The sequence below is a fragment of the Actinoplanes sp. NPDC048796 genome (genome assembly GCF_040650035.1).
Lineage (GTDB): Bacteria > Actinomycetota > Actinomycetes > Mycobacteriales > Micromonosporaceae > Actinoplanes.
In genome coordinates this window covers 56,841-107,799 of sequence record NZ_JBEZGO010000023.1, presented here as the reverse complement: position 1 = coordinate 107,799, position 50,959 = coordinate 56,841, and the positions used below count along the sequence as shown (strand labels likewise).

The window sequence follows — 50,959 nt, the reverse complement described above, 5'->3', positions numbered from 1 at the left end:
TGGATCTACTCAAGGCCCTTCACCAACGGCCAGGACCGCGCCGACGCCCTACCCGGCTGGCTCCACACCTACAACTACCATCGAGCCCACACCGCGCTCGGAGGCAAGCCACCCATCACCCGAGTCAACAACGGTCCTGGTCGCTACACCTAGGCGGCGTTGGGCCGCCCGGTGGCAAGCGTGGGCTGGTTAGCGTTGGGCCGCCCAATAGTGTTCAGGCGTGGGCTGGTCGCGCGGGGCCGCCCAGTGGTGTTCAGGCGTGGGCTGGTCGCGCGGGGCCGCCCAGTGGTGTTCAGGCGTGGGCTGGTCGCGCTGGGCCGCCCAGTTGGTGTTCAGGCGTGGGCCGGTCGGCGCGCGGCCGCCCAGTGGTAAGCGTGGGATGCTCGGCGCGCGAGTGGCTGGTGGTGTTCAGGCGTGGCTGGTCAGTGCAGGACTGCCTGGCGGCGTTCGGTGGCGGCTGGGTGGCGGCCCGGCATGGGGTCGGTGCCGACGGCGTAGGTGAGGTAGGCGAAGCGGCCGATCTGGGCGGTGCCGGTCAAGGCCAGGTGCCGCGCGGTCAGGTGCCGGGGCAGCAGCGGGACGCCTTTGCCGAGGACGACCGGTGCGATGCCCAGGATGATCTCGTCGAGGAGGCCCTGGTCGACGAACTGGCCGACCAGGTCGCCGCCGCCTACCAGCCAGACGTTCTTGCCCTTGGCGGCTACCAGCATGGCCTCGTGTACGCGCTGGACGTCGCCGCTGACCATGAAGATGTTGGCGTCCGGCACCAGCGGCAGTTCGCGGTTGGCGAAGACCCAGCAGGGTGCGTCGCCGTACAGGTCGTGCCAGTTCTGCGGCTCGGCCAGCACGTTGTCGTTCTCCAGCACCCACTCGTAGGTGTTCGCGCCCATGGCGAACGCCCCGACACCCGCGAAGAAGCCGCCGAACGGGTTCTCGGTGCCCCCGTCCACGTCGGCGAGCCAGTCGAGCGAATTGCCTTCGTCGGCGATGTAACCGTCGATGCTCGTGGCCGTGTAGTACTGAGTTTTCGCCATGACAATCACCATGCCACGAGCAACCGGGCGAATGGGGCGAATCAGCCGAGGTGGGGGTCTGGCTCAGGCGTCGTTGCGGAGGACCAGGATGGCGATGTCGTCGCGGGGCTCTTCGACCGAGAAGTTGATGGTGGTGGAGCGCAGGCGGGCGGCCATCACCTCGGCCGGGTAGCCGGCCAGCGGTCCCGCCGCGTCGCGCAGGCGACCCGTGCCGAACAGCTCGCGGCCCCGGCGGCGCTCGGTCACGCCGTCGGTGTAGAAGATCAGGGAGTCGCCGGGCTGCAGGCGTATCTCGGCGTCGGGGGACGAGATCGTCTCCAGCAGGCCGAGCGCCGTGCCTCCCTCGCCCACGAACGACGTCTTGCCGTCCGCGTGGACCAGCACCGCCCGGTCGTGGCCGGCCAGGTGCAGGCAGACCGAGAGCACGCCGTCCTTCTCCCGAGCCACCGACGCCATCGCCAGCGTGCAGTAGCGGCCGCCGCCGCGCTGCACCAGCGTCTTGTTGACCCGGCACAGGATCTCGTTCATCGGCTTGCCGTCGTCGACCAGGATCCGGATCACGTCGCGGACCAGGCCGGTCACCGTCGCCGCCTGCACGCCCTTGCCGGAGACGTCGCCCACCACCACGATCCAGCTGTCCGCGCCCGAGGGCACCACGTCGTAGAAGTCGCCGCCCACCTCGGAGCCGGTCGGCACGTACTCCGCCGCGAAGCCGACACCGTCGACGCGGGGCAGGGTCGGCGGCAGCAGGGAGGCCTGGAGCGTACGGGCGACCTTGTGCCTTTCGTCGTGAATGCGGGCGTTGTCGATGGCCAGGGCGGCCCGGCGGGCCACATCCTCGAGGATCGCCACCTCGTCGGTGTCGTGCCGGATGCGGTGGTGGCGGCCGACCGCCAGCGTGCCGAGCCGGGTGCCCCGGGCCACCAGCGGCACCGCGAAACCCTCGGCCGGTGGCGGCAGCATCACCTGGGTGCCGAGGCGGGACGCCTCCTCGAGCCGGGCCAGGACCGTGTCGGGGCCGGTCTGGGCCAGCGTCTCGTGCAGCTCGGGCAGCACGCTCTCGTCGGTGTGGGTCGCCGCCGCCAGCTGGAGGTGGCCCCAGGCGTCGGTCGTGTGCACCGCGCACCACTGGCCCAGCCGGGGCACCACCAGCTGCGGGATCAGCGCCATGGTCAGGTTGACGTCGAGCGACTGGGCCAGCAGCTCGCTGGCCTCGGCCAGGAAGGTGAGCCACGTCTGCCGGCGCAGGTCGGTGCGGCGCAGGCGGTCGTTCTCCAGGTGGAGCGAGAACCGCTCGGCCACCATCGTGGCCAGCGGCTGGGCGTAGCCCACGGGGGAGGCGTCGAGCTCGAGCTCACCCGCGTACGGCCGGTTCACCGACAGCGGCACCCTGATCGTCTCGGCGTCGTCGCGCGGGGCGCGGCCGTACCGGGCCAGCAGCTGCCGTCCGCCGCCGTCGCCGCGGTCGAGCCGGATGACGCCGCCGGCCGCGCCGGTCAGCCGGGCCAGCTGGGCGAGCAGGCCGGCCGCGAACTCGGCCAGGCCGTCCTCGCTCGGCCGCTCGGGGCTGACGTGGAGCAGCGATGTGAGCGCGCCCGCGCTCGGCGTGCCACCCTCGATCTCCTGGGAGACCGCCGGCACCACGGCCGCGGTGGTCTGGCCGGTCGTGGTGCCCTCGAGGCGGAACCAGACGCCCTTGCCGGTGCCCTCGTGCACGGTGCCCCAGCGGCTGGCGAAGTGGTCGACCAGCAGCAGGCCGCGCCCGCGCTCGGCGACCTCGCCGATGTCGGGGCTCTCGTTGCGCGGGCCGACGGCCAGCTGTTCGACCGGGCCGGGCGCGAAGTCGGTGACGGTGACGGTGAGACCTGTCGCGTCGGCCCGTACCTCGATGTCGAGCTCGGTGTTGGCGTGCACGACCGCGTTCGTGGAGAGCTCCGTGGTCAGCAGCAGGGCCTCGTTGAGCAGGGAATCGAGTCCGGCTTCCTCGAGGACCGAGCGCACCAGGGCGCGCGCCGCCGCCGGCGTACGCCGGTCGTTGGGCAGGCGAACGCGCCGGACCAGCCCGCCCGCCGGACTGTCCGAGATCTCCCCGGCCTCCGCTGACACGCATGCATCCTCTCCTGAGGATGGGCCTGTGCACAAAGTCGTGTCTCGCATTGACCCGGTCGGGCGAGAGAGGATAGGGCGGCCCACGCAGTTGGACAGCGAGTGAGGACAGCATGACCGCCGCCAAGGAAGTCAGCGTCGGTGCACCCGACGACACCGCCGTGCTCGGTGAGCTCGCCGACGCGCTCCGGCGGGTTCGCCGCGGCGATCTCAAGGTTCGGCTGCCCCGCCGGAGCGGGATGGCCGGTGAGGTCGCGGACGCGTTCAACGAGGTCGTGTCGCTCCAGGAGCGGCAAAATCTCGATCTGCGGCGGATCAGTCGCATCGTCGGACGGGACGGCCGGCTCACCGAGCGTCTTGACGACGAGGGCCTCGACGGGGCCTGGGCCGACAGCGTCCGATCGGTGAACGCCCTGATCGACGACCTCGGCCGGCCGACCACCGAGATCTCCCGGGTCATTGTCGCCGTCGCTGAGGGTGACCTCTCGCAGCACATGGCACTCGAGATGGACGGGCGACCCCTTCGGGGTGAATTCCTGCGCATCGGCCGCACGGTGAACACGATGGTCGACCAGCTGTCGTCGTTCGCCGACGAGGTGACGCGGGTGGCCCGCGAGGTCGGCACCGAGGGCGAGCTCGGCGGTCAGGCCGACGTCCGTGGTGTCGCCGGCACGTGGAAGGACCTGACCGACTCCGTCAACACGATGGCGTCGAACCTGACTCACCAGGTGCGATCGATCTCACAGGTCGCCACGGCCATGGCCCGCGGCGATCTGTCGCAGAAGATCACGGTTTCCGCCCGGGGCGAGGTGGCCGAGCTGGCCGACACCATGAACGGGGTGACCGACACGCTGCGCCTGTTCGCCGAGCAGGTCACCCGGGTGGCGCGCGAGGTGGGCACCGAGGGCAAGCTGGGCGGTCAGGCCGAGGTGCCGAACGTCGCCGGTACGTGGAAGGACCTGACCGATTCGGTCAACTCGATGGCGTCCAACCTGACGAGCCAGGTCCGTAACATCGCCCAGGTCTCCACGGCGGTGGCCAAGGGTGACCTGTCGCAGAAGATCACGGTGGCCGCGCAGGGCGAGATCCTCGAGCTCAAGGACACCGTGAACACGATGGTGGACCAGCTGTCGTCGTTCGCCGACGAGGTGACCCGGGTGGCCCGCGAGGTCGGCACCGAGGGCAAGCTGGGCGGTCAGGCCCAGGTCAGAGGCGTTTCCGGTACGTGGCGTGAGCTCACCGAGAACGTCAACCAGCTGGCCGCCAACCTCACCGACCAGGTACGCAACATCGCCCAGGTCTCCACGGCGGTGGCCAAGGGCGACCTGTCCCAGAAGATCACGGTGGACGCCCGGGGCGAGATCCTGGCCCTGAAGAACACGATGAACACGATGGTCGACCAGCTCTCGTCGTTCGCCGACGAGGTGACGCGGGTGGCCCGCGAGGTGGGCTCGGAGGGCAAGCTGGGTGGCCAGGCCCAGGTGAAGGGCGTCTCCGGCACCTGGCGCGACCTGACCGACAACGTCAACTACATGGCGTCCAACCTGACCAGCCAGGTCCGCAACATCGCCTCGGTGACCACGGCCGTGGCCAAGGGTGACCTGTCGCAGAAGATCACGGTCGATGCCCGGGGCGAGATCCTCGAGCTGAAGTCGACGGTGAACACGATGGTCGACCAGCTGTCCTCGTTCGCCGACGAGGTGACGCGGGTGGCCCGCGAGGTCGGCACCGAGGGCAAGCTCGGCGGTCAGGCCCAGGTTCGCGGGGTCGCCGGCACGTGGCGCGACCTCACCGACAACGTCAACTCGATGGCCTCCAACCTGACGGCCCAGGTCCGTAACATCGCCCAGGTCTCGACGGCGGTGGCCAAGGGCGACCTGTCGCAGAAGATCACGGTCGACGCCCAGGGCGAGATCCTCGAGCTCAAGAACACCGTGAACACCATGGTCGACCAGCTCTCGTCGTTCGCCGACGAGGTCACCCGAGTGGCCCGCGAGGTGGGCTCGGAGGGCAAGCTCGGCGGTCAGGCCCAGGTGCGCGGCGTGGCCGGCACGTGGCGCGATCTCACCGACAACGTGAACTACATGGCGTCCAACCTGACGGCCCAGGTCCGCAACATCGCCTCGGTGACCACGGCCGTGGCCAAGGGTGACCTGTCGCAGAAGATCACGGTCGACGCCCGCGGCGAGATCCTGGAGCTCAAGGACACCGTCAACACGATGGTCGACCAGCTCTCGTCGTTCGCCACCGAGGTGACCCGGGTCGGCCGCGAGGTCGGCGTCGAGGGCAAGCTCGGCGGTCAGGCCCAGGTCAAGGGCGTTTCCGGTACGTGGCAGGACCTGACCGACAACGTCAACCAGCTCGCCTCCACGCTGACCATCCAGCTGCGCGCGATCGCCGAGGTGTCCACCGCCGTGACCCGCGGTGACCTGACCCAGAGCATCGCGGTCGAGGCGCAGGGCGAGGTCGCCGAGCTCAAGGACAACATCAACCAGATGATCGTCACCCTCCGGGAGACGACGAAGGCCAACGCCGAGCAGGGCTGGCTCGACTCGAACCTGGCCCGCATCGGCGGCCTGCTCCAGGGGCAGCGCGACCTCGGCGAGGTCTGCCGCATGATCATGACCGAGGTGACGCCGCTGGTCGACGCCCAGCTCGGCGCGTTCTTCCTGGTCGACAACGAGCAGGCGGTGATGCGGCTGAGGCTGGCCGCCTCGTACGGCTATGTCGCCCGTAATCACGAGGTCACCTTCGGGCCCGGCGAAGGCCTGGTCGGCCAGGCCGCGGTCTCCCGCCGGACGATCCGGGTCCGCGCCACCCACGACGGCATCCTCACCATGCGCTCCGGACTCATGTCGATGCCGCCGAACGACCTGGTGGTGCTTCCGGTTCTGTTCGAGGGGGAGATGCTGGGCGTGATCGAGTTCGCCTCGGTCGCCGCCTTCTCGGGGCTGCACCTCACGTTCCTGGAGCGCCTCGTCTCGACGATCGGGATCGCTCTCAACACCATTCAGGCCAACCGGCGTACGGAGGAACTGCTCTCCCAATCGCAGCGGCTGGCCCGCGAGATGCAGGACCAGTCGGCCGAGCTGCAGCGCACCAACGCCGAGCTCGAGGACAAGGCCCAGCTGCTGAGCGACCAGAAGGCCAACATCGAGACCAAGAACCGGGAGATCGAGCAGGCCCGGCGCGGTCTGGAGGAGAAGGCGCAGCAGCTCTCGCGCGCGAGCGCGTACAAGTCGGAGTTCCTGGCCAACATGAGCCACGAGCTGCGCACCCCGCTCAACTCGCTGCTGCTGCTGGCCCGCCTGCTGGCCGACAACGCCGACACCAACCTGACCGAGAAGCAGATCGAGTTCGCCCGCACGATCCACAGTGCCGGCTCCGACCTGCTGTCGCTGATCGACGACATCCTCGACCTCGCCAAGATCGAGGCCGGCCGGATGGACGTCGAGCCCGACCAGGTCGACTTCGACGGCGTACGCAGCTATGTCGAGCAGGCGTTCGCGCCGCAGGCCGAGGAGAAGGGCCTGCAGTTCCGGGTCCAGGTCGAGAACGGGCTGCCGTCCTCGATCGTCACCGACCCGCAGCGCCTCCAGCAGATCCTGCGCAACCTGCTGTCGAACGCGGTCAAGTTCACCGACAAGGGATCGGTGACGCTGAACATCTTCGCGGCGCCGGCCACCACCGATTTCGACGTGCCGGCGCTGGCCTCGGCCCAGCAGGTGATCGCGTTCTCGGTCAGCGACACCGGCATCGGCATCAACGACGAGAAGCTGGCCATCATCTTCGAGCCGTTCCAGCAGGCCGACGGCACGACCACCCGCAAGTACGGCGGCACCGGCCTGGGCCTGTCGATCAGCCGCGACCTGGCCGCCCTGCTCGGCGGCACGATCGTGGTGTCCTCGCGGCCGGGTGAGGGCTCGACCTTCACCTTGTACATGCCGGACGCGCTGAGCGCCGAGGGCATCCCGGCCATCGCCCTGCCGACCCTGCCCACGGCGACCGTCGTGGTGCAGCCGGCGGCGGCCTCGCTCGACATGCCGCTGATGGAGATGCCGGTGCTCAGCCAGCGGGCCGACATCGAGAGCCACGTGGTGACCCCGGCCAGCCGCCAGCTCGACGGGGCCACGGTGCTGATCGTCGACGACGACGTCCGTAACGTGTTCGCCCTGACCAGCGCCCTCGAGATGCACGGCCTGAACGTCCTGTACTCGGACAACGGCGTCGACGGGGTCCGCGTGCTGGCCGAACACCCCGAGATCGACATCGTCCTGATGGACGCGATGATGCCCGACCAGGACGGGTACGAGACGACCCGCGGAATCCGCCGAAACCAGCGCTTCCAGGACCTCCCGGTAGTGTTCCTGACGGCGAAGGCGATGCCCGGGGACCGGGAGTCGGCCCTCGCGGCGGGCGCCAGTGACTACATCACCAAGCCCGTCGATCTCGACGAGCTGATCGAGCTGATGGCCCGTTGGGTGAACGCGGACCCCGAGGAAAGGATCACGCGTGGCTGAGCGTGCCAAGGCCCTGCTCGTCGACGACCGGAAGGACAATCTGCTCGCGCTGGAAGCGATCCTCCAGGGCCTGCCGGTGACCCCGGTGGCCGTGCAGAGTGGCGAGGCGGCGCTGAAACAGCTGCTCACCGACGATTTCGCGGTCATCCTGCTGGACGCCCAGATGCCCAACATGGACGGTTTCGAGACGGCCAGCCACATCAAGCGGCGGGAACGGACCCGGCACGTGCCGATCCTGTTCCTCACCGCCGCCGACCGGGACGCTCAGCTGGCGCTCCGGGGCTACGCGGTGGGCGCCGTCGATTACCTGACCAAGCCGTTCGACCCGTGGGTGCTGCGGGCCAAGGTGTCCATCTTCGTCGAGCTCTGGACGAAATCGCAGCAACTGAAGGCTCAGGCCGACGCGACCCGCGAGCGGGAGTCACAGTGGCAGCGGCTGACCGAGACGGTCGACGAGGCGGCGCGCGTGCTGCGCTCCGGCGGTGAGGACGCCGCCGCCGAAGCGCTCGCGCTGTTGGAGAAGGCCCGCTGGGGCAATTAACTACACATTGGCGTACGGGGTGAGAGCGTTCGCCAGGAGCAGTCGCAGGACTGACTTCGGGCGGGCGCCGACCGTCGCGCTGACCAGCGTGCCGTTGTCGTAGACGAGCAGGGTCGGCAGCGACATGATCCGGTGGGCCCGGGCGGTCTCGGGGTTCTCGTCGGCGTTCAGGGTGTAGATCCGCAACTTGCCGTCGAACTCGGGGGCGAGTTCGGCCAGGGTGCGGGCCATCGGGCCGCAGGGCGGGCACCACTCGGCCCAGACGTCGACGACGACCGGGGTGGTGGCGTCGCGGATCGTCTCGGCGAAGGTGGCATCGGTCAGGGCTGGCAGATGGTTGTGGGGCTCAGCATGGTCTGGCACAGGGGCTCCTCGACGGCCTCGTTCAGCTGGGCGCGCAGACGCTGCCGGAGGTCGGTGAGCTGCCCGATGTAGCCGTCCACTTCGGCCAGCTTGCGGCGCAGCACCTCGACCGAGTCGGGACAGACATGTCCTGATTCGTTGCCGGCGCGAAGGCACGCGACGAAGGGCTTGATGTCCTCGAGACCGAAGCCGGCCGCCAGCAGCGAGCGGATCTCGTACACGACGCGCAGCTCGGCGTCCTCGTACTGGCGATATCCGTTCGCGTCGCGGCCGGCGTGGACCAGACCGTGCTGCTCGTAGTAGCGCAGCGTCCTCGTGCTGGTGCCGGCCTTCTCGGCCAGCTCTCCGATCAACATCGGCGCCCCCCATCCGTCAACTGACGTTAGGCATTGACACCGGCGTCAAGGCAACGGTTTGTTTCGCCGCTCCAAGATCAACAAGGGTCAGGCGGTGCTGCTGATCATCAGGGCGCTTCTGAGACCGGTGATATCCAGCACTCGCATGAGGAAGTCGCCGACGTTGGCCAGGGCCAGCACCGCGCGGGCGTGCTGGGCCTTGCGACTGAGCACGACCAGCGTGCCCAGGCCCTGCGAATCGCAGAAGGTGACACCCGCCATGTCCAGGACGATGCGGGCGGGCGGCTCGGCGAGCACTTCGTTGACCAGCGTCGACAGATTATTGACCGTGAGCACGTCGATCTCCCCGGCGAGGTGGAAGACGACCTCGTCGGGGGCTCGCTGAACCGTGATCGACAGTTCGGGTCGCTCCACCGGGTCAGCCTATCGCCTATGCACCGGTTCGGCCCGTCGGGCGCGTGCGTAACCGGGCGTTCCGGACATCCCCATGTGCGGCTTTGCGGCATCCTCGGGTGATGTGAGGAACCCTCTTGAGATTCTTGCCCGAGCGCGCTGACACAATGGGAGCCGCTGTGACCACCTCATACCGCGCCGAGGGCCTCCCCTACCCGGAGGACGCCCCGGCTTCCCAGGCCCTGTTCGACCGCGCCCAGGCCATCGTGCCGGGCGGGGTCAATTCACCCGTGCGTGCGTTCCGAGCGGTCGGTGGCACGCCCCGATTCATGGCGCACGGCTCGGGGCCGTGGCTCACCGACGCCGACGGACGGCGCTACGTCGACCTGGTCTGCTCGTGGGGCCCGCTGATCCACGGCCACGCCCACCCCGAGGTCATCGCCGCCATCCAGGCCGCCGCCGCCCGCGGCACGAGCTTCGGCACGCCCACCGCGGGCGAGGTCGACCTGGCCGAGGAGATCGTCCGGCGTACCGCGGTCGACGAGGTCCGCCTGGTCAACTCGGGTACCGAGGCCACCATGTCTGCCATCCGGCTGGCCCGCGGCTTCACCGGCCGTTCCAAGATCGTGAAGTTCGCCGGTTGCTACCACGGGCACGTCGACGCGCTGCTCGCCGCGGCCGGCTCCGGCGTGGCCACGCTGGGGCTGCCCGACTCGCCCGGCGTCACCGGCGCCGCCGCGAGCGAGACGCTCGTACTGCCGTACAACGACATCTCCGCGGTCGAGGCCGTCTTCCGGGAGAACGGCGGCGAGATCGCCGCCGTCATCACCGAGGCCGCCGCCGGCAACATGGGGGTCGTCGCCCCGCGCGAGGGCTTCAACCAGCGGCTGGCCGAGATCGCCCACGCGCACGGCGCCCTGCTCATCGTCGACGAGGTGATGACCGGCTTCCGGGTCTCGGCCGGTGGCTGGGCCGGGCTCGACCCGGTCGACGCCGACCTGTTCACCTTCGGCAAGGTGATGGGCGGCGGCCTGCCCGCGGCCGCGTTCGGCGGGCGGCGCGACGTGATGTCGCGGCTCGCCCCGGCCGGCCCGGTCTATCAGGCCGGCACCCTGTCCGGAAACCCGCTGGCCTGCGCGGCCGGGCTCGCCTCGCTGCGGCTGGCCGACGACGCGGTCTACAAGCGGCTCGACGAGCTGTCGGCCACGATCGGCGCGCTCGCCTCCGACGAGCTGACCAAGGCCGGCGTCCCGCACCGGCTGTCCTTCGCCGGCAACATGTTCTCGATCTTCTTCACCGAGGTCGACGTGGTCGACTACGACTCGGCGAAGACCCAGGACGCCGGTGCGTTCAAGGCGTTCTTCCACGAGATGCTGTCGCGCGGGGTCTACCTGCCGCCGAGCGCGTTCGAGTCGTGGTTCGTCTCGACCGCGATCGACGACGCGGCGCTGGAGCAGATCGCGACGGCGCTCCCGTACGCAGCGAGGGCGGCCGCGCGATGAGCGAGTCCACAAAGACGACGGTGCACGTGCTGCGCCACGGCGAGGTCCACAACCCGGGCAAGATCCTGTACGGCCGTCTGCCCGACTTCCACCTCTCCGAGCTGGGTAAGCAGATGGCCAAGGCGGCGGCCGAGGCGCTGAAGGACCGCGACGTGACGTACGTGGTCTCCAGCCCGCTCGAGCGAGCGCAGGAGACGGCCGAGCCGATCGCGGCCGAGTTCGACCTCGAGATCGCCACCGACGTGCGGCTGATCGAGAGCTCGAACTACTTCGAGGGCAAGAGGGTGTCCGTCGGCGACGGCGCGTTCAGCAACCCGCGGCACTGGTGGGTGCTGCGCGACCCGATCACCCCGTCCTGGGGCGAGGCGTACCTCGTGATCGCGCAGCGCATGTTCGCGGCGGTCCAGGCGGCCCGGGTCGCGGCCGAGGGCCATGAGGCCGTCTGCATCTCGCACCAACTGCCCATCTGGACGCTTCGGCGCTACGTGGAGAAGAAGCGGCTCTGGCACGATCCGCGTAAGCGGCAGTGCGGGCTGGCCAGCCTCACCTCGTTCCACTTCGAAGACTCCAAGGTCGTCGGAATCGACTACTCGGAGCCGGCCGCCCATCTGGTGGCGCTGTCCGCGACTGCCAAGACCGCCAAGGGAGCTTGACCGTGCGCCGCCTCGCCATCGTCCTGGCCACCGCCGTCCTCTCGGCCGGTGCGTTAGCCGGGTGCGGCGGGGACAACTGGGCCGACAAGTGCTCCACGGCCTCCGGCGTCGTCGATTGCGCCCCCGGCCAGCGCACCCCGGTCAAGGAGGTCAAGGGCGAACTGCTGGACGGCAAGCAGTACGACTTGAAGTCCGACCTGGGCAAGGTGGTGGTGGTCAACTTCTGGGGTTCGTGGTGCGCGCCGTGCCGGGCCGAGGCCGACGACCTGGAGAAGACGTACCAGACCACCAAGGCGCAGAACGTGGCCTTCCTGGGCGTCAACACCCGTGACGACCGGGACGCGGCCATCCAGTTCGAGCGCAACCGGGTGACGTACCCGAGCATCTACGACGTCGACGGCAAGGTCGCGCTCCAGTTCGACGTGACGCAGACCAGCACGCCGGCCACCCTGATCATCGACCGCCAGGGCCGCATCGCGGTGGCGATCCGCCAGGCCACCACGGTGACCCAGTTGCAGCCCCTGGTGGAAAAGGTGGCCGCGGAGGGGAACGGCTGATGGGCGAGCAGTTCGCCTCGATCGCCAGCGGCGGGCCACTGATCCTGGCGCTGGCCGTGGCCGCGGTCGCCGGCCTGGTCAGCATCCTGTCGCCGTGTGTGCTGCCCCTGCTGCCGGGCTACCTCTCCTACGTCACCGGGCTGGCCGGCTCCGACCTCGACTCGCGGCTGGAGGGCTCGCGGCCGGACGGCGCGGCGGGCGGCGGCGTCGCCACCCTCGCCAAGATCCGCTCCAAGGGGCGCGTCCTGGCCGGGACGAGCCTGTTCGTGCTCGGCTTCGCGGTCGTGTTCATCCTGCTCAACGTGGTCGTGGTGAACGCCGGCTTCCTGATCCGCCACCAGGACGCGCTGAACGTCGCCCTCGGGGTCCTGATCATCGTGCTCGGCCTCGGTTACCTCGGCTGGATCCCCTGGCTGCAGCGCGAGGCCCGCATCACCAAGCTTCCGGCCGCCGGCCTGCTCGGCGCGCCGATCTTCGGGGCGATCTTCGCGATCTCCTGGGCGCCCTGCGTGGGCCCGACGCTGGGCGCGGTCATGGCGCTGGGTGTGACGTCCGGTGAGACCGACCGGGCCGTGCTGCTCGCCGTCGCGTACAGCCTGGGCCTGGGTCTTCCGTTCGTGCTCTTCGGGCTTTTCTTCAGCAAGTTGATCGGGGTTTTCCGGACGATCCGGCGCAACAGCCGGTGGGTCACGCGGGTCGGCGGGGTGCTGCTGATCCTGGTCGGCCTCGCGCTCGTCACCGGCGGCTGGAACGACTTCCTGATCTGGCTGAAGACGACCTTCGACCTCGGAGCGGAGGGCATCCTGTGACGATCGTCGAGGAGCTCCAGGCGCCGCCGGCCGCGCCGCCGCCCAACCGGGGGAGCCGGATCTGGGCGTTGGTGCGCAATTCGTGGCGCCAGCTGACCAGCATGCGTACGGCGCTGGTCCTGCTCTTCCTGCTCGCCGTCGCCGCGATTCCGGGCTCGGTCTTCCCGCAGCGCGCGGTGAACGCGGAAAAGGTCTCGCAGTACTACACGGCCCACCCAAAACTCGCGCCCTGGCTGGAGAAATTCGGCGGGTTCGAGGTGTACGCCTCGCCGTGGTTCGCCTCGATCTACCTGCTCCTGTTCGTGTCCCTGATCGGCTGTGTCGTACCGCGGCTGATCGACCATGTGCGGGCGCTGCGGATCGCCGTACCGGACGCGCCGAAGCGCTTCGGGCGCCTGCCGCAGCACAGCGACGAGTGGACCAGCGCGCAGGAGCCGGCCGCGGCGGCCGCGGTGATTGCTCAACAACTGCGTAAGCGCCGATTCCGCACCAAAGTCCGCGAACAGGGCGACGGTAGCTTCACGGTCTCGGCCGAGAAGGGCTACCTCAAAGAGACCGGCAACCTCCTGTTCCACATCAGCATGCTGGCCGTGCTGATCGGCGTCGGCTTCGGTCACTGGTACGGCTGGCACGGCAACCGCATCCTGGTCGGCGGCCCCGACCAGGGGTTCTGCAACGTGCTGCCGCAGTACGACGACTCGTCGCTCGGCCCGCGCGTCACCGCGGCCGACCTGCCGGACTTCTGCCTGAAGCTCACCGACTTCGACGCCACCTTCCAGAGCACCGGCCAGCCCAAGACGTTCTCGGCGACCGTCTCGGTCACCCAGAACGGCGAGCCGGCCGAGACCCGGAAGTTCACCGTCAACGACCCGCTGCGGCTCGACGGCGCCAGCGTGCACCTGCTCGGCCACGGCTACGCGCCGATCCTGCGCTTCACCGACCGCTACGGCGTCGCCCAGACCAGGGTCGTGCCGTTCCTGCCGGTCGACGCGATGCAGACCAGCGAGGGCGTCGCCCAGTTCCCGGACGTGAACATCGACCCCAAGACCGGCCGGCGCGACACCAAGCTCCAGATGGCCTTCGAAGGCCGCTACCTGCCGACGGTGGCCAAGGACGGCAGCGCCACCTCGGCCTTCCCGGCCGAGAACGACCCCGCGCTCTACCTGACCGCCTACCAGGGCGACCTCGGGCTCGACGTGGGGACGCCGCGGTCGGTCTACTCGCTCGACCAGGGCCAGATCGCCACCGGCGAGCTGAAGAACATCACCGGCGCCCGGCCGCACCCGCTGCGCGCCGGCGAGACCTGGACCCTGGACGACGGCAGCAAGCTGCAGTTCCTCGGCACGCAGCCGTTCGCCACGCTCTCCATCCGGTACGACCCGACCCAGTCGCTGGCCCTGGTCGGCGCGGTTCTGGGCCTGGCCGGCCTGATGCTCTCGCTGTGGGGACAGCGGCGCCGGGTCTGGTTCCGCGCCCTGCCAGGTACGCCGGCATCGTCCGGCGGTACGTTGTTGGTGGCCGGTGGGCTACCGCGCACCGACTATCCCGGTTTTCCCGATGAGTTCGCATCTTTGGTCAAAACCGCCGAGGAAGGGACGTCCTGATGGCGGAGTTGTCGAATCAGTTAGTGGCGGCCGCCGTCCTGGCTTACCTGTTCGCGATGATCTGCTACGCGGGGGAGTACGCGTTCGGACGGCGCAGCCACATCGGCAAGGCGGCCGCCCGCCCGGCCCGCCAGCTCGTGGGCGCGGGCGCCCCGGCCCCTTCCTCGGTTGCCGATGACGTGGTGCCTTCTTCCGTTGCCGACGACGTGGCGCCTTCTTCGGCTGCTGGCGACGTCGTGCCGCCTCCGGCCCGGCGCGACCGGGCCGAGCTGATCGGCCGGATCGCGGTCGGCCTCAACGTCCTCGCGCTGCTGTTCCACCTCGGCGCCCTGGTCACCCGCGGAGTCGCGGCCGACCGGATGCCGTGGGGCAACATGTACGAGTACATCCTGTCGACGACCTTCGTCGCCTCGGCGGTGTGGGCGGGGGTTGTCCTGACCCGCCCGAAGGTGCGCCATCTGGGCCTGTTCGCGACGCTGGCGCTGGTCGTCATGCTCGGCGCGGCCAGCCTCATCGCGTACACGCCGGTGGGCCCGCTGGTGCCGGCGCTGAACTCGTACTGGTTCATCATCCACGTGTCGACGGTCATCATCGGCTCCGGCATCTTCCTGATCGGCGCCGTGCCGGCCGCGATGTTCCTCATCCGGCAGGGATACGACGACGGCAAGCGCTCGTTCCCGTACACGCTGGGCAAGCGGGTGCCCGAGGCGGCGCTGCTCGAGCGGCTGACGTTCCGGCTGCACGCCTTCGCCTTCCCGCTGTTCACCTTCGGCGCCCTGATCGCCGGCCCGATCTGGGCCGAGGCGTCGTGGGGGCGCTACTGGGGCTGGGACCCCAAGGAGGTGTGGGCGTTCATCTCCTGGATCGTCTACGCCGGCTACCTGCACGCCCGGGCCACCCCCAGCGTGAAGCGGACGGTGGCGACGTGGATCGCCCTGATCGGCTTCGTGACGATGCTGATGAACCTGTTCGGCGTGAACCTGTTCTTCGAGGGCCTGCACTCGTACGCGAACGCGGGCTAGCCAAAAAGGTCGCTGAAGAGCCGGGGCTTTCGCTCCGGCTCTTCCTGCTTTCCGGGTCGCGCCAGTTGCCCTCCGGGCGCCGCCCCTTGCGTTTCGGGCGCCACATGCGTTCCGCCCGTTCCGGGCGCCTCGGCCTGCGTTCCGGGCGCCTCGGCCTGCGTTCCGGGCGCCTCAGCTTGCCCTCCGGGTGCGGCTGCGGCGGGGCCTGGGTCGGCGACCGACTGCATTCCGGGTTCGGGCGCTGCGGGGGTCGGCGCGCCCACCACGTCGGCGTCGCCGAGCGGTAGGGGCGGTGCGGGAGCGACCGCGGAGCGCAGCAGGCCGCTTCGGGAGCAGTCGCCGGCGGTCCACGTGTCGTAGCGGGTGCGCCAGTCCAGGCAGAAGCCGCCGCGCTGCTGGCGCTGGGTGGGGTCGGTGCCGGTCAGCGTGGGTACGTCCTCGCGCCACAGGCGCGGCTCGCCGCCGCCGGCCGGGCGCAGGCGAACGTTGTCGACGGTCACCGGCGGCACGTCGATCAGGCCCGGGCGGCCGGCGTCGACATGCACCTCCACGTACTGCTCGACCACGGCGGTCTCGCCGATCGGCAGGCGCTGGGCGGTGAGAAGGTTCCACCGGTTGCCCCACCACAGCCAGGCGCTCCACACGCCGTCGGGGTCGCTGTGCAGATCGAGCCAGACCTTGTCGCCGGGCCGCAGGACGTACTGGTCGTAGAACTGCCAGGTCTTGGTGTTGGTGTTGAAGGTGTAGATGTGCTGGCGGCCGGTCCCGGCCCAGCCGGTCTCGGCCCAGCCCGCCTCGAGCCAGTTGATGACACCGCGGCCGAGGTTGCGCTTCACCATGAACCGGCCGGCGACGAAGTCGTACGAACGCGGCCGGATCGAACCGTCGACGATCGACATGCGCCCGGAGACACCGGCCCACTCGCCGCCGGTGTTGGCGCCCAGATGGTGATAACCGCTCGGCGTGAACCCGGCCTCGCCCCGCCGCGCGAGCCGCACCCCCGACTCGACGATCGGCTCCGTAACCGCCCGGCACGCCCCCGCCGCCCCGGCCCCCGCAGGCACCGTGGGCGGCCGCGTCGAGCGCCCCGCCATCGGACACGCCGGCAGCGCCCGCCGCCGCGCCGTCTCCAAGGCGGCCCCTTGCGCAGCGGCCGCCTGCCCCGTGGCTCCCTGCCCGGCGGCTTCTTGCCCCGCGCCCTCGCGGCCGGCGGATAGGGCCGGGGTCGCGCTGATCAGCGCGGTGGCCAGCCCTGCCGCGGCACACCAGCGTGCAACGTTCCGGACCTTCACCGGAGCACCTCCCATTCCGCCGGACCAATCGCCCACTCCAACTCGAATCGGACATCCTGAGTGACGGTGATCGCCCCGGCTCGGAACTGCCGGACCGGTGGTGAAGACTGGGTACATGGCGCCGCGTGGGTTTCCCTATGAAGATCTGCAAAGCTTCGTCGCCGCCCTGGAGGCGGCCGGTGAGCTGCGCCGGGTGACCGTTCCGGTCGACCCGACGCTGGAGATCAGCGAGGTGGTGACGCGCACCGTGCGGGCCGGCGGGCCGGCGCTGCTGTTCGAGCGGCCCACCCGCGGCGACATGCCCCTGCTGATCAACCTGTTCGGCACCGAGAAGCGGATGGCCATGGCCCTCGGCGTCGACTCGCTCGACGAGGTCGGTGACCGGATCGGCGCCCTGGTCAAGCCGGAGCTGCCGGTCGGCTGGTCGGGCATCCGCGAGGGCATCGGCAAGGTGCTGCAGCTCAAGTCGCTGCCGCCGCGCAAGGTGAAGACCGCCCCCTGTCAGGAAGTGGTGCTCAAGGGCGACGAGGTCGACCTCGGCCTGTTGCCCGGCCTGCAGATCTGGCCCGACGACGGCGGCATCTACCACAACTTCGGCCTCACCCACACCAAGCACCCCGAGACCGGCAAGCGCAACCTGGGGCTCTACCGCCTGCAGCAGCACTCGCGCAACACCCTCGGCATGCACTGGCAGATCCACAAGGACTCGACCGCCCACCACGCGGTGGCCGAGCGGCTGGGCCAGCGCCTCCCGGTGGCCATCGCGATCGGCTGCGATCCCGTCGTGTCGTACGCGGCGAGCGCCCCGCTTCCCGCCGACATCGACGAATACCTGTTCGCGGGCTTCCTGCGCGGCGAGCGGGTCGAGATGGTCGACTGCCTGACCGTGCCGCTGCAGGTCCCGGCGAACGCGCAGATCATCCTCGAGGGCTACCTCGAGCCCGGCGAGCGGCTGCCCGAGGGCCCGTTCGGCGACCACACCGGCTTCTACACCCCGGTCGAGCCGTTCCCGGTGCTGCACATCGAGACGATGACCATGCGGAAGAAGCCGATCTACCACTCGATCATCACCTCGAAGCCGCCGCAGGAGGACCACGGCCTGGGCAAGGCGACCGAGCGCATCTTCCTGCCGCTGATCAAGATCCTGATCCCCGACATCGTCGACTACGACCTGCCCTCGGCCGGCGTCTTCCACAACTGCGCGATCATCTCGATCCGCAAGCGCTACCCCAAGCACGCTCAGAAGGTCATGAACGCGGTCTGGGGAGCCCACTCGCTGGCGATGACCAAGCTGATCGTGATCGTCGACGAGGACTGCGACGTCCACGACTACAACGAGGTCGCCTTCCGGGCCTTCGGCAACGTCGACTACGACCGCGACCTGATGCTGACCCAGGGGCCCGTCGATCACCTCGACCATGCCTCCTACCAGCAGTTCTGGGGCGGTAAGGCCGGTATCGACGCCACCCGTAAGCTGCCGGGCGAGGGCTACACGCGGGGCTGGCCGGAAGAGATGACGATGTCGCCCGAGGTCGTGAGCCTGGTGGACAAGCGCTGGAAGGAATACGGCATATGACAGCGGTCGCCGCGGTCCCGGAGAAGCCGGGCAAGGTCAAAGCGTTCCTGCGGCTGGTCGCCATCGAGCACTCGGTCTTCGCGCTGCCGTTCGCCTACCTGTCGGCGGCGGTCGCCCTCGACCGCGAGGGCACCGGCGTGCACTGGGTCGACCTGCTGCTCATCACGATCGCGATGGTCTCCGGCCGTACGTTCGCGATGGCCGCCAACCGCATCCTCGACCGCCGGATCGACGCGCAGAACCCGCGGACCCGCAACCGCGAGCTGGTCACCGGCGCCGTCTCCCCGCGCACCGCGTGGACCGGCGCGATCGTCTCGCTGGTCGTGATGGCGGTGGCGGCCGGGCTGCTCAACTGGCTCTGCCTGGTGCTCTTCCCGCTCGCCGTGATCCCGCTGGTCGTTTATCCGTACGCCAAGCGCTTCACGAATTTTCCGCACTACGTGCTCGCCCTGGCGCAGGCGGTCGCCCCGGTCGGCGCCTGGCTCGGCATCACCGGCACGTTCTCCGGCTCCGGCCCGGCCTGGTTGCTCGGCGTCGCGGTCGGCCTGTGGATCGGCGGCTTCGACATCATCTACGCCTGCCAGGACGTGGAGATCGACCGCAAGATCGGCGTGCACTCGACCCCGGCCCGCTTCGGCGTGCGGACGGCGCTGCACATCTCGACCGTGACCCACGTGGTGACGTTCGCGCTGTTCGTCTGGTTCGGCCAGGTCGTCGGTTTCGGCTGGCTCTGGTGGATCGGCCTCGCGCTGACCGCGGCCGCCTTCATCTACCAGCACGTCATCGTGACGCCGACCGACCTCTCCAAGGTCAACCGCGCCTTCTTCACCTCGAACGGCTTCGTCGGCATCGCGCTGTTCCTCTTCGCCCTGCTCGATCTGCTCCTGCTGTAACCCCCGGGGCATCGGCCTCCGTCTAATCCGCGTGAGCGACAAAGAGGCCGAGTTCCGGGAGTTCGTCGGCGCGCAGATGGAGTCGCTCTCCGGCAGGCGCTGCTGCGCATACCGGCCAAGCAGCGGGCCGTGCTGGTGCTGCGTTTCCTCGAGGGCCTGAGCGTTCAGCAGACCGCGGCCGCCCTGCGCTGCCCAGAAGGCACCGTCAAGGTCTACACGGCCCGGGGGCTCGACGCGCTGCGCCGCGTCCTCGGCGTGGAGCTCGGCATCGACGAGAAGGCGGGAGGCCGTCATGAAGCAGCTGTCTGACCTGATGGAGGAGGCGGCCCGGGCGGACGCGCCACCGCTGCGCCACACCGTCGACGACGTCGTGTCGGCGGGCAAGCGCCGTACGAGGCGTCGCGCCGTGGGGTGGGCGTCTGTGGCCGCGGTGGCCGTGGTCGCCGCGATCGGGGTGCCACAGGCGGCCCTCCACCGCGCCGAGCCGGCCCACCCGTTCATCGCGCCCGCCACGTCGGCGCCACCGACTGCGACATCGCCCAAGGTCGCATTTACCTTCAAGGGCTTCACCGCGGGGAAGTTCCGGGTCGCCGATCCGTATGGGTGGGATCTGGACCAGCAAGGGGCGCGAATTTTCCTGGGCGCGGAAGAGGTCGGATACCTCAACGTCTACCGGCCCGGAGTCGATCCTCGTCGCCGCTACTTCGATCAGGGAGTCGCGACTGGCCCGGTCCGGGGGCGGCCCGCGTTCGTTCTGACCAGCAGGCCCACGCCACCGCTGATCTGGCAGTATGCGCCGGGCGCCTGGGCTGAGCTTGAGCCGGCCGATAGGCGGCTTTGGAGCGACCTGCGGCCGGTGGTTGAGGCGTTCCAGCTCTCACTGCCCTACGACGTCTCGATCCCCTTCCGCTCTGCCTTCGCGCTCAAAGGCTTCCAGATCACATCTGTGAGTCTCCGCAGTCACCTGGCCCTCGTGCAGATGTCGTCCACCTCGTCCGTCCGCCGGGCGCTCGCCGACCCGGACTACAAGATCGACGGCGGGGACCCGTCCGTGTTCATCGACATCACAGACAGGGTCGACCTCGCCAACTCCGACGCCGAGTGCAAGGACGGAAGACTTGGCCGATCCTGCTACCGGAAGACAGCCGATGGGCGATACCTGATGTCCGTCGTTGCGCCATCCTCCAGCAAGGGGGAAGTGGCGCAGGTGCTCGACGGGCTGTCTCCTACCGACCTCGGCAATCCGGCGACGTGGGTGGCCGTGGATGAGGCATTCCCCGCATCGGCCCTGCCCGGCGCGGGCTGACGTGCACACTTGAGGCATGCGTGAACCATGGGTCGTGGGGGTCTCAGGGGCGTCCGGTACGCCGTACGCCAAAGCGGTCTTGACCTCGCTCCTGGACGCCGGCGAGGCGGTCGACCTGGTTATCTCGCGGGCGGCCCGGCTGACCCTGCTCGACGAGACCGGCGCGACCGTGCGGGACGCGCACTGGAAGGACGACGTCGGCGCCTGGCTCGAGCGCGATCTGGGTGACCTGACATATTGGCCGGCCGGCGACCTGGCGGCCGGGCCGAGCAGCGGCTCGTACCCGGCCAAGGGCATGATCGTGGTGCCGGCCAGCACCGCGGCCTGCGCCGGCATCGCCATCGGGCTGTCCAAGGACCTGCTCCAGCGGGCGGCCGAGGTCAACCTGAAGGAACGGCGACGCACGGTGATCGTGCCGCGGGAAACTCCCGTCACACGCAGTCACCTCGAGCACCAGATCGCCCTGTTGGACGCCGGTGCGGTCGTGTTGCCGGCGAGCCCCGGCTTCTACGGATCCGGGGCTCAGGCGACCGCTCAGCAGCTCATCGACTTCGTGGCGGGCAAGGCGCTGGACGCTCTGGGCGTACCCCACACGCTTCTGACCCGTTGGAAGGGTGAGCTGAATGCTCAGCGCAATCCGTTGGGCGGGCCGTAACCCATGCCCGGATTGTTCGGTCCGGCATTACGGGGCCGGTTGGCGGCGTCGTCCTCGCGCATTTCCTCGACCACGCCATCGCCCTCCAGCAGGGCCCTGACCTCGGATTCGCGAAACCGGCGGTGGCCACCCGGAGTGCGGATGCTGCCGATGCGCCCGGCGGCCGCCCAACGCGTGACCGTCTTGGGGTCGACGCGGAACAACGCGGCCACCTCGCCCGGTGTCAGCAGACGATCTCCAGTGTCCACAACCCCCTCCTCGCGTCGGTGTTCTGGAGCGGCCGTGATCACGGTGAGTGTCGGCGTGCTCGATCGGGACGTAAAGCCATTAGAGCATTGCCCCGGAACCGAGTCCCTGGAATGCGGAAAAAGCCCTAATTGCGACAGTGATCGTTATCCTGCCGACGATTCATCGCTACCGGGCGTGAGTGGCGATCTGCCACCCGATTAGGGTCATCAGCATGGACTCCATCGACCTGCGGCTGATCGAGCTGCTACGGGAGAACGCCCGCTCGTCGTACGCGGAGCTCGCCCGCAAGGTCGGGCTTTCGGCGCCCGCCGTGCACGAGCGCGTCGGCAAGCTCGAGGCGGCCGGCACCATTCGCGGCTACCGGGCCGAGGTCGACCACGAGGCGCTGGGTCTGGGGGTCACCGCGCTGATCGGCATCATCGAGGACTCCGGGGCCGACACCGACGACGTGCTGGCCGCCGTGCGGGCGATGCCCGAGGTGGAGAGTTGCTACTTCATGGCCGGCGTGGAGTCGTACCAGCTGACCGTGCGGGTCGGCACGATCGCCGAGCTGGAACAGCTGATCGTGCGGATCAACCGCACACCCGGCGTCGCCTCGACCCGTACGGCCATCGCCCTGTCCACCAAGTGGGAGAACCGCCCCCAGCCCGGCCTGGCTTAGGTTTCCGGACCCGCCAGGGGCGGTGATCTGGCAGGCTTGGGCTCAGCCGGACCTGCCGCTCGCACCGACGGCCGTCCCGCTCAGCCGAACCCTGCCGCTCGCACCGACGGCCGTCCCGCTCAGCCGGACCTGCGGCTCGCTCGCACCGACGACCGCCTCGCTCAGCCGGGCTTGCCGTTGGCTCGGACGGCCAGGCCCGGATAGTCGATGACGAAGCCGTCGTCGTCGATGGTCAGGTCCGCGCTGAAGGTCTCGCCGGCATAGCGGACGCGGCCGTCGGGCAGCGCCGTGTAGATCTGGTCGGCCGGCACCACCTCGAGGCTGGGCAGAAGGACCCAGGCCACGTTCAGGCGATGGGCCATGCCGACCTCGTCCCCCCGCGCCTGATGCAGACCGAGACGGCGTACGGGCAAAGTGTTCGTCAACGGCGATCCGCCGAGATCGACGTCGAAGGCGCCGAAGAGCCGATCAGGATCCTCGATGCCAGGGAACCCGGCGCCGGCGTGCCCGGCCGACGACAGCACGGCGTTCAGGTCGCCCTGCTCCTTGGTGGTGGCCCGCCACCGGCCGGCGGCCAGCTCCAGGCGCACGCTGCGCGCCCAGCCCGCCCCCTCGGCGACGACGTCGAGGTAGCCGGTCACCCACTCGGCATCGGTACGCAACTCGTACCGGCACGTGTACGGAATCGGGTCGACGGCGAGCGCGACACCCCGCGCGTAAAGGCCGGACGACGAGTCGACGAGGGCGTTCTCGGCCCCCACGGTGTCTTTGCGTTCCCAGAACAGAGACTGCGGCAACGGCGACATGCTTCCTGTGTACCCGCGCTCGCGTTCATGGAAAAGTCGAAAGCCCGGCACGATCGCTCGTGCCGGGCTTTCGGGAGGAACTGTGGATCAGTAGGTACGCGCCGGGCGCGGGCTGCCGTAGCGGCCCGCCGAGCCGCCCTCGCGGCGGTCGTTGCGCTGGTTGCTGCCGCGGAAGCCGCCGGTGCGCTCGGCGTTGCGGCCGTAGCCGCGGTCGCCGGCCGGGCGGTCACCCGCGGGACGGTCGCCGAAGCCGCGACGCTCGCCGCGGTCGCCATAGCCGCCGCGGTCGCCGGTGGGGCGGTCGCCGTAGCCGGCGCGGTCGCCGGCCGGGCGGTCGCCGTACGAGCGCTGCGGACGGTCGCCGTACGAGGGACGGTCACCGAAGGAACGGTCACCGCCCGTACGGTCGTCGTAGGAACGCTGCGGGCGGTCACCGTACGAACGCTGCGGACGGTCACCGCGCGGGCGGTCACCGAAGCCACGGCCACCACGGTCGCCACCGCCGAAGCGGCCACGCGAGCCGCCACGCTCGCGGCGGGGCTCCGGCTCGTCGACCACGGGCACGCCGCTCGGCTCGCGAGCGCCGGTCACCTCGGCCAGCTTCTCGTCGCCGAGGCGGACGCGAACCTCGCCCGGGTTGACCCCGGCCTTCGACATCATCGCCTGGGTGCTGCGGCGCTGCTTGGGCAGCACCAGCGTCACCACGGCACCCGACTCACCGGCGCGGGCCGTACGGCCGGCACGGTGCAGGTAGTCCTTCGGGTCCTTCGGCGGGTCCACGTGCACGACCAGCGAGATGCCGTCGACGTGGATGCCGCGGGCGGCCACGTCCGTCGCCACGAGGACGCTGGTGCGGCCCTCCTTGAACTCGGCGAGCGTGCGGGTACGGACCCGCTGCGTCTTGCCGCCGTGCAGGCCGCCGGCCCGGACACCGACCGCGCGGAGCTGCTCGACCAGACGGTCGACGCCCATCTGCGTACGGGCGAAGACGATGGTCTTGCCCTCGCGGTTGGCGATCGAGGCCGCGATCGGGAACTTGTCGTGCGGCGGGATCAGCAGCAGGAAGTGGTCCATGGTGGACACGCTGGCCTCGGCCGGAGCCGTGGAGTGCGTGACCGGGTCGTGCATGAACCGCTTGACCAGCGACTCGACGTCACCGTCGAGAGTGGCCGAGAAGAGCAGGCGCTGCGCGTTCTCCGGCGTCTTGGCCAGCAGATCGGTGACCTCGGGCAGGAAGCCCATGTCGGCCATCTGGTCGGCCTCGTCGAGCACCGTGATCTCGATGTCGTCGAGCTTGCAGGCGCCCCGCTCGATCAGGTCGCCGAGGCGGCCCGGGGTGGCGACCATGACCTCGACGCCGCGGCGCAGCGCGTCCATCTGACGGTCGTACGGAACGCCGCCGACAGCGGTCTTGAGGAAGACGCCGACCGAACGGCCGAGCGGCATCAGCGCGTCGGCGACCTGCATCGCCAGCTCGCGCGTGGGCACCAGGATCAGCGCCTTGGGGTGGTGCGGGCGGGCGCGGCCGCCCTGCGCGACGCGGGCCAGCAGCGGCAGGCCGAACGCCAGCGTCTTGCCGGAGCCGGTCTGGCCACGGCCGAGGACGTCACGGCCGGCGAGCGCGTCGGGCATGGTCGCGGCCTGGATCTCGAACGGCTGCGTGATGCCCTCGCGGTTGAGGACGCGAACCAGCTCGGCGGGGAGGCCGAGCTCGGCGAAGGTCTTCACCGGCGCCGGGGTGTCCTCGGCGGTCTCGGTGGTTTCGGTGGTCTCGACAGCGTCGGACGGGGCCGCCACGGTCTCGACAGCGTCGGACGGGGCCGCCACGGTCTCGACAGCGTCGGACTGGGCCGCCGCGGTCTCGACAGCGTCGGACGGGGCCGCCACGGTCTCGGTCGCCTCGGACTCAACGACGGCGACGTCGGTGACGGGCGTCTCGGTGACCGCGGTCTCATCGGCGGTCTCGGTGGGGTTTTCGAAGACGGACGGGAACGTGCTGGGATCAGCGAAAGTGGTCAAGAGAACCTCTCTACGGGGGCGCATGCTCGCGAATGGCCCGCCGCGGCTGCCGTGAGCCGACCGCTGAAATGCCCGCAAGAACGCCCGTGGCGTGCTCCGCAAGGGCACGCCGCGTCAATAACTGTCATAAGTGTACGGCTCAACGTTTTCCGCGCCGACCGCATTCCACGCCTGTAGTGGGCAGGCTCACCCCCGGGCGCAACCTCGCCAGCTTAGGGTCAGGCGCGGTCCACCGCCAAAAAAGTCGGATAACGGTCAGTGCGTTACTCGAACATCTTGCCGATCATGTCGCTGAACGAACTGCCCGCGGTGAGCAGGAAGACGACACTGACCGCCACCAACAGGCCTAGCACGACCAGCATGGCCACTGCCACTTTGAGGTTGCCGCGGCGGCGGTCGACGACCTCGTCGTGCCAGCCCTGAGCCAGGATGTGCCCGGTCAGAGAGCCGGAGTTCTCCACCGCGTTCATCGAGACGGGCATCGTTGTGTCGATCGTCTCGTATCCACCGGTGCCGTAGAGCGTGCCGTACAGCCGCTGCTGCGGGACGGCCATGGTGGCATCGATGTCGTCACCGTGCGCCTCGAAGGCGGTGGTGGCGGGCGATCCGAAGACGGTTCCGGCGGGAACTCCGGTCGGCTGAGAAGAAGTCGGCCCGAACGGCCGGGCGGACGGGGCCGGCTCGCCGACCCCGAAGGGGGTGGTCACGCTGCGTGCGCTCGCTTCCGGGGGCATTGAGTACGCCGGTAGACCGGCGCCGTTGGACGGGATCATAGGTGGCGGCGGCACGATCGGCGGCGGCGGCCCCGGCACGGGGCTGGGACCGGGCCCCGGAGGTACCGGGCTCGGTCCAGGACCGGGCGGCACAGGAAACGGACCCGGACCGGGCGGTACGGGCGATGGTCCAGGACCCGGAGGTACCGGGCTCGGCCCGGGACCAGGCGGCACGGGACCCGGCGGAGTAGGGCTCGGTGTCGGGCCGGGGGTGGGCGCCGGGAAAGGGTTCGGCGCCGGGAAAGGACCCGGCGCAGGCGGGGCCGGGAACGGGTCCGGCGGTTCGATCGGCTCGGGCCGGCCGGGCTCGGGCCGCGTGGGCTCGGGCTTCTGCGGCGGTACGGGCACAGGCGGCACCGGAGTGGGGCTCGGCTCAGGCTCGTCCGGCTCAGGCGCGGGCTCCCCGGGCTGCGGCCGACCGGGCGCGGGCTCCCCGGGCTGCGGCCGACCCGGCGTGGGCTCACCCGGCTGCGGCTTGCTCGGCGTGGGCTCACCGGGTTCCGGCTCACCCGGCGTGGGCTCACCCGGCTGAGGCGGGCCTGACAGCTTCGGGTCCGACGTCGGCGGGCCTGACGGCTTCGGGTCCGACGTCGGCGGGCCTGAGAGCTTCGCGTCCGACGGCTGCGGGTCCGACAGCTTGGAGTCGGCCCGTTCCGTATCGGCCCGCTGCGCATCGGCCAGCTCGGGGTCGGCCGGCTGCGGGTCGCTCGCCGAGGTCGTGCCTGGAGTCTTGGCGGTCGCCGTACCCACGACGGGCGCGGCCGGGGCCGTCGCGATCGGGGTTTCCGGCGTGCCGGGAGGAGTGACCAGCTTGGCGGACTTGGCCCCGTACAGCTTCGACTCACCCGTCGGCCGGGTCAGGGCGCGGGCCACCTCGCCGGCGTCGGGCGCGACCGCTCCGGGCACGGTGGCCCGGGCGGCGCCGGAGCCGAGCGTGGGGGAGAGCTGCCGACTCGACCCGTCGACCCGCTCCGGCACGAGTGGCGCCTTTTCGTCCGCTTTGTCAGCGGTGGGCGAAACGGACGCGGCTTCCGATCCGGTCACCCCCGATCCGGACGCGGAGGCAGCGACCGAGCTGGCAGCCGCGGACGCGGTACTCGAGCTGGGCGCTCCGGACACGGGCACGGAGGCGGAGGCCGGGCCGGTAGCCGCAGACGCGGTACCCGAACTGGGCGTTCCGGACACAGGAGCGGAGGCGGTGATCGGGCTGGGCGCCGCGGACACGGGCGCGGACGCCGAAACCGAGCCGGCGGGCGCAGCAGTAGCTGGGCTGGGCGCAGCCGACACGGGCGCGGACGCCGAGACCGAGCTCGGCGCTGCCGACACGGGCGCGGACGCTGAAACCGAGCCCGGCGCTGCCGACACGGGCGTCGACGCCGAGACCGAGCCCGGGGCCGCGGACACGGGTGCGGAGGCGGAGACCGAGCCGGGAGCGGCCGAGCCGGGAGCGGCCGAGACGGGGGCGGGGGCCGATGAGACCGGGGCCGACGCGGAGACCTTGGGTGGGACGGGGGTCGAGCCCGCGACCGAGGCGCGGCCGCTCGCGGCGCCGCTTACCGGGGCGCTGCTCGAGGGTTCTCCGCCGTCTGCCGTAGCGGTGCCGGCCGAGGTGGCGCCGCTGCTGGGGGTGGCCCAGAGGGCGCCGTCGGCCGGTGGCGGCGGTGGGGAGAACCAGTCGTCGCTGCTCGACGGCGTCGGGTCAGCGGGCGGCTTGGTGCCGTTGCTGTCCGGTGTCGCCTGCCGCTCGTCCATGGAACCTCCCGACGCCGCGTGCCGACGGTTGGGGAACGTCGGGCGCTGACCATAACCGTGCCATATCCGCGCGCGTCATCGCACCTGGCATCAACTCGACCATGCTCCTGGACCGGGGCTGACCACCGGAAAGGCGATTTTCGCCGCCCCTGGGGGCAACTCTTGATCAGACCCCGACACCGAAGAGGACGACAGGCGTTTACGACCCGGAAGCGGACGACTCGGCCGCCTTGGCCGAAGCGCTGCCGGAAGACGACGCCGGCGAGGACGAGGTGGTGGCCGCCGACGAGGTCGAGCCGCTGTTCGACGGTTTCGTCTCGGTGTTCCCACTTGAGCTGGAGCCGCCGCTGGACGGCTGCTCCTTCGTGGGCTCCGTCGACGGCTCATCGTCGTCGGGGTCCGGCGGATTGCTGGTCGCCGGCGGCGTCGTCGGGTCGGTCTTCGGCGGCGTCGTCGGCGTGTCCGGCGTGCCTGTGCCGGGGTTGCCCGGGGTGCCCGTGCCGGGGTTGCCCGGGGTGCCTGTGCCGGGGTTGCCCGGGGTGCCTGTGCCGGGGTTGCCTGGCGTGCCTGTGCCGGGGTTGCCTGGCGTGCCTGTGCCGGGGTTGCCTGGCGTGCCTGTGCCGGGGTTGCCTGGCGTGCCTGTGCCGGGGTTGCCTGGCGTGCCTGTGCCGGGGTTGCCCGGGGTGCCTGTGCCGGGGTTGCCCGGCGTGCTCGGCGTGCCTGGCGAACCCGTGCCGGGGTTGCCCGGGGTGCCCGGGTTCGACGGCGTGCCTGTGCCCGGGTTGGTCGGCGTGGTGCCGTCGTCGGCCGGGTCGACGTCGGGCGCGCCCAGGTTGGGGCCCTGCACGATGCCCTCGACCGAGCCGTAGACGCGTGTCGCCTGGAACAGGCGCGACCAGCGCACGGGCGTGAGGCGCACGTTCAGGCCGGTGCGCGGGGCCTCGACCATCATGCCGTTGCCCGCGTACATCGCGACGTGGTGGATGCCGCGCCAGCTGCTCGACGAGCTGAAGAACAGCAGGTCGCCGGGGAGCAGCGAGTACCGGTCGACCACCTTGTCGCGGGTCTGCCAGTACTGGTCACGGGAGACGCGGGTCAGCGCGAAGCCGGTCGAGCGGTACGCCGCGTACATCAGGCCGGAGCAGTCGTACTGATCCGGGCCTTCCTCGGACCAGACGTACGGGTCGCCGCGCTGGGCGAGCGCGAACTCGAGCGCCTTGATGGCCCGCGCGTCGGGGCCACGGCCCGCTTCCTCGCCGGTCAGGAACGACGCGCCGAGCTGGCTGTCCTGGACGGTCTCGGCCGCCTCGTAGGCGTTCAGCTCGTCCTGGTGGGTGAGCTCGAGGGCCTGCTGTGCCCTCTGCTTGGCGCTGAGCTGCTTGTTGAGGGCGTTGTACTTGGCGGCCAGTTCGGCGTAGCGCTCGCCGCTCAGCGTCTGCTCGTCGAGAGCGATCTGGGCGTTGATCTGCGCCTGCTCGATCTGGCGGGTGACTGCCGTCTGGGTGTCGACCTGGCCGCGCTGGAGCCGGGCGAGGTCGCCGAGCCCGCTGAGGCCGGGGTCGATCATGCCCGGCGGCATGGCGGCGGCCTCGCGCATGGCCTGGGCGGCGGCGTCGGAGGCGGCGGACTGCGCCTGGCGGAGCGACTCCTCGGCCTGCGTGTACTTGACCCGGGCCGTGGCCTGCTGGTCACGGGCGAGGTCGCGGTCCTGACCGATCTGGATGAGCTGGTCGCCGAGGGCGGAGATCTCGTTGCGGCCCTTTTCGATCGCCTGGAGCGCGGGGCTGGCCGGCGTGGGGGAGGCGGTCGGGACGGCGCTGACCTTCTGTCCCGGGAGGGCCAGGGTGCCGAGCGCCATCGGGCGCGAGCCGATGTCGGGCACGGCCAAGCTGACGGTGTCCTGCGGGACCGCGAGGGGCGCGGCCGGCGGGGCCGCGGCCGGGTCGGCGAAGGCGGCGGTCGGCGTGAGCAGCGGGGTCAGGAACGTGGCGACGACTGCGGCCACGGCTGAATACACGACGGGGCGCCACCACGGGCGCGATCGCCGAGAACCAAGTCGTGCAGTCGCCATGTGCTCCCCGTCCACCGCGACGCCGGAGCGCCGCTCGTCGTTCCCCCCTAATTGAATACCTCACGTCTCACATTCCTGTCGATTGATCCGAGATGAAAGAAGACTGGGAATCTGGGTTACGGCGACATGATCAACACCCCGCCCGGAGTTTCCTGTCGGGGGTGAGCCGTACTCTCGACGGCGAGGTAAGTGAGAGGGGCGCACATGGATGCCGGCTTGAAGCGCGAGCTCGAGGCCAAGGTCTACGCAGGTGAGCGGCTGACGCGGGCCGACGGCGTGGCCCTGTACGAGAGCGACGATCTCGCCTGGCTGGGCCGGCTCGCCCACCACAAGCGGACCGAGCTCAACGGCGACCGTGTGATGTTCAACGTCAACCGCCATCTGAACCTGACCAACGTCTGCTCGGCCAGCTGTGCGTACTGCTCATTCCAGCGCAAGCCGGGCGAGAAGGACGCGTACACGATGCGCATCGACGAGGCGGTGGCCAAGGCCAAGGAGATGGAGGACGAGCAGCTGACCGAGCTGCACATCGTCAACGGCCTGCACCCGAGCCTGCCCTGGCGTTACTACCCCAAGGTGCTGCGCGAGCTGAAGGCCGCGCTGCCGAACGTGAAGCTCAAGTGCTTCACCGCCACCGAGGTGCAGTGGTTCGAGAAGATCAGCGGCCGGCCCGCGAGCGAGATCCTCGACGAGCTGATGGACGCCGGGCTCGAGTCGCTGACCGGCGGCGGGGCCGAGATCTTCGACTGGGAGGTCCGGCAGCACATCGTCGACCACGACACCCACTGGGAGGACTGGTCACGCATTCACCGGCTCGCCCATGAAAAAGGCATGAAGACCCCGGCGACCATGCTGTACGGGCACATCGAGGAACCGCGTCATCGCGTCGACCACGTGATGCGGCTGCGCGAGCTTCAGGACGAGACCGGTGGCTTCGCCGTCTTCATCCCGCTGCGCTACCAGCACGACTTCGTCGACTCACAGGACGGCAAGATCCGGAACCGGATCCAGTCGCGGACCACGATGGCCGCGCCGGCCGAGTCGCTCAAGACGTTCGCGGTCTCCCGCCTGATGTTCGACAACGTCCCCCACGTGAAGTGCTTCTGGGTCATGCACGGCCTGTCGGTGGCCCAGCTCTCGCTCAACTTCGGAGCGGACGATCTGGACGGTTCGGTGGTCGAATACAAGATCACTCACGACGCCGACTCGTACGGCACGCCGCACACGATGCACCGCGACGACCTGCTCAACCTGATCTGGGACGCCGGTTTCCAGCCGGTCGAGCGCAACACCCGCTACGAGGTCGTCCACGAGTACGACAAGGCGCCCTCGCTCGCGAGCCGCCGCGCGGAGCCGCAGAAGGTCTGGGCTTAGCCGGCGCGTACCCTGCTTGTTGTCATGTCGGATACCCAGAGTGCGCGCCGCCCGCGCCGCGACGCCAGTGGACGCCTGGCCACGATCGGTGACCTTCTCGGCACCGCGATGGCCGGGCTGGTGACCGGTGCCGTCGTGCTGTTGCTGCTCGAGGCCGTGCTGTCGCTGACGCACGTCTCCGAGTTCGGCAACACGAGCGGCTGGCTCGCGGTGATCCTTCCGGTGTGGCTGTTCGTCGAGGAGTTCCGGGCCGAGGGCTTCGGCGCGCCCCGGGTCGTGGTGGCGCTGCTGGCCACCGGGTTCGGCGTCGCCGCCGGGATGACCCTGGCCGGCTTCGCGTCGTCCCAGTTCGGCTTCCCGACCCTGGTGACCGGGCTGCTCGGCGCGCTGGGCGCCATCGTCGTCTATTGCCTGATCTGGTTCTACGGCCTGCGGTGGCTCGACCACCGCACGGGCTAGGGAGAAATGATGAACCCCGCCATCAAGTACTCGCTGGGCCGCCTCGGGCTGTTCGTGGTCGTCTTCGCGGCGCTTCTGCCGGTCCCGCTCAACTTCCTGGTCCGGGCCATGGTCGCGCTGGTGGTCTCGGCCGTCGCGTCGTACTTCCTGCTCGCCTCCTGGCGCAACCAGATGAACGAGCAGCTGGTCGGCGTGGCGTCCCGGCGTACGGCCGAGAAGCAGCGACTGCGGGCGGCCCTGGCCGGGGACGAGGACGCGGCCTTGGCCGGCGACCGCGCCGCCCCGAAGCCCGAGACCGCGGGGGTGGCCGACGCCACGGTGGAGGACGGCGCCGAGGGGCGCGATCAAAAGGCCGACAGACTCGATCAAGAAGCCGACAAGCTAGATCAAAAAGCCGACAAATAGGAGCCGGCCGGTAGGACCGGGGGAGGGCTCAACCCGGCCGACTGGAGGATCCATGAAACGTATGCTCACCGCCGCCCTGGCGGCTGCCGCCCTGCTGCTCGCCGGTGGTTGCGGCGACGACGGCGACACGTCGGCGACGACGACCACCGCGCCCAGCGCCGCCGCCTCCTATCCGGTGACCGTCGGCGATCTGACGCTGGACGCGCGCCCCGAGAAAATCGTCTCGCTGACGCCGAGCGCCACCGAGATGCTCTTCGCCATCGGGGCCGGGCCGCAGGTCACCGCGGTCGACGACCAGTCGACGTACCCGGCCGAGGCTCCCAAGACGGACCTCTCCGGCTTCAAGCCGAACGCCGAGGCGATCGCCGCCAAGGACCCCGACCTGGTCGTCCTCTCCGACGACATCGACAAGATCGTATCCCAGCTGCGGACGCTGAAGATCCCCGTCTTCGTGACGCCGGCCGCGAAGACCCTTGATGAGACCTATCAGCAGATCGAGCAGCTCGGCGCGCTGACCGGCCACGGCTCCGAGGCCGGCGCGGTGACGACTCAGATGGCGAACGACATCAAGAAGATCGTCGCCGACGTCCCGAAGAGGACGACGCCGCTGAGCTACTACTACGAGCTCGACCCGACCTTCTACACCGTCACGTCGAAGACCTTCATCGGCGAGGTCTTCTCGCTGTTCGGCATGACGAACATCGCCGACCCGGCCGACGCCGACGGGGCCAAGGGTGGATATCCCCAGCTCTCGCAGGAGGCGATCGTCAAAGCCAACCCGGACATGATCTTCCTGGCCGACAGCAAGTGCTGCCAGCAGTCGGCGGCGTCGGTCACGAAGCGTACGGGCTGGAGCACCATCGCCGCCGTGAAGAGCGGCCAGATCGTCGCCCTGGACGACGACATCGCCTCGCGCTGGGGCCCTCGCACCGTCGACCTCGTGCGCTCCGTCGCCGACGCGGTGGCCAAGGTCCCCGCGTGACGGTTCGGGTCCGGCCGGCCGGTCTCCGGCCGGCCTGGCTCATCGGCGGCGTGGCCGCCGTGCTGGTGGCGCTGATCGCGGGGCTGGCCTTCGGGTCGGTCCCGCTCCCGCCGGCCGGCGTGGCCCTGGAACTTCTCAATCTCATTCCCGGTGTACGGGTCCACAGCGGCCTCACCGAGCGTGAGGTCATCATCCTCACCGAGCTCCGCCTGCCCCGGGTCGTGCTCGGCCTGCTCGTGGGGGCGATGCTGGCGTTGGCCGGCGCCGCCTACCAGGGGGTGTTCCGCAACACGCTGGCCGATCCACACCTGCTCGGCGTCGCGGCCGGGGCCGGGCTCGGCGTCACCGCCGTGATCTCGCTGCGGGCCGGGACGACGGGCGGCGACGCCACCGCCAACCTGCCGTTCGGTGTGCCGGTGGCCGCCTTCGCCGGCGCGCTGCTGGCCGTGGCCCTGACCTGGCTGCTGGGTGCCTCCGGTGGCCGCGACCGGACGCCGTCCACATTGATCCTCTCCGGCGTGGCGGTGTCGTCGTTCCTGGCCGCCGGGCAGACCTATCTGATGCAGCAGCACGTCGAGACGTTGCGTGAGGTCTACTCCTGGCTGCTGGGCCGGCTCGCCACCGCCGGCTGGCACGACGTGCTGGTGATGCTGCCCTACGCGGTGGTGACCGGCGCGATCGTCCTGTCGCAGCGGCGTGAGCTCGATGTGCTGACGGTCGGTGACGAAGAGGCGAGCGCGCTGGGCCTGCACCCGCAGCGCTCCCGCTACCTGCTGATCGTCGCCGCCTCGCTCGGCACCGCGGCCGCGGTCTCGGTCTCCGGCCTGATCGGGTTCGTCGGCATCATCGTCCCGCACACGATGCGGCTGCTCGCCGGCCCGAGCTACCGCTCGATCCTGCCGCTGTCGGTGCTGTTCGGCGGTGCCTTCCTGGCCCTGGCCGACCTGCTGGCCCGCACCGCCGGTGGCCAGGCCGAGATTCCGATCGGGGTGGTGACCGCCTTCTTCGGAGCGCCCTTCTTCATCGTCGTGCTGCGCACCAGCCGGCAGGCGGCCGCCGCGTGACCGCGGTCCGCGTCGAGGGCCTGCGGGTGAGCCTCGACGGCACGCCGATCGTGCTCGGGGTCGACCTCGACGTCGAGCGCGGCGAGTGGGTGACCGTGATCGGCCCCAACGGGGCCGGCAAGTCGACGGCGTTGCGCGCGATCGGCGGCCTGCTGCCGTTCGAGGGAACGGTCGAACTCGACGGCAGTCCGCTCGACCGGTTGCACCGCCGGGAGCGTGCGAAGACCATCGCCACGGTCGCCCAGTCACCGGTCGTACCGCCGGGCATGCGCGTCTTCGATTACGTGCTGCTCGGCCGTACGCCCTATGTCGCACCCCTGGGCCGTGAGTCGGCTAACGATCTGACGGTGGTCGAGCAGGTCCTGGACGAGCTCGACCTGACCCGCTTCGCCGGCCGGCGGCTCGACACCCTGTCGGGCGGCGAGCGGCAGCGGGCGTTCCTGGCCCGCGCGCTCGCCCAGGGCGCCGGCATCCTGCTGCTGGACGAGCCGACCAGCGCGCTCGACATCGGCCACCAGCAGGAGGTGCTGGAGCTGGTCGACCGGCTGCGGGCCGAGCGTGCCCTCACCGTGCTGGCCACGATGCACGACCTCACTACCGCCGGCGAATACGCCGACCGGATGGTGCTGCTGGCCGCGGGCCGGGTGGCGGCGGCCGGGACAGCGCGCGAGGTGCTGACCGAGGAGAACTTGGCCAAGCATTACCGCGTACGGGTACGCGTCATCGAGGGCGAACACGGCCCACTGGTCGTGCCGGTCCGAGGGGTAGCCGGCTAACGATTGCCGGCGAGCACCGCGAACATGCCGCCCTGGGGGTCGCTGAGTACGGCGTACCGGCCGATCGAAAGGCTTCTCGGGGCGTGCAGGACGTGGCCGCCGAGGGCCAGCGTGTGTTCGGCGGCCGTGTCGCAGTCGTGGACCGCGAAGTAGACCATCCAATGCGGACCCATGTCGTCGGGCCACATCTCGGGCAGCATGGGCTGGATGCCGCAGACCGGCGTCTCCTGGACCTTGGCCACGATGTACGGCACGCCGTCCATCACGCCGTTGCGGTACTGCCAGCCGAACACCGCCTGGTAGAAAGCCATCGAGCCGTCCAGGTCACGGGTGTTCAACTCGTTCCAGGTGAGCGCGCCGGGCACGTCGAACAGTTCCGCGCCGCGCATCGCCCAGGGCTGCCAGACGCTGAACGGCGCCCCGGCCGGATCGAGGAAGGCGGCCATCCGCCCCTGGTCGGCCACGTCGAACGGGGGCACGAGCACCTTGCCGCCGGCCGCCGCCACCCGAGCCGACACGGCGTCGGCGTCGTCGGTGCCGACATAGGTGCTCCACGCCGTGGGCTGCCCCACGCCGTACAGCGGACCGGCGCCGGCCACCGGCCGCCCGTTGCGGAGAAAGGTGATGTAGTCGCCGGACACCTCAGCGGTCCACCCGAACAGCTCGGAGTAGAACCTCTCCGCGTCAGCGAGATCGGCGGTTCCGAGATCGACCCAGCTGGGCGTCCCGGGCGTCGATGCGGTCATCGCCGCATCATCACACCGCGTGTCTAAACACAGCCTTAAGTGTCAATGTTCTAGCTGAAACGCCGACCCTCGTCGCGCCGATCGGACCAGGTGGCGGACCCCGCAAGGGTGGCCGTCCAGCCGACGAGCGCGGGTTGGCTCAGGCCAGCGGGCCCGGAAGCGGCTTCGCGTGCACGACCGACAACCGGGAGACGGCCCGGGTGAGCACCACATAGAGCCGGTTCAGGCCCTTCGGCTCGGCCGCCACGATGTCGGCCGGCTCGTGGACGACCACATGGTCGTACTCCAAGCCCTTGACGACAGTGGCCGGCACCACCGTGACCCGCGCCTCGGAGTCGACATCGTCGGGCGTCGCGTGCTCGAGGCCCGCGGCCGTGAGATGACCGCGCAGCCGTTCCACGGCGGCGTCGGCCGCGATCACCGCGACCGAGCCCTCGTGGGTGAGCGCCGCCGTGACCTCGGCCAGCGTCTCGGCGTCCAGGTCGGACGGGTCGGCGACCGGCACGATGACCAGGTCGCCGTCGCGGCGCAGGGAGACCGCGTCGGGCACGTTCACGCCCAGCGCCGGCAGCAGGCGGTTGGCCAGCTCCACCACCGCCGCCGGCACCCGGAAACCGACGGTCAGGGGCACGACCGCCGCCTCAGGCTTGCCCAGGTGGGCGAGGGTTTCCGACCACTCGGCGGCGGCCCACGGCGCGGTGCCCTGGGCCAGGTCGCCGAGCACCGTGATGGAGCCGTGCTCGCTGCGCCGGGCGATCGCCCGCGCCTGCATGGGCGAGAGGTCCTGCGCCTCGTCGATGACCACGTGGCCGAAGCTGGTCTCGCGCTCCAACAGCCCGGCCGCCTCGTCGATCAGCACCAGGTCGGCCGCGGTGAACTTCGCCGCCTTGACCGTGCGCGGCGGTTTCGCCCAGCGGATCGCCTCCTGCTCCTCGGCGGTGAGCAGATCGCCGGCCACGAACGGATCGGTCAGCACCTCGGCCACCAGCGACTCGGGGGTGACCGCGGGCCAGGCTTTGTCCAGGAACTCGGTGACCGGGGCGACCTTGCTCATCCGGCGGAGCCAGCCCTCGCTCGGCGAGTTGCCGGTGCGGTATTCCGACTGCCGCTGCAGCAGGCCCACCACCCGGGCCCGGACCCGGTCGCGGCCCACCGCGTACGGCAGGCCCTCGCGCCGGGCCTCGTCGACGATCCGGCGCAGCGGTTCGGCATCGATCCGCCAGCGGTACGAGCCGTCCGAGACCATGATCGGATCGGTCGGCTTGGTCAGCCGGCCCCACAGGACCACGCGCAGCACCTCGGCCAGGCGGACGTCGTTCTTGACCAGCGCGGCGGCCGGGCTGTCGACCGCGCGCACCGGCACCCGCGCGACCAGCTCGTCCACCGTGGATTGGTGCACTTCCACCTCGCCCAGGGCGGGCAGGACGGCTGAGATGTACGACAGGAAGGCCGTGTTCGGCCCGACGATGAGCACCCCCGAGCGCCGCAGCCGCTCGCGGTGCAGATAGAGCAGGAAGGCCGCCCGGTGCAGGCCGACGGCGGTCTTACCGGTGCCGGGCGCGCCCTGGACGCAGATCGAGTCGGCCAGCTCGGCGCGGACCAGCTCGTCCTGCTCGGGCTGGATGGTCGCCACGATGTCGCGCATCGGGCCGACGCGCGGCCGTTCGATCTCGGCGGTCAGGATGCGGCTGGCGGTGCCCAGCTCCTCGCCGCGGTCGAGGTGTTCGTCCTCGAAGCTGGTGAGCTCGCCTTTGACGAAACCGAACCGGCGGCGGACGCTCACCCCCTGGGGATCGCGCACGCTGGCCCGGTAGAACGAGCGGGACAGCGGGGCCCGCCAGTCGAGCACCATCGGTTCGCCGGCGTCGTCGGTGACGTGCCGCCGGCCCACGTGGTACGCCGATTCGTCGATGTCGAGCCGGCCGAAGAACAGCGGCGTCGAGGGGTCGTCGGCGAGCTCTTTGACCCGGCGGGCCATGTGCCGGCCGAGCTGCTCGGCGGTGTAGGCGTCGCCGGCCACCTTGTCGCCGGTCGAGAAGAGCGCCTCGGCGCGTCCTCGCATCCGGCCCAGCGCGGCGCGCGACCGGCTCAGGTGGTCTCTCTCGGCTGCTAGTTCGGTGTCCAGGTCGAATGCGGGCACGCTTCATCCTCAGGCAGGTTGTTTCCTGGCTGCTCGCGTATCCGGCTGGTCTGACGCCGGCGCGGGGGGACGTCCGCTGCGGTGCATGCTCACCACGGCCGTCGAGCGGCCCTCCACGCTACGCGCAACCGTGCGGCCACTCCACCGAATAATGGCGGCCATGACGGACGGGCAGAGCAGGCGGATCTCCGACCCCAGGTCATGCACGCGCCGGCCCGTCCGGCCCGCATCGGAATCATGGAATACCTGAACAACACCGGCGCGGCGATCACCGCGACCGAAGATGCCGAACTGGTCGGCCTCTCGCCCAGCGCCACCAGCTACCACCTGCGTGAGCTCGCGAAGTACAAGCTGGTCGAGCAGGCGCCGAGCCGGGGCGACGGCCGTGAACGGGTGTGGCGCAGCACCGGCACCGGGCTGCGCATCGATACCGAGGGCGCCGATCCGGCCGCCCTCTCGGCCGCCCTGGCGCTGGTCGACGTCTTCCTCCAGCGCGACGTGCGCCGCGCCCGCGAGTGGGTGGAGCGGCAGCCGGGCGAGCCGGAGCCGTGGCGCGACGCGGGCGGCATGACAAGCCTCGAGCTGCTGCTGACGGCCGATGAGCTTCGGTCGCTGACGGCCACGATCAGCACGCCGTCGGCCGCCCGGGGGCGGGCGTTCGCCGCGATGAGCGCCCCGATCCAGGGCGCCGGCATGGTGGACCTGCTCGTGGCCGGTCCGCTGGTCGGCCTGGTCGACGTGCGGGTGCTGGTCGGCGCGGCCGGCGTCGCCGGGTTGCTCGCCGCGCTGGCCGCGCTGGGGGTCCTGCGATATGAACCACCATCGGGACCGGCCGCGGGCGATTCCCACTTGGTGAGAGATAGCGTCGGGGCATGAGCGACAGCGCCGGTCGGCCCCGGGTCGGGCACATCCAGTTCCTCAACTGCCTGCCCATCTACTGGGGTCTGATGCGGTCCGGCGCCCTGCTCGACGTCGATCTGCACAAGGACACGCCCGAGCGGCTCAGCGCCAGCCTGGTCGCCGGCGACCTCGACATCGGGCCGATCACCCTGGTCGAGTACCTGCGGCACGCCGACGAGCTGGTGCTGCTGCCCAACCTCGCGGTCGGCAGTGACGGGCCGGTGCTCTCGGTCAACCTGATCTCCACCCGGCCGCTGGCCGAGCTCGACGGGCGGCCGGTGGCGCTCGGTTCCACCTCGCGCACCGGCGTGCTGCTGGCCCAGATGCTGCTCGCCGAGCAGTACGGCGCCGAGCCGGAGTACTTCCGGTGCCCGCCCGAGCTCACCCAGATGCTCATCGAGGCCGACGCCGGCGTGCTCATCGGTGACCCGGCGCTGCGCGCGATGTACGAGGGGCCGCGCCTCGGGCTCGAGGTCACCGATCTCGGCGAGGCGTGGAAGAAGTGGACCGGGCTGCCCATGGTGTTCGCGGTCTGGGCGGTTCGCAAAGACTTCGCCGCCGCCAACCCGGGCGTGGTCAAGGACGTGCACGAAGCCTTCCAGCGCTCGCGCGACCTGAGCCTGGGCGAGCTCGACGAGGTGGCCGCCGCGGCCGCCCGGTGGGAGCCGTTCGACGCCGAGACCCTGGCGACGTACTTCCGGGTCCTGGACTTCTCGCTGGGCGAGCGGCAGATCGCCGGAATGCGGGAGTTCGCCCGCCGTGCGGCCGCCCGGGGCGAAGTACCGCCGCTTCCGGCCGACGGCCCGGTGTTCGCCGAGGTTTGATCTTCTGCGAGCGGAGGCTCTAGGCTCCCGGGGCTCTCAGTTGGCACCCAGGAACCGGTGATCCATGCGCCTCCGCTCTCTGGCCGTCCCGGCCGCTCTCGCCGCCGCGGCCCTCGGCGGGCTCGCCGCGCCGGCCCAGGCCGCGCCGTCCGACGACGAGTCGTTCGTCGACCTCTACCTGCCCGAGCAGGTGTCGGTGATCCAGGGCAAGACCAAGACGATCAAGGCTGAGCTGTACAACGCGGGCCGGGGTGACGCGAAGGGCACCGTCATCTCGTTCACCGACGTCGACCCGAGCCTCGGCCTCACCCTGCCGGCCGGATGCGACGCCACGAGCTGCAAGATCGACCTGAAAGCCGGCAAGCGGGGCAGCCTCGCCATCACGCTGAAGCCGACCGGCGACAAGCTCGTCTCCCACTTCACGGCGTCCACCGGCGGCTTCAGCAGCACCGTCACCGTCGTGCGCTCGACCGGCGGCGTCGACCTCGAAGTCGACCCGATCGACGATCTGAAGCTCAACCGCGGCCAGGCCGCGGACGTGCCGATCGTCGTCCGCAACGCCGGCAGCGAGACCGTCGACGCGATCGGCCTGACCCTGGTCGCCCAGCCCGGCCTGGAGGCGCTGACCAGCTACCGCAACTGCGTCACCGAGGTCGAGGGCGAGAAGATCCCCGGCGTTCTCTGCTTCTTCCAGCAGAAGTTCACCCCGGGCACGACCTTCACCGTGCCGTCGGCCACCCCGGTGAAGATCAAGCTGCGGACGGACGCGGGCGGCCCGTACACGTACAGCGCCGCCGTCTCGGCCGTCGGTGTGAAGGGGTCGGTGGCCGGGGCTCTCACCGCCGGGACCGGCCCGGTGCTCACGCTGGAGGCGCGGCGCAAGGCGGCCGTCGGCGTCCCCGACGACAGCCAGGTGCCCGACGACCTGAACGAGGACGACAACATCGCCGTCTTCGGTGTCGAGGCCGGTAAGTCGGCGGCGGACAGCGCGGCGGTCGGCGGCGCCTTCACCGGCGCGATCGGCGACACGACGACCGTCAAGGTCGGCCTCCGCAACCTCGGCCCGACCAGCATCGTGCCGGCCGCGGTCGAGTGGTACCAGACCATCCGGGTCACCGTGCCGACCGGGCTGAAGCTGACCGAGGTCGACGAGGCCTGTTTCCCGGGCGACGGCATACCGGCGGGCCCCGACGGCATCGAGGGGGACAGCCACATCAGCGGCCGCGTCTACACCTGCCTGCCCGACAGCGTCGAAAAGGGCCAGCAAGCGCTCTTCACCTTCACCGGCGTCATCACCGAGGAGAAGGTCACGGCCGGTTCGGTGACTGTCGACGGCGGGCCGCAGGACGGCAACGCGAAGAACAACACGGCGGCCCTCACGCTGAAGCTCACCGGCGGCGGTCAGGGCGGTGGCGACGACGGCCCGAGCCTGCCGGTCACCGGCGCTCCCACGGGCTGGGTCGCGCTGGGCGGTGCCCTGCTGCTCCTCGCGGGCGGCGCCGTCGCGTACTTCTTCCGCCGCCGCCGCATCGTCACCACCATCTGAGAGGCGTGATCGCATGGGCTACCACTTCGACGTCGACACCGCGGTGAGCGGCGCTGACGAGCGGTGGTCGGCGACGCTCACCGACGACTGGTCGATCGCGAGCGGCGTGCCCAACGGGGGCTACCTGTTCGCCGTGGCGCTGGCCGCGGCGGGGCAGGTCGTGCCCGAGCAGCGGCTGATCACCGCGACCGCGCACTACGTGCGGCCGGGCCAGGACGGACCGGCCGAGCTTGCCGTGGAAACGGTCAAGCGGGGCCGGCTGACCAGCACGATCGCGGTCGCGCTGAACCAGGACGGCAAGGAGCGGGTACGGGTCGTCGCCACCTACGGTGACCCGGCCCTGCAGGACGCTCCGGTCGAGCACCCGATTCCCGCGCCGGCCATCCCGTCGCCGGACGAGTGCCGATCGACGCCGTCCGAGCTGGCGTCGGCCATCGGCGCGACGATCGCCGAGCGCTTCGACTACCGCGTACTGCCGGCCTCGCGCTGGGTGGGCGGCGAGGGCCCGGGCGAGGCGCGGGTCGACGGGTGGATCCGTTTCGCCGACGGGCGCGAGCCCGATCTGGCCGCGCTGCCCTTCTTCGTCGACGCGTTCCCGCCCGCGCTGGGTGAGCTGGTGGGGCCGGTGACCGTGCCGACGCTCGAACTCACCGTGCACGTCCGCAAGCAGCCGGCGCCGGGCTGGGTACAGGCCCGGATCGAGGCCCGGCACATCGCGCCGGGCCTCGTCGAGGAGGACGCCTACCTCTGGGACAGCACCGGGGAACTGGTGGCGCTGTCCCGTCAGCTCGGCCTCTGGCGGCCCTAGGAAGTCCGCCATTTCTGGTTCGCGGTGCCCGCGCAGTCCCACAGCTGGAGGCGGGCGCCGTCGGCCGCGTTGACGTCCTTGATGTCGACGCACCGGTTGGCCTGTGGGTTGACCAGGTCGCCGGCGGCCGAGAGGACGAACTGCTGCGCTCCGGTGCCATTGCAGGCGTACAGCTGAATGGGTGTGCCGTTGGCCGTGCCCGCCGCCGCGACGTCCATGCACTTGTTGTTCTGGCTCTTCAGGGCGCCGCCGGTGAACGTCCATTTCTGGGCGTTCGTGCCGTTGCAACCCCACATCTGCAGCGGCGCGCCGTCGGCGAAGTTCGAGCTGGGCACGTCGACGCACTTGTTGTTCAGGGCGCTGATCAGCGGAAGCCCGCTGCCCGCGGGCGGTGGCGTCGTGCCGCCGCCGCTGAACGGCGTCAGGATGAGGCCGGCCGAGCGCGGGTCGCCGTCGTGGACCAGCGATTCGAAGGCACCGACGTCGTCGAAGGCGAACGCGTAGGCCTTGCCGTCGGCCATGTTGGCGTGGATCACCTTGGCGTACACGTTGGTCGGGTTGTTGCGGTAGAAGTCGGCCGCGTTCGTGCTCGGCTGGGTGTCGATGGTGCCGAGCGTGCCCCGGTTCAGCGCCGCGCACAGGGTCCGCGAGATCGGGCCCACCACCTGGTCGTTCGGTGCCGGCAGGTCGCCGTCACAGCCCCAGACGCTGGCCGAGGACGGCCGGTTGAAGGACGCCACCTGAGCGCCCGACGAGTTCGTGAAGACCATGGTGTTGCCCGAGGTGCGCCCGAAGTAGCGCGTGTTGGGCTGGTCGCCGAACGGCACCACGGTCAGCGTCCTGGAGGTGTAGGCATTCCAGGCCGAGGCGATGTACGAGTCGAGGTAGTTGGCGCTGAGCAGGCCCGCCCCGGCCGCCTTGCCGGGCGCGAGCACCCGCAGCACGGTCCCGTCGGAGCGGCTGTAGACCGTGTTCGCCCATCCCGACGTACCGCGAATGGTGTTGATGACCGCGTCGCGGCCGTTCGCCACCAGGTCGCCGGTCCGCTTGGTGGCCCCGGAGGCGCCGGTGACCGTCACCGCGTGCGGCACGGCGAACATGTCCACCTGTGAGCTGTTGAGCCACAGCCCCGCGTCGTTGTAGGTGAACTCGCTCCAGTCGAAGAGGATGTCCCGGTTGGCGTCGCCGCCCGCCCACGGCGCCGGTTGCACGAGCCCGTCCGGGGTGAGGAAGAACTTCAGCTTCGCGCCGAGCGAGAAGTAGACCCGCCCGGAGAAGCCGCGCGGGAACTGGATGGTCGAGCTGCCGCCGTTCCCCGCGCCAGGAATGGACACGTCCGGAGCAGCGACGGGTGGAAGCGCCCCGCCGGTCCACGGGGTGAAAGCGCCGGACTGGTTCACATAGCCGAGCCGCCCGGAGGACAGCTGTACGCCGATGACGTAGAGGTAGACCGCGTCGCCGCGTCCGGTGTTGTTGGTGACGGTGACGGGGAGCAGCGAGGGGCCGACGGCCGACGCCGCCGGTGGGGACACGAGGGGCGCGGCGAGGACCGCGGCGGCCAGAAGGCCCAGGACTTTTCGCACGGGGACACCTTCCGTTCGGGGGAGACCCGAGCGTCAGATTTGTTAACAACCCGTGTCAATAGACGAACAGCGATATGACGCCGTCCCGGGCAAACGACGGTACGAACGGGCATAGGGTCGTGTTCATGAGTGAGATGAGTTACCGCCGGCTGGGCACCTCGGGCCTGGTCGTCTCCGTCGTCGGCATCGGCTGCAACAACTTCGGCCGCAAGCTGGACGCCGACGGCACCCGCGAGGTCGTCGACGCCGCCCTCGACGCCGGCATCACGCTGTTCGACACCGCCGACATCTACGGCACCCCGCACGGCGCCTCCGAGGAGTGTCTCGGCGCCGCGCTCAAGGGCCGCCGCGACGAGGTGGTGCTGGCCACCAAGTTCGGCATGAACATGGAAGGCCTCAACGGCAACGACTTCGGCGCCCGCGGCTCCCGCCGGTACATCGTGCGGGCCGTCGAGGCCTCGCTGCGCCGGCTCGAGACCGACTACATCGATCTCTACCAGATCCACGAGCCGGATCCGCGGACTCCGATCGACGAGACCCTCTCCGCCCTGGACGACCTGGTCCGCTCGGGCAAGGTGCGCTATCTGGGCAACTCCAACTTCGCCGGCTATCAGATCGCCGACGCCGACTGGACCGCCCGCGCCGCCGGCCTGACCCCGTTCATCAGCGCGCAGAACCGGTACAGCCTGCTCCAGCGCGACGTCGAGACCGAGGTCGTCCCGGCCTGCGAGCACTACGGCCTCGGCCTTCTGCCGTTCTTCCCGCTCGACTCCGGGCTGCTCAGCGGCAAGTACCGGCGTGGTGAGAAGCCGGCCGCCGGCACCCGCCTCTCCCTGGACCGCTACCAGCGCTTCCTCGACGGCGCCGACTGGGACAGGATCGAGGCGCTGACGTCGTTCGGCGCGGAGCGCGGCCACAGCCTGCTCGACGTCGCGATCGCCGGCCTCGCCTCCCGTCCCGCCGTGACCAGCGTGATCGCGGGGGCCACCAGCGCCGAGCAGGTCCAGGCCAACGCCGCCGCGGGGGCGTGGGAACTGGCGGCGGACGACGTCGCGGCCCTGGACGCCATCCTCACGTCGTAGCGTCAGGTCCATCGTGGAGGTCGCGGTACGCGGGCCGCAGCAGGTCCACCAGCGGGATGTGGCGGACCTTCACCGGCGGCGCGTCCAGCGCGCGTAACAGCAGTTCGGGCGGCGCGGTGACCCGGGACGGCCGCTCACGCAGCCGTCCCAGGCTGATCGCGGGCGCGTAGAAGTCGCCGAGCCGGGCGTCCAACGGGGACTCGTCGACGGCGAGCGGGTCGACGGTGGGCGCCGGTTCCGGCGTGCCCCGCAACGCGTCCAGCAAGTCTTCACGCGCGCGCCCGCGCCACGCCAGGACCAGGAACGGATCGTCGTCGAAGGCCTCGGCCAGCACGTAGAGCACGGCCGAGCCGTGCTTGCACGGCACTCCCCAATCAGGACAGTTGCAACTGATGTCGAGCCGGTCGGGGAAGAGCGGCGCGTCATGGGACGCGAACAGCTCCACGATCTCGTGCGGCATCTCGCCCGCGAGCAGCGCCGCGCGATAGAGCGCCTGCGCGCCGAGCGCATCCGTCAAATCCGTCCACTGTGCTTCGTCGAAGGCGGAAATCGCGACATTGACCTCGTACGGCTGGGGTCGCGACCCCTGTACGCGGGCCGTGACCCGGCCGGCGGTGAGGGCGAAGTCCATGACCTGCCCCTTGCGCGCGTAGGCCCGCCCGCGCGCGAGGCGGCCGCCGTCGCAGACCTGCTCGAGCACGTCGACGAAGCGGCGCGACCACCACTGCTCGCCGATTTTGCCGCGCTTGGCCCGTACGGCCAGTCCACCGTCCACTTCGATCGGACGGCCGGACTCGAAGAATCGTCCCTTCGGATCGGTCGGCACGTCACCTCACCGCCGCCGGGTCGAGCGCGAACAGTTCGCGCAGCTGATCGGTGCTGAGGTCGGTGATCCAGTCCTCGCCGGTGCCGACGACCGACGAGGCCAGCGCCTTCTTGCGTTCTATCATCGCGTCGATCTTCTCCTCCAGCGTGCCGGTGCAGATGAACTTGCGGACCTGCACGTTGCGCGACTGTCCAATGCGGAAAGCCCGGTCGGTCGCCTGGTTCTCGACCGCCGGGTTCCACCACCGGTCGAAGTGGACGACGTGGTTGGCGGCGGTCAGATTCAGGCCGGTACCCGCCGCCTTGAGGGACAGCAGGAAGAGCATCGGCTCGTCGTCGTTCTGGAAGCGTTCGACCAGATCGTCGCGCTTGGCCTTCGTCAGTCCACCATGGAGCCACAGCACCGGTCGGTCGAGATGGGCGGCCAGATAGGGCTGCAGCAGCGAGCCCCACTCGGCGTACTGCGTGAAGATCAGGGCCTTGTCGCCGTCCTCGATGATCTCTTGGGCGAGTTCCTCGAGCCGGGCCAGCTTGCCCGAGCGGGCGGGCAGCCGGGAGCCGTCCTTGAGCAGGTGGGCCGGATGGTTGCAGACCTGCTTGAGCTTGGTCATCGCGGCCAGCACGTTGCCGCGGCGCTGGATGCCCTCGCTGCCCTCGATCTCCGACAGCATGTCCTCGACCACGGCCTGATAGAGCGTGGCCTGTTCGGCGGTGAGCGTGCACCAGACCTTCATCTCGTTCTTCTCGGGCAGGTCGGAGATGATGGTCTTGTCGGTCTTGAGGCGGCGCAGCACGAACGGGCCGGTGGCGCGCTTGAGGGCGGCAGCCGCGTCCTCGTCCTGGTGGATCTCGATCGGTTCCTGGAAGCGGCGGCGGAACCGCTTGGCCGGGCCGAGGATGCCGGGGTTGCAGAAGTCCATGATGGACCACAGTTCGGCCAGGTGATTCTCGACCGGCGTGCCGGTCAGCGCGAGACGGGTGCGGGCCGGCACGGCTCGTACGGCCTGGGACTGCCGGGTTCCGCTGTTCTTGATCGCTTGGGCCTCGTCGCAGACCACGCGACCCCAGTCGACCTTCTTCAGCGTCTCCAGATCGCGGGTCGCGGTGCCGTAGGTGGTGATGACCAAGTCTGAATTGTCCACTGTGTCGGCAAACTCGTCGCCGCGGACGCGCGTACCGCCATGATGGACGTAAACGCGGAGCGATGGCGCGAATCGGGCAGCTTCCTTCTGCCAGTTGCTGACCAAGGACATTGGACAAATGAGAATTGTCGGGTTTGCCGGTCCGATTGCCCGCTCGGCCAGCAGGAGGGAGAGGGTCTGGGCCGTTTTGCCGAGACCCATGTCGTCGGCCAGGATGCCGCCCAGCCCGAGCCGGGTGAGAAAGTGCAGCCAGGAGAGACCGCGCTCCTGGTAGGGCCGCAATGCGCCCTGGAAGGAGGCGGGAGTGGGCACGGGTTCCATCCGGTCGGCCGCCTGGCCCGACAGCAGGTCGCCGAGCATCCCGTCGGCGTCCACCTCGACCAGCGGCAGATCCTCCTCGCCGCCGTCCACCACCTGCTGCAGGACCTCGCCCGCGGTCAGCTCGCCCGCACGCCTGGAGGTGACGGCCCTGAGCGCGGCCTTCAGCTGGCGGTCGTCGAGCTCCACCCACTGCCCGCGCACCCGCACCAGCGGAACCTTGAGCCGGGCCAGCTCGGCCAGCTCCTCGGCGGTGACCACGCCGTCGCCGATCACCAGGTCGAGCCGGAAGTCGACCAGCTCCTGGAGGCCGAAACCGGAGTCGGCGGCGGCCCGGGTCGAGGTGCCCTTCGGCTTGCGGGTACGGGTGGTCAGCTTGAGCCCGACCGCCTTGCGCCCGGCCCACGCCGGCAGCTGCACGCCGAAGCCGGCCGCCTGGAGCAGCGGTGCCGCGCTCCGCAGGAACTCGTGCGCCCCCGCGGTGTCGATCGCCATCCGGCCCGGCTCCTGGTCGCGCAGGGCCTCGTGGAGCGGCGGGAAGAGCCGTACGGCCCGGCCGAGCCCGGCCAGCAGCGTCTCGTCGGGCCGGGCGGGCAGGCCGGGGAAGCGGCCACCGGCCCAGACCTCCTCGGCCGGCAGGTAGAGGCTGGGATCGTCGGCCGACTGCAGGGCGAACTCGAGACCCCACTCGTCGGTCTCGGGTTCGGGCTCGAACAGCCGGAAGCTCACCCGCACCGGGCCGTTCGCCTCGTGGGCGGCGCGCAGCCAGTCGTCGAGGGCCGAGCGGAGCTCACGTTCCTCGGCCGGGCGGGCGCCGGGCAGGGTGGGGTCGTCGGCGGTCAGGGCGGCGATCCACCGGTCGGGCAGGGGCGCCTTGGGGCCGGCCCGATGCCCGTGCAGGATCCGCTCGGGCATCACGGAGCGTGCGGCCGCGTCGACAAGGTGATCGAGTGCGTTGCGCAGCGTCACCGTCACGCCGTCGCCGGCCGCGCGCACCGACGGGGGCATCCCCTCGGCGAAATCCCGGTAGACGGCCGCGTCGGCGCCGGTGAGCACCGGCCGCCAGCGGGCGGTAGCCACGCCGTTCTCGGTGACCAGCTGCGGCAGCATCCGGCCCCGCCGGGCCAGGTCGCAGGCGTAGCCGGCCAGGACGCAGAGATAGCGCAGATCGGAGCCGGCCAGCCAGTCATCGGGCGGCTCGGCCAGCCCGCCGAGGGCCGCCATCGCCTCGGCCCCGGGGATCAGGAGCACCGGCACCCGCCAGGGGACGAGCTTGATTCCGCGGCCGGCCGCCTCGAGGCCGGTCTCGGGCGACGGTACGGGCCCGCGGGCGGTGCTGGGCAGATGGAGGATCGCCGTCGTCACGGACCCGCCGGAGATGTCCGGCAGATCGTCGGTGGCGAACGGGTGAGCGCGTTCCTGCGCCCGCGACGAGGTGATCAGCGGCCGGCCCGGGTCCTCGCCCCAGAGCATCAGCTGCCCGCCTGCCCAACCACCGTGTACGACGAGCACACCCACCCCCACCGAAGACCGCCATCGAGAGTAACGACCCATCTGAGAGGTAGGCCGCTGACGGTTCACCCCCGGCGGACGTACTCTTCGGTACGTGACGGCGAACCGGGAGATCGACAGCATTCTGCAGCGCGCGGCCGACGGCGGGCGGATCACGCCCGAGGAAGCGCTGCTGCTCTACACGGACGCTCCGTTCCACGCGCTGGGCGAGGCCGCCGACACGGTGCGCCGCCGCCGCCACCCGGACGGCATCGTCACGTACCTGATCGACCGCAACATCAACTACACGAACGTGTGCGTCACCGCGTGCAAGTTCTGCGCCTTCTTCCGTGCTCCGAAGCACAAGGAGGGCTGGTCGCACCCGATGGAGGAGATCCTCAACCGATGCGGTGAGGCGGTCGACCTCGGCGCCACCCAGGTGATGCTCCAGGGCGGCCACCACCCCGACTTCGGCGTGGAGTACTACGAGAACCTCTTCTCCTCCGTCAAGCAGGCGTTCCCGCAGCTCGCGATCCACTCGATCGGCCCCAGCGAGATCCTGCACATGGCCAAGGTCTCCGGCGTCTCGATCGAGGAGGCCATCCTGCGGATCAAGGCGGCCGGGCTCGACTCGATCGCCGGCGCGGGCGCCGAGATGCTGCCCGACCGTCCCCGCCAGGCCATCGCCCCGCTGAAGGAGAGCGGCGCCCGCTGGCTCGAGGTGATGGCGGTCGCGCACCGCAACGGCCTCTCGTCGACCGCGACCATGATGATGGGCACCGGCGAGACCCACGAGGAGCGCATCGAGCACATCCGGATGATCCGCGACGTGCAGGACCTCGCGGTGGCGAATGGCTACCGCGACGACGCCGTCGAGAGTGGCCAGGCGGTCGGGGGGTTCCGGGCCTTCATCCCCTGGACCTACCAGCCGGAGAACAACCACCTAAAGGGCCGTACGCAGGCCACGACGATGGAGTACCTGCGCTTCCTGGCGATGTCGCGGCTGTTCTTCGACAACGTGTCCCACCTGCAGGCCTCGTGGCTGACCACCGGCAAGGATGTCGGCCAGCTCTCGCTGCACCTCGGCGTCGACGACCTGGGCTCGATCATGCTGGAGGAGAACGTGATCTCCTCGGCCGGCGCCCGGCACCGGTCCAACCTGCACGAGCTGATCTGGATGATCCGTACGGCCGACCGCATCCCGGCCCAGCGCGACACCCTCTACAAGCATCTGGCCGTGCACTACACGCCCGAGGACGACCCGACCGACGAGCGGGTGGTGTCCCACTTCTCCTCGATCGCGATGCCCGGCGGCGGCGCCGGCCGTCAGCAGCTTCCGGTCGTCGGGGTCTCGTAACGGTAAAGAAAGTCACAGGCCGATATCGAGAACGCCCTGTTCGGGGGGTCGCCGTTGACCGTTCGGTCAGGTGCCCCTCGGCGAACCGGGGAGGGCGGATTGCCACTTCGTAACGAGCGACGTGAACCTCTGTTCCGAGCTTTCCCCGCTGGTTACGTTGCCCTCGTAAGACCTGAGACTTCTACCGGGAATCAATCTTCTCGGTGTTGGTTGCGGACCCGACCGATGGCGGTCGTATATATAACGCACAAGGAACCGGGCGGGATGGGTGACCATCCCGCCCGATCTGTTTTCCGGGGTGGCACAGTTGTCCGCGTGACGCGCGCAGATCTGGACAAGCAGCCGCATGAGGTCGCCGAGATGTTCGACGGCGTGGCCAAGCGGTACGACCTGACCAACACGGTGCTCTCCTTCGGGCAGGACCGTGGCTGGCGGCGGGCGACGCGGGCGGCGCTGGGGCTGCGGCCGGGGGAGCGGGTGCTGGACGTGGGCGCCGGCACCGGCGTCTCGACCGAGGAACTGAGCCGGTCGGGCGCGTTCGCGGTCGGGGCCGATTTGTCCGTCGGCATGCTGCGTGTGGGGCGCCAGGCCCGGCCGGTCGTGCCGCTGGTGGCCGGCGACGCGCTGCGGCTGCCCTTCCCGGACGGGACGTTCGACGCGGTCACGATCTCCTTCGCGCTACGCAACGTGGTCGACACGGGGGCTGCGCTGCGTGAGCTCGGCCGGGTGACACGTCCCGGTGGCCGCTTGGTGGTGTGCGAGTTCAGCCACCCGACCAACGGCGCCTTCCGCACTGTCTATCTGCAGTACCTCATGCGGTCGTTGCCCGCGGTCGCCCGCAGTGTGTCGAGCAACCCCGACGCGTACGTCTATCTCGCCGAATCGATCCGTGCCTGGCCCGACCAGGAGGCCCTGGCCGGCCGGATCGCCGAGTCGGGTTCGTGGGACCGCGTCGGCTGGCGCAACCTGACGGGCGGCGTCGTGGCATTGCATCGAGCCACGCGTCTCTAAAGGGGACAAGTCGCACGTTTCCGCCCATCTACGGCGAGTTCCTGTTTTCCTCGGAGAATGACCACTTTCGGGCACCTCGAGGACACCGACATCGACATTGCGATCGACGACCGTGACGCCGGCGAGCGTCGTGGCATGGAGCTGGCCGCCCGCATCCGGATGGTGGCCGCTCAAGATCCTGAGCTGGCACAAGATCTCGTCGAGCAGTTGATCTCCGCTCTGGAGAAGGCGACCGGCGGCACCTTCCGCCAGTTCCTGGACTCCGACGGCGAGTCCGAGATCACCTCGGAGGCACCGTCCGTCAATTCACCGGCGCGAAACAGTTAGGGTTCCCTTACCCGAACGACCTTCGATGGCCGTCTTAGACTCCGACTTGGGCGCGCTTGTGAACTGTTTCACGAGCCGCTGCGAGACGGAGGTGTGGTGTGCGCAACGAGGTACTATCCGGTCCGGTCGCCGACGAAGCGGATGTGATCGTCGTCGGAGCGGGTCCGGGCGGGTCCGCGGCCGCTTATCACATGGCGCGTCATGGCTTGCGCGTTCTGCTTCTCGAGAAAACCGAGTTCCCGCGCGAAAAAGTGTGCGGTGACGGCCTCACCCCGCGCGCTGTCCG

Annotated in this window: 46 protein-coding genes and 1 pseudogene (1 of these 47 running past the window's edge); 31 read left to right on the top strand and 16 right to left on the bottom strand. The window is 70.4% G+C overall.

From position 1 onward, the window contains the following. A partial coding sequence (locus AB0C26_RS44035) for an integrase core domain-containing protein (protein WP_360260642.1) occupies nucleotides 1-153 on the top strand: 153 nt, incomplete at its 5' end. A gap of 269 nt (nucleotides 154-422) precedes the next feature. Here AB0C26_RS44035 and AB0C26_RS44030 read toward each other — a convergent pair. Then, the gene (locus tag AB0C26_RS44030; RefSeq protein ID WP_360260635.1) at nucleotides 423-1,034 is read right to left on the bottom strand and encodes a dihydrofolate reductase family protein; all 612 of its coding nucleotides are present in this window, start codon (nucleotides 1,032-1,034) and stop codon (nucleotides 423-425) included. Between the two features lie 63 nt (nucleotides 1,035-1,097). Continuing rightward, nucleotides 1,098-3,140 carry a SpoIIE family protein phosphatase gene (locus AB0C26_RS44025; RefSeq protein ID WP_360260632.1) on the bottom strand — a complete coding sequence of 681 codons (2,043 nt, stop codon included), beginning with the start codon at nucleotides 3,138-3,140 and terminating at the stop codon, nucleotides 1,098-1,100. A 113-nt stretch (nucleotides 3,141-3,253) separates the two neighbouring features. On the opposite strand from AB0C26_RS44025, the gene AB0C26_RS44020 reads away from it, so the two are divergent. Together AB0C26_RS44020 and AB0C26_RS44015 are read left to right on the top strand one after the other, a co-directional pair. Next, entirely contained in the window at nucleotides 3,254-7,660 is a 4,407-nt protein-coding gene (locus tag AB0C26_RS44020) for a HAMP domain-containing protein (protein ID WP_360260630.1), read from the top strand. Continuing rightward, nucleotides 7,653-8,201, top strand: coding sequence for a response regulator (locus AB0C26_RS44015; protein ID WP_360260628.1), 549 nt, complete (start codon nucleotides 7,653-7,655; stop codon nucleotides 8,199-8,201). The genes AB0C26_RS44020 and AB0C26_RS44015 overlap by 8 nt, the downstream gene beginning before the upstream one ends. Here AB0C26_RS44015 and AB0C26_RS44010 read toward each other — a convergent pair whose 3' ends face one another. From AB0C26_RS44010 to AB0C26_RS44000, 3 genes are all read right to left on the bottom strand, one after another. Then, a complete protein-coding gene (locus AB0C26_RS44010) occupies nucleotides 8,202-8,564 on the bottom strand; it encodes a thioredoxin domain-containing protein (protein WP_360260625.1) in 363 nt (120 codons plus the stop codon). Next, nucleotides 8,522-8,920, bottom strand: coding sequence for a MerR family transcriptional regulator (locus AB0C26_RS44005; RefSeq protein ID WP_360260623.1), 399 nt, complete (start codon nucleotides 8,918-8,920; stop codon nucleotides 8,522-8,524). Before AB0C26_RS44005 ends, AB0C26_RS44010 begins: the two co-directional genes overlap by 43 nt. An 87-nt stretch (nucleotides 8,921-9,007) precedes the next feature. Then, nucleotides 9,008-9,334, bottom strand: coding sequence for an STAS domain-containing protein (locus tag AB0C26_RS44000; RefSeq protein WP_097327824.1), 327 nt, complete (start codon nucleotides 9,332-9,334; stop codon nucleotides 9,008-9,010). A 146-nt stretch (nucleotides 9,335-9,480) separates the two neighbouring features. Here AB0C26_RS44000 and hemL point away from each other — a divergent pair, with 146 nt between their 5' ends. Genes hemL through ccsB form a run of 6 tightly spaced genes read left to right on the top strand, consistent with a single transcriptional unit; the run spans nucleotide 9,481 to nucleotide 15,460 of the window. Then, nucleotides 9,481-10,815 carry a glutamate-1-semialdehyde 2,1-aminomutase gene (gene hemL, locus AB0C26_RS43995; RefSeq protein ID WP_360260621.1) on the top strand — a complete coding sequence of 445 codons (1,335 nt, stop codon included), beginning with the start codon at nucleotides 9,481-9,483 and terminating at the stop codon, nucleotides 10,813-10,815. Beyond that, nucleotides 10,812-11,468, top strand: coding sequence for a histidine phosphatase family protein (locus tag AB0C26_RS43990; RefSeq protein ID WP_360260619.1), 657 nt, complete (start codon nucleotides 10,812-10,814; stop codon nucleotides 11,466-11,468). Before hemL ends, AB0C26_RS43990 begins: the two co-directional genes overlap by 4 nt. Then, complete coding sequence (locus AB0C26_RS43985; RefSeq protein WP_360260616.1) at nucleotides 11,465-12,025, top strand: TlpA disulfide reductase family protein; 561 nt, start codon at nucleotides 11,465-11,467, stop codon at nucleotides 12,023-12,025. Before AB0C26_RS43990 ends, AB0C26_RS43985 begins: the two co-directional genes overlap by 4 nt. After that, nucleotides 12,025-12,834, top strand: coding sequence for a cytochrome c biogenesis protein CcdA (locus AB0C26_RS43980; RefSeq protein ID WP_360260613.1), 810 nt, complete (start codon nucleotides 12,025-12,027; stop codon nucleotides 12,832-12,834). Before AB0C26_RS43985 ends, AB0C26_RS43980 begins: the two co-directional genes overlap by 1 nt. Next, complete coding sequence (locus AB0C26_RS43975) at nucleotides 12,831-14,438, top strand: cytochrome c biogenesis protein ResB (protein WP_360260610.1); 1,608 nt, start codon at nucleotides 12,831-12,833, stop codon at nucleotides 14,436-14,438. Before AB0C26_RS43980 ends, AB0C26_RS43975 begins: the two co-directional genes overlap by 4 nt. Then, nucleotides 14,438-15,460, top strand: coding sequence for a c-type cytochrome biogenesis protein CcsB (gene ccsB / locus AB0C26_RS43970; RefSeq protein ID WP_360260607.1), 1,023 nt, complete (start codon nucleotides 14,438-14,440; stop codon nucleotides 15,458-15,460). The genes AB0C26_RS43975 and ccsB overlap by 1 nt, the downstream gene beginning before the upstream one ends. Here the strand turns inward: ccsB and AB0C26_RS43965 are convergent. Beyond that, a complete protein-coding gene (locus AB0C26_RS43965) occupies nucleotides 15,457-16,458 on the bottom strand; it encodes a hypothetical protein (protein WP_360260604.1) in 1,002 nt (333 codons plus the stop codon). The two genes, ccsB and AB0C26_RS43965, sit on opposite strands and share 4 nt — an antisense overlap. Before the next feature lie 409 nt (nucleotides 16,459-16,867). Here AB0C26_RS43965 and AB0C26_RS43960 point away from each other — a divergent pair, with 409 nt between their 5' ends. From AB0C26_RS43960 to AB0C26_RS43940, 5 genes and pseudogenes are all read left to right on the top strand, one after another. Continuing rightward, nucleotides 16,868-18,328 carry a menaquinone biosynthesis decarboxylase gene (locus AB0C26_RS43960; protein WP_360260601.1) on the top strand — a complete coding sequence of 487 codons (1,461 nt, stop codon included), beginning with the start codon at nucleotides 16,868-16,870 and terminating at the stop codon, nucleotides 18,326-18,328. After that, entirely contained in the window at nucleotides 18,325-19,221 is an 897-nt protein-coding gene (gene mqnP, locus AB0C26_RS43955; RefSeq protein ID WP_360260598.1) for a menaquinone biosynthesis prenyltransferase MqnP, read from the top strand. Before AB0C26_RS43960 ends, mqnP begins: the two co-directional genes overlap by 4 nt. Before the next feature lie 96 nt (nucleotides 19,222-19,317). Then, nucleotides 19,318-19,530 (top strand): annotated as a pseudogene (locus tag AB0C26_RS43950) (sigma factor-like helix-turn-helix DNA-binding protein); the annotation flags it as partial. Beyond that, the gene (locus AB0C26_RS43945) at nucleotides 19,514-20,527 is read left to right on the top strand and encodes a hypothetical protein (protein WP_360260595.1); all 1,014 of its coding nucleotides are present in this window, start codon (nucleotides 19,514-19,516) and stop codon (nucleotides 20,525-20,527) included. The pseudogene AB0C26_RS43950 and the gene AB0C26_RS43945, both read left to right, overlap by 17 nt. 16 nt (nucleotides 20,528-20,543) lie before the next feature. Continuing rightward, on the top strand, nucleotides 20,544-21,182 hold the full coding sequence (locus AB0C26_RS43940; RefSeq protein WP_360260592.1) for a UbiX family flavin prenyltransferase: 639 nt from the start codon (nucleotides 20,544-20,546) through the stop codon (nucleotides 21,180-21,182). Here AB0C26_RS43940 and AB0C26_RS43935 read toward each other — a convergent pair. After that, nucleotides 21,155-21,430 carry a BldC family transcriptional regulator gene (locus AB0C26_RS43935; RefSeq protein WP_203804916.1) on the bottom strand — a complete coding sequence of 92 codons (276 nt, stop codon included), beginning with the start codon at nucleotides 21,428-21,430 and terminating at the stop codon, nucleotides 21,155-21,157. The two genes, AB0C26_RS43940 and AB0C26_RS43935, sit on opposite strands and share 28 nt — an antisense overlap. 212 nt (nucleotides 21,431-21,642) lie before the next feature. Between AB0C26_RS43935 and AB0C26_RS43930 the strand changes: the two genes are divergently transcribed. Continuing rightward, the gene (locus tag AB0C26_RS43930) at nucleotides 21,643-22,092 is read left to right on the top strand and encodes an Lrp/AsnC family transcriptional regulator (protein ID WP_097327836.1); all 450 of its coding nucleotides are present in this window, start codon (nucleotides 21,643-21,645) and stop codon (nucleotides 22,090-22,092) included. Nucleotides 22,093-22,253: 161 nt separating this feature from the next. Here the strand turns inward: AB0C26_RS43930 and AB0C26_RS43925 are convergent, their stop codons facing one another. The 3 genes from AB0C26_RS43925 to AB0C26_RS43915 all read right to left on the bottom strand — a co-directional run bounded on the left by AB0C26_RS43925 (nucleotide 22,254) and on the right by AB0C26_RS43915 (nucleotide 25,624). Then, complete coding sequence (locus tag AB0C26_RS43925) at nucleotides 22,254-22,898, bottom strand: putative glycolipid-binding domain-containing protein (protein ID WP_360260587.1); 645 nt, start codon at nucleotides 22,896-22,898, stop codon at nucleotides 22,254-22,256. 87 nt (nucleotides 22,899-22,985) lie between these two features. Then, nucleotides 22,986-24,917 carry a DEAD/DEAH box helicase gene (locus tag AB0C26_RS43920; protein ID WP_360260585.1) on the bottom strand — a complete coding sequence of 644 codons (1,932 nt, stop codon included), beginning with the start codon at nucleotides 24,915-24,917 and terminating at the stop codon, nucleotides 22,986-22,988. Between the two features lie 263 nt (nucleotides 24,918-25,180). After that, the gene (locus tag AB0C26_RS43915) at nucleotides 25,181-25,624 is read right to left on the bottom strand and encodes a hypothetical protein (RefSeq protein WP_360260583.1); all 444 of its coding nucleotides are present in this window, start codon (nucleotides 25,622-25,624) and stop codon (nucleotides 25,181-25,183) included. An 877-nt stretch (nucleotides 25,625-26,501) separates the two neighbouring features. Between AB0C26_RS43915 and AB0C26_RS43910 the strand changes: the two genes are divergently transcribed. After that, nucleotides 26,502-27,491 (top strand): hypothetical protein, encoded by a 990-nt coding sequence (locus tag AB0C26_RS43910; RefSeq protein ID WP_360260581.1) that lies wholly within the window; start codon nucleotides 26,502-26,504, stop codon nucleotides 27,489-27,491. A 150-nt stretch (nucleotides 27,492-27,641) separates the two neighbouring features. Here the strand turns inward: AB0C26_RS43910 and AB0C26_RS43905 are convergent, their stop codons facing one another. Continuing rightward, entirely contained in the window at nucleotides 27,642-29,447 is a 1,806-nt protein-coding gene (locus AB0C26_RS43905) for an NlpC/P60 family protein (protein ID WP_360260578.1), read from the bottom strand. A 270-nt stretch (nucleotides 29,448-29,717) separates the two neighbouring features. Here AB0C26_RS43905 and mqnE point away from each other — a divergent pair, with 270 nt between their 5' ends. From mqnE to AB0C26_RS43875, 6 genes are read left to right on the top strand one after another with little or no spacing between them, the layout of a single operon-like run. Continuing rightward, nucleotides 29,718-30,887, top strand: a complete 1,170-nt coding sequence (mqnE, locus tag AB0C26_RS43900; protein ID WP_360260575.1) for an aminofutalosine synthase MqnE — start codon at nucleotides 29,718-29,720, stop codon at nucleotides 30,885-30,887. A gap of 24 nt (nucleotides 30,888-30,911) precedes the next feature. Next, nucleotides 30,912-31,346 (top strand): hypothetical protein, encoded by a 435-nt coding sequence (locus AB0C26_RS43895; RefSeq protein ID WP_360260573.1) that lies wholly within the window; start codon nucleotides 30,912-30,914, stop codon nucleotides 31,344-31,346. Between the two features lie 9 nt (nucleotides 31,347-31,355). Beyond that, complete coding sequence (locus AB0C26_RS43890) at nucleotides 31,356-31,751, top strand: DUF4229 domain-containing protein (RefSeq protein ID WP_360260571.1); 396 nt, start codon at nucleotides 31,356-31,358, stop codon at nucleotides 31,749-31,751. Between the two features lie 52 nt (nucleotides 31,752-31,803). Continuing rightward, nucleotides 31,804-32,733 (top strand): ABC transporter substrate-binding protein, encoded by a 930-nt coding sequence (locus AB0C26_RS43885; protein WP_360260569.1) that lies wholly within the window; start codon nucleotides 31,804-31,806, stop codon nucleotides 32,731-32,733. Then, a complete protein-coding gene (locus tag AB0C26_RS43880; protein WP_360260567.1) occupies nucleotides 32,730-33,797 on the top strand; it encodes an iron ABC transporter permease in 1,068 nt (355 codons plus the stop codon). Before AB0C26_RS43885 ends, AB0C26_RS43880 begins: the two co-directional genes overlap by 4 nt. Further along, on the top strand, nucleotides 33,794-34,573 hold the full coding sequence (locus tag AB0C26_RS43875) for an ABC transporter ATP-binding protein (protein ID WP_360260565.1): 780 nt from the start codon (nucleotides 33,794-33,796) through the stop codon (nucleotides 34,571-34,573). Before AB0C26_RS43880 ends, AB0C26_RS43875 begins: the two co-directional genes overlap by 4 nt. Here the strand turns inward: AB0C26_RS43875 and AB0C26_RS43870 are convergent. Together AB0C26_RS43870 and AB0C26_RS43865 are read right to left on the bottom strand one after the other, a co-directional pair. Further along, nucleotides 34,570-35,319, bottom strand: a complete 750-nt coding sequence (locus tag AB0C26_RS43870; protein ID WP_360260562.1) for a VOC family protein — start codon at nucleotides 35,317-35,319, stop codon at nucleotides 34,570-34,572. The genes AB0C26_RS43875 and AB0C26_RS43870 overlap by 4 nt on opposite strands. A gap of 139 nt (nucleotides 35,320-35,458) precedes the next feature. Then, on the bottom strand, nucleotides 35,459-37,459 hold the full coding sequence (locus AB0C26_RS43865; protein ID WP_360260559.1) for an AAA family ATPase: 2,001 nt from the start codon (nucleotides 37,457-37,459) through the stop codon (nucleotides 35,459-35,461). Nucleotides 37,460-37,660: 201 nt separating this feature from the next. Here AB0C26_RS43865 and AB0C26_RS43860 point away from each other — a divergent pair, with 201 nt between their 5' ends. From AB0C26_RS43860 to AB0C26_RS43845, 4 genes are all read left to right on the top strand, one after another. Further along, a complete protein-coding gene (locus tag AB0C26_RS43860) occupies nucleotides 37,661-38,335 on the top strand; it encodes a winged helix-turn-helix domain-containing protein (RefSeq protein WP_360260556.1) in 675 nt (224 codons plus the stop codon). After that, nucleotides 38,332-39,183 carry a menaquinone biosynthesis protein gene (locus tag AB0C26_RS43855; protein WP_360260554.1) on the top strand — a complete coding sequence of 284 codons (852 nt, stop codon included), beginning with the start codon at nucleotides 38,332-38,334 and terminating at the stop codon, nucleotides 39,181-39,183. The genes AB0C26_RS43860 and AB0C26_RS43855 overlap by 4 nt, the downstream gene beginning before the upstream one ends. Before the next feature lie 64 nt (nucleotides 39,184-39,247). Continuing rightward, the gene (locus AB0C26_RS43850; RefSeq protein WP_360260551.1) at nucleotides 39,248-40,729 is read left to right on the top strand and encodes an LPXTG cell wall anchor domain-containing protein; all 1,482 of its coding nucleotides are present in this window, start codon (nucleotides 39,248-39,250) and stop codon (nucleotides 40,727-40,729) included. 13 nt (nucleotides 40,730-40,742) lie between these two features. Beyond that, on the top strand, nucleotides 40,743-41,537 hold the full coding sequence (locus tag AB0C26_RS43845) for a thioesterase family protein (protein ID WP_360260548.1): 795 nt from the start codon (nucleotides 40,743-40,745) through the stop codon (nucleotides 41,535-41,537). Here the strand turns inward: AB0C26_RS43845 and AB0C26_RS43840 are convergent. Next, entirely contained in the window at nucleotides 41,534-43,120 is a 1,587-nt protein-coding gene (locus tag AB0C26_RS43840) for a beta-1,3-glucanase family protein (RefSeq protein WP_360260546.1), read from the bottom strand. The two genes, AB0C26_RS43845 and AB0C26_RS43840, sit on opposite strands and share 4 nt — an antisense overlap. 125 nt (nucleotides 43,121-43,245) lie before the next feature. Between AB0C26_RS43840 and AB0C26_RS43835 the strand changes: the two genes are divergently transcribed. Further along, nucleotides 43,246-44,202 carry an aldo/keto reductase gene (locus AB0C26_RS43835; RefSeq protein ID WP_360260543.1) on the top strand — a complete coding sequence of 319 codons (957 nt, stop codon included), beginning with the start codon at nucleotides 43,246-43,248 and terminating at the stop codon, nucleotides 44,200-44,202. Here AB0C26_RS43835 and AB0C26_RS43830 read toward each other — a convergent pair. Further along, entirely contained in the window at nucleotides 44,192-45,028 is an 837-nt protein-coding gene (locus AB0C26_RS43830; protein WP_360260541.1) for an SWIM zinc finger family protein, read from the bottom strand. The genes AB0C26_RS43835 and AB0C26_RS43830 overlap by 11 nt on opposite strands. Before the next feature lies 1 nt (nucleotide 45,029). Further along, complete coding sequence (locus AB0C26_RS43825; RefSeq protein WP_360260539.1) at nucleotides 45,030-47,999, bottom strand: SNF2-related protein; 2,970 nt, start codon at nucleotides 47,997-47,999, stop codon at nucleotides 45,030-45,032. 94 nt (nucleotides 48,000-48,093) lie between these two features. On the opposite strand from AB0C26_RS43825, the gene mqnC reads away from it, so the two are divergent. The 4 genes from mqnC to AB0C26_RS43805 form a co-directional block, all read left to right on the top strand. Beyond that, complete coding sequence (gene mqnC, locus AB0C26_RS43820; RefSeq protein WP_360260537.1) at nucleotides 48,094-49,335, top strand: cyclic dehypoxanthinyl futalosine synthase; 1,242 nt, start codon at nucleotides 48,094-48,096, stop codon at nucleotides 49,333-49,335. A 315-nt stretch (nucleotides 49,336-49,650) separates the two neighbouring features. After that, the gene (locus tag AB0C26_RS43815; protein ID WP_360260534.1) at nucleotides 49,651-50,346 is read left to right on the top strand and encodes a demethylmenaquinone methyltransferase; all 696 of its coding nucleotides are present in this window, start codon (nucleotides 49,651-49,653) and stop codon (nucleotides 50,344-50,346) included. Nucleotides 50,347-50,403: 57 nt separating this feature from the next. Beyond that, complete coding sequence (locus tag AB0C26_RS43810) at nucleotides 50,404-50,673, top strand: hypothetical protein (RefSeq protein ID WP_360260531.1); 270 nt, start codon at nucleotides 50,404-50,406, stop codon at nucleotides 50,671-50,673. 98 nt (nucleotides 50,674-50,771) lie between these two features. Next, nucleotides 50,772-50,959, top strand: the 5' portion of a protein-coding gene (locus AB0C26_RS43805; protein WP_360260528.1) for a geranylgeranyl reductase family protein. 1,108 nt of this gene lie beyond the right edge of the window; 188 of the gene's 1,296 nt are visible here — the first part of the coding sequence; its start codon is at nucleotides 50,772-50,774; the stop codon falls past the right edge of the window.

Coding starts and splice junctions, on each gene's coding strand:
- AB0C26_RS44030 (WP_360260635.1), bottom strand. CDS start 1,034: ATGGCGAAAACTCAGTACTACACGGCCACGAGCATCGACGGTTACATC.
- AB0C26_RS44020 (WP_360260630.1), top strand. CDS start 3,254: ATGACCGCCGCCAAGGAAGTCAGCGTCGGTGCACCCGACGACACCGCC.
- AB0C26_RS44005 (WP_360260623.1), bottom strand. CDS start 8,920: ATGTTGATCGGAGAGCTGGCCGAGAAGGCCGGCACCAGCACGAGGACG.
- hemL (WP_360260621.1), top strand. CDS start 9,481: ATGGGAGCCGCTGTGACCACCTCATACCGCGCCGAGGGCCTCCCCTAC.
- AB0C26_RS43990 (WP_360260619.1), top strand. CDS start 10,812: ATGAGCGAGTCCACAAAGACGACGGTGCACGTGCTGCGCCACGGCGAG.
- AB0C26_RS43980 (WP_360260613.1), top strand. CDS start 12,025: ATGGGCGAGCAGTTCGCCTCGATCGCCAGCGGCGGGCCACTGATCCTG.
- ccsB (WP_360260607.1), top strand. CDS start 14,438: ATGGCGGAGTTGTCGAATCAGTTAGTGGCGGCCGCCGTCCTGGCTTAC.
- AB0C26_RS43960 (WP_360260601.1), top strand. CDS start 16,868: ATGGCGCCGCGTGGGTTTCCCTATGAAGATCTGCAAAGCTTCGTCGCC.
- mqnP (WP_360260598.1), top strand. CDS start 18,325: ATGACAGCGGTCGCCGCGGTCCCGGAGAAGCCGGGCAAGGTCAAAGCG.
- AB0C26_RS43945 (WP_360260595.1), top strand. CDS start 19,514: ATGAAGCAGCTGTCTGACCTGATGGAGGAGGCGGCCCGGGCGGACGCG.
- AB0C26_RS43940 (WP_360260592.1), top strand. CDS start 20,544: ATGCGTGAACCATGGGTCGTGGGGGTCTCAGGGGCGTCCGGTACGCCG.
- AB0C26_RS43930 (WP_097327836.1), top strand. CDS start 21,643: ATGGACTCCATCGACCTGCGGCTGATCGAGCTGCTACGGGAGAACGCC.
- AB0C26_RS43925 (WP_360260587.1), bottom strand. CDS start 22,898: ATGTCGCCGTTGCCGCAGTCTCTGTTCTGGGAACGCAAAGACACCGTG.
- mqnE (WP_360260575.1), top strand. CDS start 29,718: ATGGATGCCGGCTTGAAGCGCGAGCTCGAGGCCAAGGTCTACGCAGGT.
- AB0C26_RS43895 (WP_360260573.1), top strand. CDS start 30,912: ATGTCGGATACCCAGAGTGCGCGCCGCCCGCGCCGCGACGCCAGTGGA.
- AB0C26_RS43890 (WP_360260571.1), top strand. CDS start 31,356: ATGAACCCCGCCATCAAGTACTCGCTGGGCCGCCTCGGGCTGTTCGTG.
- AB0C26_RS43885 (WP_360260569.1), top strand. CDS start 31,804: ATGAAACGTATGCTCACCGCCGCCCTGGCGGCTGCCGCCCTGCTGCTC.
- AB0C26_RS43870 (WP_360260562.1), bottom strand. CDS start 35,319: ATGACCGCATCGACGCCCGGGACGCCCAGCTGGGTCGATCTCGGAACC.
- AB0C26_RS43860 (WP_360260556.1), top strand. CDS start 37,661: ATGCACGCGCCGGCCCGTCCGGCCCGCATCGGAATCATGGAATACCTG.
- AB0C26_RS43855 (WP_360260554.1), top strand. CDS start 38,332: ATGAGCGACAGCGCCGGTCGGCCCCGGGTCGGGCACATCCAGTTCCTC.
- AB0C26_RS43850 (WP_360260551.1), top strand. CDS start 39,248: ATGCGCCTCCGCTCTCTGGCCGTCCCGGCCGCTCTCGCCGCCGCGGCC.
- AB0C26_RS43845 (WP_360260548.1), top strand. CDS start 40,743: ATGGGCTACCACTTCGACGTCGACACCGCGGTGAGCGGCGCTGACGAG.
- AB0C26_RS43835 (WP_360260543.1), top strand. CDS start 43,246: ATGAGTGAGATGAGTTACCGCCGGCTGGGCACCTCGGGCCTGGTCGTC.
- AB0C26_RS43810 (WP_360260531.1), top strand. CDS start 50,404: ATGACCACTTTCGGGCACCTCGAGGACACCGACATCGACATTGCGATC.